At 57.1% G+C, this 55,410-nt stretch carries 58 protein-coding genes (2 of these 58 only partly in view); 24 read left to right on the forward strand and 34 right to left on the reverse strand.

The window, feature by feature from the left end; all coding sequences use genetic code 11:
* The 4 genes from MKFW12EY_RS02100 to MKFW12EY_RS02115 all read left to right on the forward strand — a co-directional run.
* Positions 1–66 carry the final stretch of a complex I subunit 4 family protein gene (locus MKFW12EY_RS02100; protein WP_064020315.1) on the forward strand. It extends 1,470 nt beyond the left edge of the window, so 66 of the gene's 1,536 nt are visible here — the last part of the coding sequence; its start codon lies beyond the left edge, outside the window; the stop codon is at positions 64–66.
* The gene (locus MKFW12EY_RS02105; protein ID WP_221053928.1) at positions 59–1,618 is read left to right on the forward strand and encodes a complex I subunit 4 family protein; all 1,560 of its coding nucleotides are present in this window, start codon (positions 59–61) and stop codon (positions 1,616–1,618) included. The genes MKFW12EY_RS02100 and MKFW12EY_RS02105 overlap by 8 nt, the downstream gene beginning before the upstream one ends.
* A gap of 148 nt (positions 1,619–1,766) precedes the next feature.
* Complete coding sequence (gene can, locus MKFW12EY_RS02110) at positions 1,767–2,399, forward strand: carbonate dehydratase (RefSeq protein WP_054763031.1); 633 nt, start codon at positions 1,767–1,769, stop codon at positions 2,397–2,399.
* Positions 2,400–2,432: 33 nt separating this feature from the next.
* A complete protein-coding gene (locus MKFW12EY_RS02115; protein ID WP_054763032.1) occupies positions 2,433–3,992 on the forward strand; it encodes a SulP family inorganic anion transporter in 1,560 nt (519 codons plus the stop codon).
* Positions 3,993–4,075: 83 nt separating this feature from the next.
* Here the strand turns inward: MKFW12EY_RS02115 and MKFW12EY_RS02120 are convergent, their stop codons facing one another.
* The 4 genes from MKFW12EY_RS02120 to MKFW12EY_RS02135 all read right to left on the reverse strand — a co-directional run bounded on the left by MKFW12EY_RS02120 (position 4,076) and on the right by MKFW12EY_RS02135 (position 7,445).
* Entirely contained in the window at positions 4,076–5,149 is a 1,074-nt protein-coding gene (locus MKFW12EY_RS02120) for a phosphotransferase enzyme family protein (protein ID WP_054763033.1), read from the reverse strand.
* Positions 5,146–5,730 carry an RdgB/HAM1 family non-canonical purine NTP pyrophosphatase gene (rdgB, locus tag MKFW12EY_RS02125; protein WP_221053929.1) on the reverse strand — a complete coding sequence of 195 codons (585 nt, stop codon included), beginning with the start codon at positions 5,728–5,730 and terminating at the stop codon, positions 5,146–5,148. The genes MKFW12EY_RS02120 and rdgB overlap by 4 nt, the downstream gene beginning before the upstream one ends.
* 4 nt (positions 5,731–5,734) lie before the next feature.
* On the reverse strand, positions 5,735–6,484 hold the full coding sequence (gene rph, locus MKFW12EY_RS02130; RefSeq protein WP_054763034.1) for a ribonuclease PH: 750 nt from the start codon (positions 6,482–6,484) through the stop codon (positions 5,735–5,737).
* A gap of 61 nt (positions 6,485–6,545) precedes the next feature.
* On the reverse strand, positions 6,546–7,445 hold the full coding sequence (locus tag MKFW12EY_RS02135; RefSeq protein ID WP_054763035.1) for a serine/threonine protein kinase: 900 nt from the start codon (positions 7,443–7,445) through the stop codon (positions 6,546–6,548).
* Positions 7,446–7,488: 43 nt separating this feature from the next.
* Between MKFW12EY_RS02135 and MKFW12EY_RS02140 the strand changes: the two genes are divergently transcribed.
* Positions 7,489–8,352 carry a YicC/YloC family endoribonuclease gene (locus tag MKFW12EY_RS02140; RefSeq protein ID WP_054763036.1) on the forward strand — a complete coding sequence of 288 codons (864 nt, stop codon included), beginning with the start codon at positions 7,489–7,491 and terminating at the stop codon, positions 8,350–8,352.
* 90 nt (positions 8,353–8,442) lie between these two features.
* On the opposite strand, the gene MKFW12EY_RS02145 is transcribed toward MKFW12EY_RS02140, so the two are convergent.
* The 9 genes from MKFW12EY_RS02145 to MKFW12EY_RS02185 form a co-directional block, all read right to left on the reverse strand.
* Positions 8,443–9,918 carry a class I SAM-dependent DNA methyltransferase gene (locus MKFW12EY_RS02145; protein ID WP_054763037.1) on the reverse strand — a complete coding sequence of 492 codons (1,476 nt, stop codon included), beginning with the start codon at positions 9,916–9,918 and terminating at the stop codon, positions 8,443–8,445.
* A gap of 18 nt (positions 9,919–9,936) precedes the next feature.
* The gene (locus MKFW12EY_RS02150) at positions 9,937–10,299 is read right to left on the reverse strand and encodes a DUF2442 domain-containing protein (protein ID WP_245006413.1); all 363 of its coding nucleotides are present in this window, start codon (positions 10,297–10,299) and stop codon (positions 9,937–9,939) included.
* Position 10,300: 1 nt separating this feature from the next.
* Positions 10,301–10,534, reverse strand: coding sequence for a DUF4160 domain-containing protein (locus MKFW12EY_RS02155; protein WP_054763038.1), 234 nt, complete (start codon positions 10,532–10,534; stop codon positions 10,301–10,303).
* A complete protein-coding gene (locus MKFW12EY_RS02160; RefSeq protein ID WP_221053930.1) occupies positions 10,527–10,949 on the reverse strand; it encodes a restriction endonuclease subunit S domain-containing protein in 423 nt (140 codons plus the stop codon). The genes MKFW12EY_RS02155 and MKFW12EY_RS02160 overlap by 8 nt, the downstream gene beginning before the upstream one ends.
* Before the next feature lie 89 nt (positions 10,950–11,038).
* Entirely contained in the window at positions 11,039–12,136 is a 1,098-nt protein-coding gene (locus tag MKFW12EY_RS02165) for an IS5 family transposase (RefSeq protein WP_221053058.1), read from the reverse strand.
* 82 nt (positions 12,137–12,218) lie between these two features.
* A complete protein-coding gene (locus MKFW12EY_RS02170) occupies positions 12,219–13,490 on the reverse strand; it encodes a restriction endonuclease subunit S (protein ID WP_221053931.1) in 1,272 nt (423 codons plus the stop codon).
* 70 nt (positions 13,491–13,560) lie between these two features.
* On the reverse strand, positions 13,561–13,830 hold the full coding sequence (locus MKFW12EY_RS02175) for a DUF2442 domain-containing protein (protein ID WP_054762643.1): 270 nt from the start codon (positions 13,828–13,830) through the stop codon (positions 13,561–13,563).
* Positions 13,823–14,089, reverse strand: coding sequence for a DUF4160 domain-containing protein (locus tag MKFW12EY_RS02180; protein ID WP_054762645.1), 267 nt, complete (start codon positions 14,087–14,089; stop codon positions 13,823–13,825). Before MKFW12EY_RS02180 ends, MKFW12EY_RS02175 begins: the two co-directional genes overlap by 8 nt.
* A gap of 34 nt (positions 14,090–14,123) precedes the next feature.
* Positions 14,124–16,889 (reverse strand): type I restriction endonuclease subunit R, encoded by a 2,766-nt coding sequence (locus MKFW12EY_RS02185; RefSeq protein ID WP_054762647.1) that lies wholly within the window; start codon positions 16,887–16,889, stop codon positions 14,124–14,126.
* 345 nt (positions 16,890–17,234) lie between these two features.
* Between MKFW12EY_RS02185 and MKFW12EY_RS02190 the strand changes: the two genes are divergently transcribed.
* From MKFW12EY_RS02190 to MKFW12EY_RS02220, 7 genes are all read left to right on the forward strand, one after another.
* The gene (locus tag MKFW12EY_RS02190; RefSeq protein ID WP_157198043.1) at positions 17,235–17,375 is read left to right on the forward strand and encodes a hypothetical protein; all 141 of its coding nucleotides are present in this window, start codon (positions 17,235–17,237) and stop codon (positions 17,373–17,375) included.
* Positions 17,376–17,497: 122 nt separating this feature from the next.
* Positions 17,498–17,812: a hypothetical protein gene (locus tag MKFW12EY_RS02195; protein ID WP_054762649.1), complete on the forward strand. Its 315-nt coding sequence runs from the start codon at positions 17,498–17,500 to the stop codon at positions 17,810–17,812.
* A 267-nt stretch (positions 17,813–18,079) separates the two neighbouring features.
* Entirely contained in the window at positions 18,080–18,232 is a 153-nt protein-coding gene (locus tag MKFW12EY_RS02200) for a hypothetical protein (protein WP_157198044.1), read from the forward strand.
* Between the two features lie 315 nt (positions 18,233–18,547).
* Positions 18,548–19,879 carry a TolC family protein gene (locus MKFW12EY_RS02205; RefSeq protein WP_221053932.1) on the forward strand — a complete coding sequence of 444 codons (1,332 nt, stop codon included), beginning with the start codon at positions 18,548–18,550 and terminating at the stop codon, positions 19,877–19,879.
* Positions 19,880–19,896: 17 nt separating this feature from the next.
* A complete protein-coding gene (locus tag MKFW12EY_RS02210; RefSeq protein ID WP_245006414.1) occupies positions 19,897–21,075 on the forward strand; it encodes an efflux RND transporter periplasmic adaptor subunit in 1,179 nt (392 codons plus the stop codon).
* A 14-nt stretch (positions 21,076–21,089) separates the two neighbouring features.
* Positions 21,090–24,158 (forward strand): efflux RND transporter permease subunit, encoded by a 3,069-nt coding sequence (locus MKFW12EY_RS02215; RefSeq protein ID WP_221053933.1) that lies wholly within the window; start codon positions 21,090–21,092, stop codon positions 24,156–24,158.
* A gap of 9 nt (positions 24,159–24,167) precedes the next feature.
* Positions 24,168–24,494, forward strand: coding sequence for a P-II family nitrogen regulator (locus tag MKFW12EY_RS02220; RefSeq protein WP_054762665.1), 327 nt, complete (start codon positions 24,168–24,170; stop codon positions 24,492–24,494).
* Between the two features lie 23 nt (positions 24,495–24,517).
* Here MKFW12EY_RS02220 and MKFW12EY_RS02225 read toward each other — a convergent pair whose 3' ends face one another.
* A complete protein-coding gene (locus tag MKFW12EY_RS02225) occupies positions 24,518–25,414 on the reverse strand; it encodes a phosphoribosylaminoimidazolesuccinocarboxamide synthase (RefSeq protein WP_221053934.1) in 897 nt (298 codons plus the stop codon).
* A gap of 69 nt (positions 25,415–25,483) precedes the next feature.
* Here MKFW12EY_RS02225 and djlA point away from each other — a divergent pair, with 69 nt between their 5' ends.
* Positions 25,484–26,287, forward strand: a complete 804-nt coding sequence (djlA, locus tag MKFW12EY_RS02230) for a co-chaperone DjlA (RefSeq protein WP_054762651.1) — start codon at positions 25,484–25,486, stop codon at positions 26,285–26,287.
* 88 nt (positions 26,288–26,375) lie between these two features.
* On the opposite strand, the gene MKFW12EY_RS02235 is transcribed toward djlA, so the two are convergent.
* From MKFW12EY_RS02235 to MKFW12EY_RS02290, 12 genes are all read right to left on the reverse strand, one after another.
* Entirely contained in the window at positions 26,376–26,537 is a 162-nt protein-coding gene (locus MKFW12EY_RS02235) for a hypothetical protein (protein WP_172680320.1), read from the reverse strand.
* Between the two features lie 157 nt (positions 26,538–26,694).
* Positions 26,695–27,255 (reverse strand): IMPACT family protein, encoded by a 561-nt coding sequence (locus tag MKFW12EY_RS02240; protein WP_221053935.1) that lies wholly within the window; start codon positions 27,253–27,255, stop codon positions 26,695–26,697.
* 1 nt (position 27,256) lies between these two features.
* On the reverse strand, positions 27,257–27,997 hold the full coding sequence (locus tag MKFW12EY_RS02245) for an ABC transporter ATP-binding protein (RefSeq protein ID WP_054762654.1): 741 nt from the start codon (positions 27,995–27,997) through the stop codon (positions 27,257–27,259).
* Positions 27,994–28,758 carry an ABC transporter permease gene (locus MKFW12EY_RS02250; RefSeq protein ID WP_054762656.1) on the reverse strand — a complete coding sequence of 255 codons (765 nt, stop codon included), beginning with the start codon at positions 28,756–28,758 and terminating at the stop codon, positions 27,994–27,996. Before MKFW12EY_RS02250 ends, MKFW12EY_RS02245 begins: the two co-directional genes overlap by 4 nt.
* Positions 28,758–29,720, reverse strand: coding sequence for an ABC transporter substrate-binding protein (locus MKFW12EY_RS02255; protein ID WP_054762658.1), 963 nt, complete (start codon positions 29,718–29,720; stop codon positions 28,758–28,760). The genes MKFW12EY_RS02250 and MKFW12EY_RS02255 overlap by 1 nt, the downstream gene beginning before the upstream one ends.
* A 93-nt stretch (positions 29,721–29,813) precedes the next feature.
* A complete protein-coding gene (locus tag MKFW12EY_RS02260; RefSeq protein WP_221053936.1) occupies positions 29,814–33,089 on the reverse strand; it encodes an EAL domain-containing protein in 3,276 nt (1,091 codons plus the stop codon).
* A gap of 56 nt (positions 33,090–33,145) precedes the next feature.
* Complete coding sequence (locus MKFW12EY_RS02265) at positions 33,146–33,610, reverse strand: pyridoxamine 5'-phosphate oxidase family protein (protein ID WP_221053937.1); 465 nt, start codon at positions 33,608–33,610, stop codon at positions 33,146–33,148.
* Between the two features lie 4 nt (positions 33,611–33,614).
* Positions 33,615–34,184 (reverse strand): DNA-3-methyladenine glycosylase I, encoded by a 570-nt coding sequence (locus MKFW12EY_RS02270; RefSeq protein WP_221053938.1) that lies wholly within the window; start codon positions 34,182–34,184, stop codon positions 33,615–33,617.
* The gene (locus tag MKFW12EY_RS02275; RefSeq protein WP_054763704.1) at positions 34,184–34,543 is read right to left on the reverse strand and encodes a YajD family HNH nuclease; all 360 of its coding nucleotides are present in this window, start codon (positions 34,541–34,543) and stop codon (positions 34,184–34,186) included. Before MKFW12EY_RS02275 ends, MKFW12EY_RS02270 begins: the two co-directional genes overlap by 1 nt.
* 15 nt (positions 34,544–34,558) lie before the next feature.
* The gene (gene moaA / locus MKFW12EY_RS02280; protein ID WP_054763705.1) at positions 34,559–35,563 is read right to left on the reverse strand and encodes a GTP 3',8-cyclase MoaA; all 1,005 of its coding nucleotides are present in this window, start codon (positions 35,561–35,563) and stop codon (positions 34,559–34,561) included.
* 109 nt (positions 35,564–35,672) lie between these two features.
* Positions 35,673–36,116 (reverse strand): arsenate-mycothiol transferase ArsC, encoded by a 444-nt coding sequence (locus MKFW12EY_RS02285; RefSeq protein WP_054763706.1) that lies wholly within the window; start codon positions 36,114–36,116, stop codon positions 35,673–35,675.
* A gap of 88 nt (positions 36,117–36,204) precedes the next feature.
* Positions 36,205–37,191 carry a hydrolase gene (locus tag MKFW12EY_RS02290; RefSeq protein ID WP_054763707.1) on the reverse strand — a complete coding sequence of 329 codons (987 nt, stop codon included), beginning with the start codon at positions 37,189–37,191 and terminating at the stop codon, positions 36,205–36,207.
* A 141-nt stretch (positions 37,192–37,332) separates the two neighbouring features.
* Here MKFW12EY_RS02290 and MKFW12EY_RS02295 point away from each other — a divergent pair, with 141 nt between their 5' ends.
* Positions 37,333–38,409 (forward strand): lytic transglycosylase domain-containing protein, encoded by a 1,077-nt coding sequence (locus tag MKFW12EY_RS02295; protein ID WP_221053939.1) that lies wholly within the window; start codon positions 37,333–37,335, stop codon positions 38,407–38,409.
* A 197-nt stretch (positions 38,410–38,606) separates the two neighbouring features.
* On the opposite strand, the gene MKFW12EY_RS02300 is transcribed toward MKFW12EY_RS02295, so the two are convergent.
* Entirely contained in the window at positions 38,607–39,695 is a 1,089-nt protein-coding gene (locus tag MKFW12EY_RS02300; RefSeq protein ID WP_082409948.1) for a phosphatidylinositol-specific phospholipase C, read from the reverse strand.
* A 322-nt stretch (positions 39,696–40,017) separates the two neighbouring features.
* On the opposite strand from MKFW12EY_RS02300, the gene hemF reads away from it, so the two are divergent.
* The 3 genes from hemF to MKFW12EY_RS02315 all read left to right on the forward strand — a co-directional run bounded on the left by hemF (position 40,018) and on the right by MKFW12EY_RS02315 (position 43,757).
* Entirely contained in the window at positions 40,018–40,935 is a 918-nt protein-coding gene (gene hemF, locus MKFW12EY_RS02305; RefSeq protein WP_221053940.1) for an oxygen-dependent coproporphyrinogen oxidase, read from the forward strand.
* Positions 40,936–41,144: 209 nt separating this feature from the next.
* A complete protein-coding gene (locus MKFW12EY_RS02310) occupies positions 41,145–41,585 on the forward strand; it encodes a copper resistance protein NlpE (protein ID WP_306306196.1) in 441 nt (146 codons plus the stop codon).
* 159 nt (positions 41,586–41,744) lie between these two features.
* A complete protein-coding gene (locus MKFW12EY_RS02315) occupies positions 41,745–43,757 on the forward strand; it encodes an autotransporter family protein (protein WP_221053941.1) in 2,013 nt (670 codons plus the stop codon).
* A gap of 32 nt (positions 43,758–43,789) precedes the next feature.
* On the opposite strand, the gene MKFW12EY_RS02320 is transcribed toward MKFW12EY_RS02315, so the two are convergent.
* From MKFW12EY_RS02320 to MKFW12EY_RS02335, 4 genes are all read right to left on the reverse strand, one after another.
* Positions 43,790–44,296, reverse strand: coding sequence for a YchJ family protein (locus MKFW12EY_RS02320; protein ID WP_245006415.1), 507 nt, complete (start codon positions 44,294–44,296; stop codon positions 43,790–43,792).
* Complete coding sequence (gene rlmN / locus MKFW12EY_RS02325) at positions 44,293–45,336, reverse strand: dual-specificity RNA methyltransferase RlmN (RefSeq protein ID WP_054763318.1); 1,044 nt, start codon at positions 45,334–45,336, stop codon at positions 44,293–44,295. The genes MKFW12EY_RS02320 and rlmN overlap by 4 nt, the downstream gene beginning before the upstream one ends.
* Before the next feature lie 78 nt (positions 45,337–45,414).
* Complete coding sequence (locus MKFW12EY_RS02330) at positions 45,415–45,771, reverse strand: hypothetical protein (protein ID WP_221053942.1); 357 nt, start codon at positions 45,769–45,771, stop codon at positions 45,415–45,417.
* Positions 45,772–45,982: 211 nt separating this feature from the next.
* Positions 45,983–47,110 (reverse strand): GlxA family transcriptional regulator, encoded by a 1,128-nt coding sequence (locus tag MKFW12EY_RS02335; protein WP_221053943.1) that lies wholly within the window; start codon positions 47,108–47,110, stop codon positions 45,983–45,985.
* Here MKFW12EY_RS02335 and MKFW12EY_RS02340 point away from each other — a divergent pair.
* The 3 genes from MKFW12EY_RS02340 to MKFW12EY_RS02350 are packed head-to-tail and all read left to right on the forward strand — an operon-like array spanning position 47,109 to position 49,004.
* On the forward strand, positions 47,109–47,906 hold the full coding sequence (locus MKFW12EY_RS02340; RefSeq protein ID WP_221053944.1) for a sterol desaturase family protein: 798 nt from the start codon (positions 47,109–47,111) through the stop codon (positions 47,904–47,906). The two genes, MKFW12EY_RS02335 and MKFW12EY_RS02340, sit on opposite strands and share 2 nt — an antisense overlap.
* Positions 47,903–48,226 carry a hypothetical protein gene (locus tag MKFW12EY_RS02345; protein WP_054763792.1) on the forward strand — a complete coding sequence of 108 codons (324 nt, stop codon included), beginning with the start codon at positions 47,903–47,905 and terminating at the stop codon, positions 48,224–48,226. The genes MKFW12EY_RS02340 and MKFW12EY_RS02345 overlap by 4 nt, the downstream gene beginning before the upstream one ends.
* A gap of 49 nt (positions 48,227–48,275) precedes the next feature.
* Positions 48,276–49,004 (forward strand): class I SAM-dependent methyltransferase, encoded by a 729-nt coding sequence (locus MKFW12EY_RS02350; RefSeq protein WP_221053945.1) that lies wholly within the window; start codon positions 48,276–48,278, stop codon positions 49,002–49,004.
* A gap of 199 nt (positions 49,005–49,203) precedes the next feature.
* Here MKFW12EY_RS02350 and MKFW12EY_RS02355 read toward each other — a convergent pair whose 3' ends face one another.
* Both MKFW12EY_RS02355 and MKFW12EY_RS02360 read right to left on the reverse strand, forming a co-directional pair.
* The gene (locus MKFW12EY_RS02355) at positions 49,204–49,461 is read right to left on the reverse strand and encodes a hypothetical protein (protein ID WP_054763767.1); all 258 of its coding nucleotides are present in this window, start codon (positions 49,459–49,461) and stop codon (positions 49,204–49,206) included.
* A 534-nt stretch (positions 49,462–49,995) separates the two neighbouring features.
* Entirely contained in the window at positions 49,996–50,268 is a 273-nt protein-coding gene (locus MKFW12EY_RS02360; RefSeq protein ID WP_054763768.1) for a hypothetical protein, read from the reverse strand.
* A gap of 256 nt (positions 50,269–50,524) precedes the next feature.
* Here MKFW12EY_RS02360 and hemC point away from each other — a divergent pair, with 256 nt between their 5' ends.
* From hemC to MKFW12EY_RS02380, 4 genes are read left to right on the forward strand one after another with little or no spacing between them, the layout of a single operon-like run.
* A complete protein-coding gene (gene hemC / locus MKFW12EY_RS02365; RefSeq protein ID WP_054763769.1) occupies positions 50,525–51,451 on the forward strand; it encodes a hydroxymethylbilane synthase in 927 nt (308 codons plus the stop codon).
* A gap of 29 nt (positions 51,452–51,480) precedes the next feature.
* Positions 51,481–52,230: a uroporphyrinogen-III synthase gene (locus MKFW12EY_RS02370; protein WP_245006416.1), complete on the forward strand. Its 750-nt coding sequence runs from the start codon at positions 51,481–51,483 to the stop codon at positions 52,228–52,230.
* The gene (locus tag MKFW12EY_RS02375) at positions 52,214–53,371 is read left to right on the forward strand and encodes a uroporphyrinogen-III C-methyltransferase (RefSeq protein WP_064020358.1); all 1,158 of its coding nucleotides are present in this window, start codon (positions 52,214–52,216) and stop codon (positions 53,369–53,371) included. The genes MKFW12EY_RS02370 and MKFW12EY_RS02375 overlap by 17 nt, the downstream gene beginning before the upstream one ends.
* A gap of 14 nt (positions 53,372–53,385) precedes the next feature.
* The gene (locus tag MKFW12EY_RS02380) at positions 53,386–54,618 is read left to right on the forward strand and encodes a heme biosynthesis HemY N-terminal domain-containing protein (RefSeq protein WP_221053947.1); all 1,233 of its coding nucleotides are present in this window, start codon (positions 53,386–53,388) and stop codon (positions 54,616–54,618) included.
* 37 nt (positions 54,619–54,655) lie between these two features.
* Here MKFW12EY_RS02380 and MKFW12EY_RS02385 read toward each other — a convergent pair whose 3' ends face one another.
* Positions 54,656–55,410, reverse strand: partial view of a GGDEF domain-containing protein gene (locus tag MKFW12EY_RS02385; RefSeq protein ID WP_245006417.1) — the 3' portion only. Its footprint extends 313 nt past the window's final position; 755 of the gene's 1,068 nt are visible here — the last part of the coding sequence; its start codon lies beyond the right edge, outside the window; the stop codon is at positions 54,656–54,658.

Raw genomic sequence — 55,410 nt, forward strand, 5'->3', positions numbered from 1 at the left:
CGCGAAATCGGCGAGCATTATCCGGCCCACCATCGCCACCACATCAACGAGACCCACCATGAATGAAGGTTTGCCGTTATTGACGCTATGCCTGTTATGGCCCTTGCTCGGCGCGTTGGCGATTGGCTGCGTCCGCGATAGCGGCCGGGCGAAGCGGCTGGCCTTGGCGGTGGCCGGCGTCGAATTGCTGCTGACTTTGGGCGTCGTCTACGGGTTCGATCCGAGCGACGGCGGCTTTCAATGGCAGGAACAATACTCGTGGATACCCAGCCTGAACGCTTACTACGCGGTCGGGGTGGACGGCGTTTCGCTATTGTTTCTGCCGCTGACGGCTTTGCTGACCTTGATGGCGCTGTTGGCCGGCTGGAACGCGGCAACGCGCTTGCACCGCTTTCACTTGGCGCTGATGCTGATATTGGAAAGCGCCACCGTCGGCGTGTTCGTGGCATTGGACATGGCTTTGTTTTTTCTGTTTTGGGAGTTGACGCTGCCGCCGATTTTTTTCCTGGCCGGTTTATGGGGGATCGGTGCCGAACGGCGCCAGGCCGCGTTGAAGTACACCTTATATATGTTGTTCGGCGGCGTGCCGCTGTTGTTCGCGATCGCGACGCTGGCGTTGAACCACGTTCATTACACCGGCGGCGACATGCCGGGCGGCTTGGCCTTCAGTTTGCCGGTGTTGCTGAACACGCCGATGGACGCTGCATCGCAAGAACTGGTGTTTTTCCTGCTGATGCTCGGCTTCGCCGTCAAGGCGCCGCTAGTGCCGTTTCATACCTGGCTGCCGACGCTGGCGATGGAAGGGCCGGCTTTTCTCAGCGCGTTGTTGGTCGGTTTGAAGTTGGGTTTGTACGGTATCGTCCGCTTTGCCTTGCCGTTGGCGCCGCAAGCGGCACTGGAGCACCGCTGGCTATTGGCCATCGTCGGCGCGGTTACGCTGGTATACGCGGCCCTGATCGCAATGCAGCAAACCAATCTGCGCCGCTTACTGGCCTATGCCAGCATTAGCCACGTCGGTTTGGTATTGGTGGGTTTGGCCGCATTCAATTACCAGGGCCAGCAAGGCGCGTTGCTGCAGTTGCTGAATTTTACCGTGGCCGCCGGCAGCCTGATGCTGATGGCCGGTATGTTGCAACAGCGCATGGGCAGTTGCGAGCTGGTGCATTTGGGCGGATTGGCCAAACCGGCGCCGCGCTTGGCTTGCTTGTTCTTTTTGTTTGCGCTGGCTAACATGGGGGTACCGGGTACTAACGGTTTTCCAGCGGAATTGCTGGTTTTGGTCGGTACCTTGCAGGCGTATCCGGCCTTGGCGCTGGTGGCTTTGTTCGGCGCCGTGTTGAGTGCCGCTTATTTGCTCGGTTTTGCCAGGAAGGCCTTTTTCGGGCCGACCGGAACCGTGTCCGCCACTTGCCCCGATCTGACGACGCGCGAGCTGGTGCTGTTGTTGGTGCCGGCTGTGCTGGTGCTGATGGTGGGATTCAGCCCGCAAAGCGTGTTAGCCTGGCCGGAAAGCAGCCTGCAAATGCGGCAACGGGCCGTGGCCGAAGCGGAGGCGGTGCGTGCGGCTTCCGGGCCGATTTCGTCGCGGGCCGTGGTTTACCAACAGGGCTCGATTTAACTTAGGCCGAAAGCGCGAACCAGGCCGGAAAATTGATTGGCATATAGTTTCGAATCGATATAGTATTGACTTCAGCCCGGCCTGCTTTAGGTCGGCGTACCGAAAAACTCATTCTGTTATTGGGATTACCCCATTAAGGACGACAACTATGCATACTCCTGCGAAATTATTGTTAGAAAATAGAGCCTGGTCCGAAGAAATCAGTAGAAAGGACCCGGATTTTTTTGCCCAATTGGCCAAGGAACAAAAACCGGATTTTTTGTGGATCGGTTGTTCCGACAGCAGGGTGCCGGCGGATACCATCGTTAACGCCAGACCGGGCGAGATTTTCGTCCACCGCAACATCGCCAACCAGGTTATAGTCACCGACTTCAACTGCCTCAGCGTGGTGCAATACGCCGTCAACGTCTTGAAAGTCAAACACGTCATCGTCTGCGGCCATTACGGTTGCGGCGGGGTCAAGGCAGCGTTGCAGCAGCAAAAATCCGATCTGGTCATAGCCAACAAATGGCTGATGCATATCAAGGACGTGTACCGCCTGCACCAGGAAGAGCTGGAGTCGGTATCGCCGGAGCAGAAAGTGGACCGCCTGATCGAGTTGAACATCGTCGAACAGGTCTACCGCTTGGCGTATACCTCGATTATCCAGTCCGCCTGGCGCCACGGCCACAAACCCAGCTTGCACGGCTGGGTATACGGTTTGAACGACGGTTTGATCCAGGAATTGATCAAGCTCGACCATAACACCCAGATCAATCCGATTTACCGTTACGCGGATTAAACCGCGAGCTCCCTTAACTACCGATTGAAGCCAATGACATCGCAACTGAATTTGTACTTGAAGCATTTGCACCAGGATTTGCCGGCCGGCATCGTGGTTTTTCTGGTGGCGCTGCCGCTCTGCCTGGGCGTGGCGCTGGCGTCCGGCGCGCCGCTGTTTTCCGGGATCATTGCCGGCCTGATCGGCGGTTTGCTGGTGTCCTGGGCCAGCGGCTCGCAGCTCAGCGTGTCCGGTCCGGCCGCCGGTCTGACCGTGATCGTGTTCGAGGCGATAGAGACTTTGGGCGGTTTCGGCGGCTTTTTGTTGAGCGTCGTGCTGGCCGGCGGGTTGCAGATTGTGTTGGGCTTCTTGAAAGCCGGGGTCATCGGTGCGTTTTTTCCGGCGGCGGTGATCAAAGGCATGCTGGCGGCCATCGGTTTGATTTTGATCATCAAGCAGACGCCGCACGCCACCGGTTTCGACGCCAGCCCCGAAGGCGACGAGAGCTATATGCAGGAGACCGCCGAATCGAGTTTTTTCGAATTGTCGGAAGCATTGGAAGGCATTACGCCGGGCGTGACGCTGGTCAGCGTCGTGGCCTTGCTGATCCTGATCATTTGGGACAGCGCTTTCGTCAAACGCGTTAAAGCGTTTCGGCTGGTGCCGGGGCCGTTGCTGGCCGTGATTTGGGGCGTCGGCTTCAATGTCGCGGCGTTGCGCTATTTTCCGGAACTGGCGATCAGCGAGAAGCATTTGGTTTCGTTGCCGGAGTTGGGCAGCACCGCCAATTTCCTCAACCAGTTGCGGTTACCGGATTTCAGCTATTTCGATAATCCGAAAATTTATTCGATTGCTGTGACCATCGCCGTTATCGCCAGCCTGGAAACCCTGTTGAGCATCGAGGCGGTCGATAAGCTGGACCCGCATAAACGGGTGGCGCCGACCAACCGCGAGTTGAAGGCGCAGGGCTTGGGCAATGTCGTCAGCGGCCTGATCGGCGGCTTGCCGATCACCGCGGTAATCGTACGCAGTTCGGCCAATATCAACGCCGGCGGCCAAACCCGGGTGGCCAGCTTTTTCCACGGCGTGCTGTTGATGGTCAGCGTGCTGTTTTTCGCCAAGTACCTGAACATGATCCCGTTGGCCTGTCTGGCGGCGATATTGCTGCAAACCGGTTACAAATTAGCCAAGCCGGGCATGTTCGTCGAGTTTTACCGCAAGGGCTGGAACCAATTCCTGCCGTTCGTCATTACCGTTGGCGCGATTCTGTTGACCGATTTGCTGGTCGGTATCGCGATCGGTATGATCTGCGGCTTCTTCTTCGTGTTGCGCGCCAATTTCCACGCCGCGATTACGTTGACCCAACACGGCGAACACTATCTGTTGCGTTTGCATAAAGACGTATCGTTTTTGAACAAGGCCTTGCTGCGCAAGTATCTGCAAGAGGTACCGGATGATTGCGAGTTGCTGATAGACGGTTACAAGGCGCAATTCGTCGATTTGGATATTCTGGAGACCATCGGCGATTTCATGCTGTCAGCGCCGGACCGCGGCATTGCCGTGGAAATCCAAGGCATTCCGTTGGAAGACATTACGCCGTCCGCCGGCCATTGATTCCGCCGGCCCGCTCGCCAGCGCGGCGGGCGGCTGTTCGACCGGCCCTATCATCGCCGGCATTCCGTTCGGGCAAAGCAGGTCTAAGCCCGGGCGGCTGCCGGCGTCAATCCCGCTATCAACTCCCGTATCGCGCCGCTTTGGCGTTCGATGTCCCGCACTAGCTCGAATTGGGCCAGCGCCCGGCGCAGATTGTGGCCGGCGTCGTCGACTTTAAAATAACGGTCGCCCTGCAAATAATCGGTGAAGAAGCGCAAACCCAGTTCGAACGGGATCAGGCGAATTGCCGGATACAGGTAACGGTAATCCGCCGCCGTAAAAAATCCGCCCGCCTCGGCCAGATAATGCTCCAGAATCGTGCGGCAGCGCGACAGATCGAAACCGTTGGTTTCCGGAATGTGGCAACAGGAGCGCAGGCAATCGCCGATGTCGTAATGTACCAGGCCCGGTTTGACGGTATCCAAGTCGACCAAGCCGATAATCCGGTCGCTGTCAGGTTCGAACAGAAAGTTATTCAGTTTCGGGTCGCCGTGAATCACGCGTTCGGCCAATTCGCCGCGGTGTTTGGCCTGTTCCAGCTCGCCGATTTGTGCGGCGAAATCGGCGATAAAATCGCGGCAGCGTCGAATGTCGGGGCTGGCCGGCAAGATTGGCGTTTGCGCCAAAGCGGTTTGATATTGGCGGAAATATTCCGGCGCGATATGAAAGCCGGGCAGGGTGTCGTGCAGGGTCTCGGCGGCCATAGCGCTGCACAAGCTATGAAAATGGCCGAGTGCGGCGCCGACTTGGCCGGCTTGGGCCGGATTGGCGAGCCGCTCCCGGCTTTCGGAAGGCGCGATCCATTCCAGTGCCCGCCAGACCCGGCCGCTGGCGTCGTCGCGAATGTGCCAGCCGTCTGCGGCCGGCAGCAGCCGCGGGATACGCAGCCGCACCGCACTGGCTTGTTGCCGGCCGATATGTAGGCTCAATAGGTTTAAATTGGCGGCGATGCGTTCCGGATGCGGGAACACCCGTTCGTTGATGGCTTGTAAGACAAAGTTGCCGCCGTCCGTTTCGACCAGGAAGGTGTCGTTGATCAAGCCGTTGCCTAGCGGCCGGACCGCGCCGATGCGCCGGTCGCCGGCGAAGCGGCGGGCAATCGGTTCCAACCGGTTCAAGGGGTTAGCTGCCGGGCCAACGCCCGCAAGGCTTGGCCGCGGTGGCTGATCGCATTTTTGGTTTCCGGCGCCAGTTGCGCGGAGGAGCATTGGTATTGGTCCAGCCAGAAGATCGGATCGTAACCGAAGCCGTTTTCGCCGACCGCCGCACGCAGGATTTTGCCCTCCCAAACGCCTTGCGCGATCAGCGGCGTCGGGTCGGCGGCGTGGCGCAAATAGACCATCACGCAAACAAAGCGGGCGCTACGCAAGGCATCCGGCACCTCGCGCATTTCCACCAGCAGTTTTTCCAGATTGGCCCGGTCGTCGGCGCCAATGCCGGCATAGCGCGCGGAAATCAAGCCGGGCGCGCCGTCCAGTGCGTCGACCACGATGCCGGAATCGTCGGCAATCGCCGGTAGCCGGCAATGGGCGGCGGCGTTGCGGGCCTTGATGATCGCATTTTCGATAAAGGTGGAACCGGTTTCCTCCGGCTCGGCGACGTTGAATTGCGATTGCGGCAGAATCTTGTCGTTTTGCAGAATGGCCTGGATCTCCCGAATCTTGCCGGGATTGCCGCTGGCTAAAACAATCGAACTCATCCGTTTACAGCACAACCCGTAGCGGCGCCGGTTTTACGGCGTCGCGTAACGCGGCTTGTTGTTTTTCGATCAGTTGGTTGATGCCCAATTCGGCCAATTCCAGCATGACGTTGAGTTCGTCCTTTCTGAAGGCATGGCCCTCGGCGGTGCCCTGGACTTCGATGAAATGGCCGGCTTCGTTCATGACCACGTTCATATCGGTTTCGGCCTGGTGGTCTTCGGCATAGTCCAGATCCAACACCGGCACGCCATTGTAAATACCTACAGAGACCGACGCGACTTGGCCGTGCAGCGGGTTTTTCTTGATCTTGTGGGTTTTCAGCAGGTGGTCGATCGCAATCGACAGGGCGACGAAACCGCCGGTAATCGAGGCGGTGCGGGTGCCGCCGTCGGCTTGGATCACGTCGCAATCGATGGTGATGGTATTCTCGCCCAGCGCCTTCAAGTCGATGGCGGCACGCAAGGAGCGGCCGATCAAGCGTTGGATTTCCAGCGTTCTGCCGCCTTGTTTGCCGCGGCCGGCTTCACGGTCCATCCGGCTGTGGGTCGAGCGCGGCAGCATGCCGTATTCGGCGGTGACCCAGCCCTCGCCCTTGCCTTTCAAAAACCGGGGGACGCTGTTGTCGACGCTGGCGGTGCACAAGACCCGGGTGTCGCCGAATTCCACCAACACCGAGCCTTCGGCGTGTTTGGTGTAATGGCAGGTAAAACGAATTTCGCGTAATTGGTCCGGATTGCGTCCGCTTGGTCTCATAGGTGTCTCGGCAGTATCAAAAGTTGCGGCATTATACTGGCTTTGCCGGGCCGGTTTTTAACTATTGGGGACTTAGCGCCTGCTGCAATTCGGCCACGCTTTGCGGCCGGTTTTCCGGAAAAATCGCCATGGCCCAGTCGATGGCCTTTAACAGATATTCCGGAAACCGGCGTTTGTGGGCTTTGACGGCCGGCGGCAAGTTGTCCTGTTTGACCCGGTCCGGCGACGGTATCGGGATTTTGAAGTCGAGGCAGGCGCGCATGCTGGCGCCGACGGCGTAGATATCCGACCAGGGGCCGAGGTTGCCGTTGTTGTCGTATTGTTCGATCGGCGAATAACCGTTGGTCAGCACCTTGGCGCGGTTGCGTTGCGGGTCCAGCGTAATTTTGCGGATCGCGCCGAAGTCCAGCAACAGCGGATCGTTTTCGGCGCGGATCAGAATGTTGGCGGGCTTGATATCCAGATGCACCAAGCCTTTTTGGTGCACGGCCTCGATGCCGTTCAGCAGCAGAGGAAATACCGCCAGCAGGAACTCTTCGGTGATGGGCAGCATTTTGCGGTGCAGGATTTTGTCCAGCGTGACGCCGTAGTCGTAGGTCATGACCATATACACGGTATCGTTGGCCTGGAAGAAGTTGATTACATCGACGATGTTGTGGTGTTTCAGCATCGCCAGCACCTTGGCTTCCTCGAAAAACAGCGCCCGGCCACGCATGAACAAGGTCTTGGCCTCATCGCCGTTCGGCGCCACCAGGTTGTTCCAGGTGCGGTGCGCCAGCTTGCGCGGCAGGTATTCCTTGATCGCCACTTGGGTCTGGTCCGTCATTTGCCGGGCCAGATACACCGAACTGAAGCCGCCGTGCGCCAATTCCCGCTCGATCATGTACTGATCTATAATGGTTCCCGATTGCAGGTAGTTCCATTGTTTCGGGTAGGTTTCCGGATCGTAGTATTCGGCCATGGGCAAAGCTGCACGGGTAAAGCGTGAAGATTATAGGTGAAAAATGATTAGAAGCATGACCGCGTTCGCGGACGGCGAAATGAGTGCCGACAACCTGACTATCTTGTGCGAATTGCGTTCGGTTAACCACCGTTACAGCGATGTCAGCGTCAAGCTGCCCGAGCGTTTGCGCTTTGCCGAAGCCGATGTCCGCCGTTTGATCTCTGAAAAACTGAAACGCGGCAAGATCGAATGTTGCTTGAGTTACAAGAAGCAGGCCGGCGAAGCCAGCTTCAACGTCAACCGCGAAATCGTGCAGCGGCTGCTGGCGGCTACCGCGGCCATCGAAGCCGAAATGCACAATCCGCAAGCCTTTTCCGCGCTCGACGTGTTGGCTTTCCCCGGCGTGCAGCAAGAGCAGGAAACCGACAAGGAGGCCTTGCGCGACAAGATCGTCCAGCTTTTGGACGATACCTTGGACAAAATGCTGGAGACCCGTGCCCGCGAGGGGGCGCAACTGGCGCAATTGCTGGAAGACCGTTGCCAGAAGGTGATGCTGCTGGTCGAAGCCGCCCACAAACGCATGCCCGAGGTATTGAACAACTTGCGCAACAAACTGACGGCGCGGGTACTGGAAATGGTGGCCGAGCCCAATTTCGACCGGCTGGAGCAGGAGCTGGTGCTGCTGGCGCAAAAGTTAGACGTGGCGGAAGAGCTGGACCGGCTGGAAACCCATGTGTTGGAAGTGCTGCGCGCATTAAAACAACCCGAACCCACCGGCCGCCGCCTGGATTTTCTGATGCAGGAAATGAACCGGGAAGCCAACACGCTAGGCTCCAAATCCGCCGACCGGGAAATGACCCAGATCTCGATCGATTTGAAAGTATTGATCGAGCAGATGCGCGAGCAGATCCAGAACATCGAGTAACGCCAAGCGCTGGCTGGCCGGGTAATTTCGATTATTCCCGGCCCGAATGCTCCAGTTATCCGGCCGGGGATGCGGCCGCCACCGTGCGGATTAGCCCAACATCCCGGCAATCTCCCGAAAACACGCCAACCCTGCCTCCACGTTGTCGATAATCTCGGCAGCAATATCATCCGGTTCCGGCAGATTATCCAAATCGGCCAGTGACTTATCCTTCAGCCAAAAAATATCCAGACTGGTTTTATCCCGCGCCAGGATTTGCTCGTAACTGAACTTGCGCCAGCGGCCTTCCGGGTTGGTTTGCTCGTGCCAGGTTTCGGTGCGTTGATGACGATTTACCGGGTTATAGCAGTCGATAAAATCCTGCAAATCTTCGATGCGCAGTGGTTTCTTTTTCAGCGTGTGATGGATATTGGTGCGGTAATCGTAATACCAGACTTCCTTGGTCCACGGGTTCGGACTGGCCTCGCGGTTATCAAAAAACAGCACATTCGCTTTAACGCCATTGGCATAGAAAATACCGGTCGGTAGCCGCAGGATGGTGTGCAAATCGGTATTCTGCATCAGCTTTTGGCGGACTTTTTCCCCAGCACCGCCTTCAAACAACACATTATCCGGCACCACCACGGCGGCACGGCCGCTGATTTTCAGCATGCTGCGAATGTGCTGCACAAAATTCAACTGCTTGTTGGAGGTGGTCGCCCAAAAATCCTGGCGGTTGTAGGTTAAATCGTCTTTTTCCTGCTCGCCTTCCTCGTTGGTAAAAGTCATGCTGCTTTTCTTACCAAACGGCGGATTGGCCAGCACATAATCCACCGTTTCCGCCGGCGGCGATACCAAGGCATCGTTGGCGGACACGGCACTGTTGCCGTCGATCTCGCCAATGTTATGCAAAAACATGTTCATCAAGCACAGGCGGCGCGTGTTGGCGACGATCTCGTTACCGTAAAAAGTTTCGTGCTTCAAAAACGCCAACTGCTTTTTATCCAACGGATAATTGGTTTTCAAAAAATCATAGGCCGCCAAAAAGAATCCGCCGGTGCCGCAGGCTGGGTCGGCAATGCTCTTGCTCGGCTCAGGCCGCACACATTCCACCATCGTTTTGATCAAAGCCCTCGGCGTAAAGTATTGGCCCGCGCCGGACTTGGTATCCTCCGCGTTTTTTTCCAGCAGACCCTCGTAAATAGTGCCCTTGGTGTCCGCACCCAACAACACCCAATCGGTATCGTTGACCAGCTCGATTAGCCGCGACAACTTGGCGGGGTCTTGAATCTTGTTTTGCGCCTTGGTGAAAATTTGCCCCAGCATCCCCGGCTTGTTGCCCAGTTCGCGCAGCAACAGCACATAATGCCCTTCCAGCGCCGCGCCTTTTTTGGCTTTCAGGCTTTGCCAGTTGTAGTCGGCCGGAATGCCGACATTGCGGTTATGCGGCGGCCGGCTGTACTCGTCGGCCATTTTCAAAAAAATCAGATAGGTCAGCTGTTCCAGATAATCGCCATAGCCCACGCCATCATCGCGCAGGGTGGTGCAAAAACTCCAGACTTTGGAAACGATGGATTCGGCGTTCATTATCAGTTTTCTAACAGTTTATTCATAAGATTGACGCACAGATTGCAGTGTGTCGGATAAGGGCAAACGTTCGCCAGACGCAAGTTGCGCTAGCGAAGTGTTGATATCGTTTATGATTTCTAACCATGTAATGTTCTTCCCCGTCGCCCGCTCGTACAAGGTTTCCGGCGACACATCGAAGCCGCAATCCCAAACCACGGTAGACCACTCATCCAGGCTGAATTGTTGAAAGCGGCTTTTATCGCGTAAGGGTTCTGCTGCCGGGTATTTGAAAACTAAATCCTGCAAATCCACCTCACCGTTCGCGCCGTCGTTGAAGTGCAGGCGTAATCGGTAGTCACCCAGATACTCTGCTTGAGTTACGCTAATAATGATGTTCACCTCACACCAGGGGTTCGAGTTTATGAAAATCCTTGCTCTGCCACATCATCAGCAATTCAGCCCATTCTTCCACCAAGCCGCGAACCTTGCCGGGTAAATAACCCGCCAGAATATTGAGCGTTTGGATATCCATCACTGCTTTATAGTCGTTGTATTTGACATGAAAATGCGGCGGATTTTGATCGGCGAAATACATCAAAATCACGATACCGAGAAAGCGGCAGATTTCAGGCATGCTTGGTTTTCCTTGACTTGGGTTTGTCGGATGCGGCTTTCTCGGCGCGTATCCGTTCCAACAACACGCTGGCCGGTTCGTCGTTCGGGTCTTGCGGGACCAACTGGCCGGAGAAGGCTTTTTTCAGGATAGACTGGCGCAGGGCTTCGGCTTGTTGCAGGGCGGTGGTGATGGTTTGGTCGAGTTGGTCAATGATTGATAAATTTGTTTCGACTTCGGTAAGCACTTTCTGCTGCTCTTCGACACCACATAGAGCAACTATCAATGATTGAATTTCTCCTGAGTTTATATTGTTAACACCACTCGTTGATTTTGCTTTTGCCTCAATCTGCTTTCTTAACAGGCTGGTGAAAAACCCACTGATATTTCCCCTTACCCACGGTTTCCGTGATTTTTTCGTGTTGAAATCGGTCATGACATCGAGTTTCAACCGTTTTGCCCCTGTTTCAAGGGCTTTTTATTCGCCTGAAGCCGTCTGTGGACGGTTTTCAGGCGCACTTCGCCCTAGGTGGGCGCACTCCACGCCGGTTTCGGCGTGAACACCAATAGGTTGAGCAAGCGCGTCAGGTTGTAGGCGGCAAAGCAAAACAAGGCCTGACCTGCGACTTTGGCTAAGCCGATGTGGCGGGTTTTACGCAGGCCCCCGACGGTCTTGATCCAGCCGAAGGCTTCTTCGACGATTTTGCGGCGCTTGAGGCTTTGAGCGTACGCTTTGCCGCGCGCGGTGCGGCCATCGACGGCACTGCCGGTCTTTTTGCGAGCAACATGGGCTTTGATGTCTTGCGTCTTGAGTTTGTTGACGAACGCCGGTTGGTCATAGCCTTTGTCGGCACCGACGCTGCCGCCTTTGGGAACACGGCGTTTGATCATTGTTTGCGCGGCTTCGATTTCAGCGGTGCCGGTGGCTTGGGTGGTTTCGACATCGACAATCAGGCCGTTACGATTCTCGGATAGGGCATGGGTGATGTAACGCAGTTTGGCCTCGGTGTATTCGCCTTTCTTGTAAAGCCGCGCTTCGGGGTCTGTCGTGCTCTGATGCGTGGCATTGCTGCGCTTTTCGCCGCTGAAGTCGACCTCGGGATTGCGGCCGGCGGGTTTATCAGGACCGCTGCCGTCTTTCTTCACGAAGCTTTTGTGCGAGGCCCAGGCTTCGATCAGGCTGCCGTCGACACTGAAGTGTTCGTCGGACACCAGGTTTTGCCATTCGGCAATGGCCAAGACCCGCTCAAAAAACTCGCGACTCAGTGCTTCGGACAGCAGGCGCTCGCGGTTGGCGCTGAACACGCTGCGTTCCCAGACAGCATCGTCGATACCCAAACCGACAAACCAGCGAAACAGCAGGTTGTAGTCCAGCTGTTCCATCAACTGGCGTTCGCTACGAACGGTGTACAGCACTTGCAATAGCAAGGCGCGCAGCAGTTTTTCGGGCGCAATCGACGGGCGGCCAGTATGGGAGTAGCATTCGGCAAAGACCGCATCCATAGAGGCCAATACGCCATCGACGAGTAGCCGTAAACGACGCAACGGATGCTGTTTGGGAATACGGTCTTCCAGGCTAACGTAGCTGAACCAGCTATTTTGAATGGCATCGTGTCCGCGCATGGGGGGCTTCTCCAATTTAGATGCGCTATTTTACTTGTTTGCTGAGGCTATGCGCCTTGATGACTGCAGCTTTGGGAGTTTTTCACCAGCCTGTTAAAGAATGTGCCGCAAGCTGATTAACTAAATATGTGGAAGCAATTAAAACTTGATTTGGGCGTAGCTTAATCAAATATCCGGCATACAAATAGTTAATGTCTTGCTCAGAAACTAATGCGCATTTTCCCACTATCGAAATGCTACCGTTAGAGCGAATTAATAAAATATCTCCAACATCGAGTTTGTATGAAGCTCTTTCATCTGCGTCAAATTGTGCAAACTTAAGATCGGACGCATTAATTTTTCCAGAAACTACGTTTGGAATTCTAAGAACGCCTATTCCATCAACTTCGTAGTCACATTTTTTGGCAGTTCCGTAAGTAGGTTCGTCTATTAACGCGCCAAGTCTTGAATACACCCATCCCTCTGGCAATTCCGGCAACTCGGCCAATTCTTCAGCAGTAAGCGGCGGCAAGGTTTTGGGGGCTTTGGGTTTGGAAATCCCCCCTAGCCCCCCTTTTTCAAAGGGGGGGATTTTGGGGTGTTTCGAATCGGGCTTCCCCTTTTGTAAAAGGGGGATTGAGGGGGATTTGTCCTCCCAGTCTTTGAGTTGTTGCTGATAGCGTTGCTGGCGTTCGGTTTGGATGCGTTGCAGCAGGGTTTCGGCGCTTTCCAATTTACCCGCATTCTCCGCCCGCCATTGCTCGGTGAGCTTGCCGGAAAAGGCGTGTTTCAACAGCGCTTGCCGGTAGATTTTCAGCTGCTCGCGGGCGGTTTTAAAACTTTCGATGCCTTTATCCAGCTCGGAAAACAAGGCTTCGATTTTGGCGACGATGCGGTGTTGTTCTGAGAGTGGTGGCAACTCAAAGTCTAAATCAGTTAGCTGTTTTTTCGTTATTCCGGAAATTGTTGTTCCGCGACCGTCAAACTTTAGATATTGAAGTTTATAACTCAAAAGATAGAGAGTGTATTCTGGACAAATTATTTTTGGGCTTTGTATAAGTCCCTGCAAATCTTGGCTAAAGCATATCGATGTTTCGGATATTGCTATCTTGCCTAAACCAACACGAGTAACAACTAAAAGGGTTTTCGGAGGAACCTTATTTGTCGTACTTTCTTTAATACCTTTTTCAGATACATATTTCCTGATTTTTATTTGACGTACACTCTCAATGTCAGCGCTTGTAACCCAAGGAATATTTCCATCCCAGTAATCTGGAACTTCAGTTGATGGAGTTCCACCTCCAACAACTTGATAGACGTTACCTAACGTGGTTGTCTCCCAGGTCTGCGGTATTTTTTTTGCTAGAGTATTCAAGCCGCTAATACCTCATTCAATTCCTCCAACAACGTATCCTCCTCGGCGCCAAATAACGTATATATCTTGCTCAAGCCACTTTCTCTTCATAACGCAACAATTGCCGCTCGGCTAACTTGCGATGAATATTGGCCGGACTCAGTTCTAAACCATTTGGCCAGCATAAAGCGCCCAACTCCAAATAACAGCGTTTGAAATAGTCATCATTATTCAAAGGTTGCACCAGTTCAGTGTGCTGGGCAATGAGCGGTTGCAAATCATAATCACCATGGCTGGCATCGGAAAAATACAAGCGCAAGCGTTTGCCCTCGAGAGGTTCTATACGGATGATTTTAATCATTATCGGCTCCCGGAATTCGCAGCAAGGGTTTGAGTTCGATCGCATATTGCCAATCGATTAACAATTCACTTTGGTGTTCGATAGCCCATTCGCGAACTAATTTAAGTGCTTTATTGGGTAACGAACCGGCCAATACCTCGCCGGTTTCGATGGCAATTAAGGCTTCATGACCTTGATATTCGACATGAAAATGCGGTGGGTTATGGTCGTCATGGTACATACGGATGTAGATACCAAAAAAATAGGAAATGATCGGCATTATAAACCCCGCTTCAATCGGTCATATTGCAAACTCATGCCGCCAACGCCTCATTCAATTCCTCCAACACCGTATCCATCTCGGCGCCAAACAATTGATACATCTTGCTCAAGCCGCCCTGGCCGTCGAACGGGGCCAGTTCCAGGTCGTCGCGGTCGATGTGGTAGGAGTTGGCGATGCTGTCGCGGATCATTTGCAGCCAAGCCATTTGTTCTTCGCTGAATTTGTCGGGGTTGCCGGCGTGGTGTTGCATGACCCAGGTTTGGAAGTTGCGGCGCACGGTGTCGGCGAAATGGGTCAATTGTTGATCCATGCCACAGACGCGGCGGATTAAGCCCACCAAGGCGGTGAGTTCGCTAATCGGTTGCTGGCCCTGGTAGTTATCCAGTTGGCTGTAGGCTTGCCAGACATGCAGCGGCGCCAGCTTGGGTTTGTCGGTTTTGAGTTGATCGAGGATTTGGTGCAGCATGGCGTTGGTGATGTTACGGCGGCGTTGGGGTTGGTCGTAAAAAATGCTGAGGGCTTCGATTTGGTCTTTGTGGCTGGCCAGATAGTCGGCAAATTCCTGAGTCAGATGTTCGGCGGCGGTTTGCGCATCGGTAGCCCAGCCGGAAAACCTCAATGTATCCAGATTGAGATGGTCGATGGTTTGTTCCTTGTCGCGACGGATGCTGTCGATCAAGTTGACCAGCTCGCCGGTAAAAACCTTGGCCGCCTGTTTGACCAATTCGGCCTGGGCTTGCTGACATTGCTGGTCGCTGGGTTCGGCATCGCTGGGCAGGCCGGCTTGTTCGCAGGCTTTTTGGGCGATGCTGTCGGGATCGATGGCGTTGAACAGATTATTGATGATCTGGCTCAAGGGTATGCCGCCGGCCAGATTTTTAATTTTGGCTTGATCGGCAGGGCTGAGCTGTTGATTTAAGCGCGCCAAGCGGGCAGCCAGGGAACTGACGGCGTCGCTATCGTGGGCGCCCATCATTACGCCCATGGCCAAGTCTTTTAATGCCACGGTGGGTTTGGTAATCAAGGGCTGGCTGGCGGTTTTTAGGGATTTGGTCACGCCGACCGCATCGACAATCACATAATGGGTTTTGGCGGTGAGCGCGGACGGGGTGACTTTTTTCAGGCCGTCCATATCCAGGGTGCGGGTGCCACGGCCTTTCATTTGCTCGAAGTAGTTGCGGCTACGCACGTCGCGCATGAACAGCAGGCATTCCAACGGTTTGACGTCGGTGCCGGTGGCGATCATATCCACGGTAACGGCGATGCGTGGATGGTAGGCGTTGCGAAAATCGGCCAGGGTGGATTTGGGGTCTTCATCGGCTTTATAGGTGACCTTTTTACAAAAGGCATTACCTTCCGCAAATTCTTCGCGCACGGTCTGGATGATGTCGTCGGCGTGGCTGTCGGTTTTGGCAAAGATCAGGGTTTTGGGGACTTCCTGCCGACCGGGGAACATCGTCTGCCAATTTTGTTGATAGGCACGAATCACGGTGCGAATCTGATCGGGGTTGACGACGCTGTTGTCCAGTTCCTTATTGGTGTAGGTTTCGTCCTGGTCTTGCTGCTCCCAGCGTTTTTTGCGGGTGAGTTTTTCGCGTTTTTGAATTTGCAGTTTGGCCGGGATTTTGCCGCCGGACTGGCTAATGTGGGTTTCGATCAGGTAAATTTCATTACCGACATTGACGCCATCCGCTACGGCTTTTTCGTGGGTGTATTCGCTGACCACGTTTTTCTTGAAGAAGCCGTAGGTGCGATTATCCGGCGTGGCGGTGAGGCCGATTAAAAAGCTGTCGAAATAATCCAGCACTTGTTGCCACAGGTTGTAGATCGAGCGGTGGCATTCGTCGATGAAGATAAAATCAAAAAACTCCAGCGGAACTTTATCGTTATATACCACCGGCATCGGCTGCTTGGGTTTGGTGAGTTGTTCCGCCGGGTTAATGTCTTCCAGGCTGCTGTCGAGCTCTTCGCCTTTGAGGATGGAATACAGGCGCTGGATGGTGCTGATGCAGACCTGACTATCCTTGGCGACATACGACGATTGCAGACGCTGCACGCTGTAAAGCTCGGTGAATTTGCGGTTATCGTCGTTGGGCGTGTAGCTCATCATTTCCTGCTCGGCCTGTTCGCCCAAGTTGCGGGTATCGACCAGAAACAGAATGCGTTTGGCTTCGCCAAATTTCAGCAGCCGATACATGCTGGTAATGGCGGTATAGGTCTTGCCGGAACCGGTGGCCATTTGGATCAGCGCGCGGGGCCGATTGTGTTTGAACGAGTCTTCCAGGTTGTTGATGGCAATTTCCTGGCATTCGCGCAAGCCTTGCGGATTAAGATGCGGCAGGCTTTGCAATCGATGACGCAATGATCTGCCTTGCTCTAACCATTCCTTTAGCGTTTCCGGCCGGTGAAAGCTGAACACTTCGCGAGAGCGCGGCTTAGGATCGCGGGCATCGGTAAAGCGGGTAATGGCGCCGGTGCTTTCGTACAGAAATGGCAGCGGTCCTTGGCTATTGACCCATTTCAGTTTGGCGGCGGCGTATTCGGCGGTTTGCTCTTCGACCGTGGTGAGCTTGTGGCCTAGGCTTTCTGCTTTGGCCTCGATGACGCCAACCGGTTTGCTGTCGACGAATAGGATGTAATCGGCGGGGCCGGTGTCGGTTTGGTATTCCCTGACTGCTTGGCCTAAGCCAGCATGCAAGTTGATCTGGTTTTTGTTCTGTACCGCCCAGCCCGCTTGCTGCAAGAGCTTGTCAATATGATCGCGGGCGATTTGTTCCGGGTTTTGGTTGCTGGGCATGGCAGTCCGTTACGCGCAGTGCTCGGTTTGTGGAGTAATAAATTCGGCCGTTAGTTTTTGCCAGTATAAATGAAACGGGCTACGGATTAGAACGGCAGCCGGCCGGATACCAAGACGCGCTTTGGCTGGCCGTGCCTGGTCTGCAACAGGAATTGAAAATCGGCAGGGTTGCGAATCGGCCGCGTATGCACGAATTTACATTAATATTAATTCGTAAGTGATTGACATGCTTAATTCCTGAATAATCAATACCTTAAGCGGACTTTAATCCAGTTGCTTTTTGCCGGTTTTATGTGAATACTCGCCATCCCTAGTCCATTTTTGCTGTCAATTTCGGGGGTGGTTATGAAGATGGTTATTGTCATATTGTCCGGTTTGGTCATCGGAGCTTTGGTGGTTATTGCTGCTTTGCAATTAATTCGCGTAGTTGGCAAGGAATTTGTGGATTTGATGTCGGAAGCCTGGAACAGCGCGGAAACTCATTGACCGGCGGATTGCCGGCCGTTTTCGAGCGGAGCGAGCGGCAATCGGTTGCGGTTGACGAATCAGCCGAAATTGGTCAATCTGTTGGTTTGCGGGCAACGGTTTCAATTTTCGGGGATGGTTAAATGAGTTCGGTAAACAAATTTTGGGGAGTGTTGTTGCTCGGTCTGGTGTCCGGCGCGGTTCAGGCCAGAGCGGTTGACTACTGTAAGGCAATACGAACTTTCGACGACAAAGATGCTAGTGCGGCTCCGGCGATCAAATACGAAGACTGTTCCGGCGTCGCCTTTATCGATTACGCCAAATATTACGTCGAAGCCCGTTGCTGGGCCGGCGCGTACGATCTAGTCCCCGGCAAATGCGATTCGGTAAAGACCGAAGCTGTTGCGGAGCCCGAGCCGGCGGAAGCGACTCCGGCAGAACCGGCTGAGGCCGAATAAGAACGAAACATAAATTAGGTTCCCAAAACCAGATATCCAAAGCCGCTTTAATCAGCGGCTTTTTTGTGCCTGTCGATAAATGGCGATGGCCCGATGCGGAAAAAAATATTCAATACCGGGTAACGTACGAGGCACTCTCGGTAAAAATTTGCAAAATCGCGGAAATCACGGAATTTTGTGGCTACCGGGCTGTCGTATCGGCGTTCGGAACCATTCGGTTCAGTTTAAAGGGCTATTGGATATCGCTGGAGGTTGGAGATGGTTGCTATGCGCTATAACATCAAAAAATTCGGTAAAGTCATTTCGCACATCAGCCCGGACAAAATGAGCCCGGGATTGGCGAAGGAATTGAAATCGCGGGGTTACCGAATCAGCAGTGCTTACCTCGATCAACACCAAGTAGCTGTCGCAGGCGGCTAACGGTAAGCGCAATCGAGCAGAACGGAGAAGCCGGCTTGTCGCCGGCTTTTTTGTGGCCGCATCTCTTTGACGAGCTTTCGTCTGTTATTTTCAACCAGTTCCTATCGGTTGATTTCAACCGGCCGTTAACCGAAATTTCCCGCCAAACCGACGGGTACGGCAAGTTGCGCGCAATTCGGTAGCGTTTCGCTACTTATTTGCTAGAATCGCCCACCTTTGCGCGCGCTGCGAGACGGTTTTGGGCGGCGCACTGTTTGTGGCCTAAACGTTGCTATGTAGCATTGACTAAATTTAATCGAAAGACGCCGATTGCCAATGAAAGTTTCCCGTACCCGTTTTATGGCTATCGCCGGCTTGAGTTTACTTACGGCCGGTTCGGCTTATTCGCAACAAGCGCAAGTGTCGGTCGACGAGGTCGTTGCTCTGTTTTACCAGCGCAACCTGGATTTGATTGCCGCGCAATACAACATCGACCAAGCGCGCGCCGAACAAGTGGTGGCCGGGGCGATTCCCAATCCGGTGTTCGGTTTTCAAGTCTCCGAAATCAGTAACAATCCCAACATGGGATCCAATGCTATCGGTTGCAACCATAGCCCCAGCGTATCGTGCGGGCCGGCCGAATATTTTTCTTTCAGCCAATTAATCGAAGTGGCCGGTAAGCGCGGTTTGCGGATGCAGAGCAGCGGCTTTGCCACGCAGGCAGCCGAGAGCGATTTGCGCGATGCCGTGCGCATCTTCAGCAACATGGTGCGCGATGCTTATTTCGATTTGTTGCTGGCGCAAAAGAACCGCTGGTTAGCCGAAGAGATTGCCGGCCATTACCGCGAAATAGGCGAAGCCAACGCGTTGCGCCTGAAAAGCGGCGACATTGCCGAGGCCGATTATTTGCGGGTGAAAATGGAGGGGTTACGTGCCCAATCCGATCTGGACAGCGCCCAAGCCGCAGTCGAGCAGGCCCAGGCGGCACTGGCGGTGTTGCTGCGCTGGCCGGAGCAGAGTTTGCGCATCGAAGCGCAGGACGCCTGGCCGGCGTTGGCCGACATAGGCCAAACCGGCGATAAGAACGAATTGATCGATCGGGCCTTGCACCAACGTCCCGATCTGCAAGCCGACAAACAGCGCGCCGAACAGGCGAAAAAGGAATTGGAGCTGGCGCGGCGCTTGAAATACCCGGATGTCACGGTCAACGCCGGCTACGCCCGCGATCCGAGTAACAATTCCTTGAATTCCGCTTTTGTCGGTTTCAGCGTGCCGCTGCCGTTGTTTTACCAATACCAGGGCGAGGCGGACAAGGCGACAGTCAATCTGAACCAATCGCAACTGGCGGTCGAACAAACCGAGCTCGGCATTCGCAACGACATCGTCAGCGCGCTGGCAGCGTGGAACAGCGCCGATAAAATCGTGCAACGTTTCGACGGCGGCTTGCTGGACGATGCCCGTAGCGTACGCGACAGCGCGGAACTGGCTTTTAGAAAAGGCGCGACCGGCGTGCTGGAGTTTATCGAAGCGCAACGCAGCTATAAGAGCGTGATGCGCGATTACTATGCGGCCATGATCAATCGCACCAATGCCTACTACGATTTGGGCAAAGCGTTAGGCATCGAACCAAGCGCAGACCATCCTGCCGCAACCGCCGGTCCGAAATAAAAGGCCGGTTCTTTCCCATGTACAAAACCCCTTCCATGAATAAGCAAGCGATGTTCCGATTACACCGTTGCTGCGCCCGGTTCGGGTTGCTGGCATTGTTAGTGTTGAATGCCTGTTCCGAATCCGCCGATAAACGCCAGCCGCAACCTGTGGTTCAGGCGGTTCCCGGAGAAGTTTACTTAACCCCCGATTCGCCGAAGAAAGCCTATGTCAAAACCAGTAGGCTGAGCCTGACCCGGCCGCCGTTGCTGGAGCCGCTGGCCGGTAAAATCGCCTATAACGAAAGTGCGACGTCCCGAATCAGTTCTCCGGTAAGCGGCCGAGTGCTGGACCATCCTTTGCCGCTGGGGAGTAAAGTCGAGGCCGGAACCGTGTTGTTGGAATTGCATAGCCCGGAGGTGGCGGATGCCCAGGCCGATTATGCCAAGGCGCAAGCGCAAGTGACCTTGGCCGAGCATGCGTTCCGGCGCCAGCAAGAGTTGTATCAAGGCAAGGTCGTCTCGCGTAAGGATTTGGAACAGGCCGAGGACGATTTGAGCCAAGCCCGCAGCGAAGTGCAACGGGCGCAAAACCGCTTGAAAAATCTGCAATTGGCCTTGGCCCAAAACAATGCCCGCTTCGCCTTGCGTTCGCCGATAAACGGCGTGGTGGTGGAGCGTAACGTCAATCCGGGGCAACAGGTCGGTCCGGATTTGGACAAGCCTTTGTTCGTCGTTTCCGATATGCAACGGCTGACGGTGGTGATGGACGTGTTCGAAGTCAATCTGGCCAAAATCAAGCCCGGCCAACAATTGAATATTTCAGTGCCGGCTTACCCGGGCGAAACCTTTCCGGCGACGATAGAGTACGTCGGCCAGGTCTTGAGCGAAACCACCCGTAGCGTGCAAGTGCGTTGCGCCTTGCCTAATCCGGACGGCCGCTTGCTGCCGGGCATGTACGCCTCCATCAACGTCGAAAGTCCGCCGGATGCCCTGGCCATTGTGGTGCCGTTGACCGCGGTATTCACCGAAGACGAATCCGACTACGTGTTTGTCGCCGTCGACGAAAACCACTATAAGCAGCGGCCGGTAAAAATGGGCTTGCGGCTGAAGGATAGGGCGGTGGTGACCGAGGGTTTGCAGCCCGGCGAGCAATTGGTTACCGAGGGGGCGTTGGTGTTGCGCGCCGAAGAAGATGTCAACGATGCCAACCCATAGTCCAGGACGCTAAAATGATTGCCCGCGTTATCGCTTTTTGTTTGCAACAGCGCCTGATGGTGATCGGCGCTACCTTGGCTATCGCCGTTTCCGGCATCGTGGCCTTCGAGAATCTGCCGGTGCAGGCGTTTCCGGACGTGCAGAACGTGTTCGTGCAGGTGGTGACGCAATTCCCCGGCCAGGCGCCGGAGGAAGTGGAAAAAGTCATTTCGTTGCCGATCGAACGGGAAATGAACGGCCTACCGCATTTGTTGAATATGCGCTCGGTGTCGATTTTCGGCCTGTCGGTGGTGACGCTGATCTTCGACGATGGTGCCGAAGACTATTTCTCCCGCCAGCAAGTCCTGGAGCGTTTGCGCGGCGCCGACCTGCCCAGCGACGTCAAGCCGCAAATCGGGCCGTTGTCGACCGGTGTCGGCGAGATTTACCGTTATGTGATCGACGCCAAACACCTGCCGTTGACCGAGCAGCGGGCCTTGCAGGATTGGGTGATCGAGCCGCGGCTGCGTAGCGTACAGGGTGTGGCCGACGTGGTGTCTTACGGCGGCGGCGTCAAGGAATACAAAGTCGTGGTTCGGCCGGACAGTCTGAAAAATTACCGGTTGAATCTGAATCAGGTCTACGCCGCGATCGCCGCCAACAATACCAATACCGGCGGCGGCTATATCGAGGACGGCGACGAGGCCTTGGTGGTCCGGGGCGTCGGTTTGCTGAAATCGGCCGACGAGATCGGCGAAATCGTCGTGACCAGTAACGACGGCGTACCGATCCGGGTGAAAGATGTTGCCGATATTAGCATCGGCCCGCAACCGCGCACCGGTATCGTGTCGTTGAACCAGCGCGACGATATCGTCGAAGGCATCGTGTTGCTGATCAAAGGCCGCGACGCGGTCGGCGTGCTGGCCGGCGTCAAGCAGAAAATCGAGGAATTGAATGCGTTCGGCTTGCCGCCGGGCGTGAAAATCACGCCGATTTACGATCGCACCGAACTGGTCGGCCACACCGTGCACACCGTCGAACACAACATGATCGAAGGTGCGGTATTGATCTTGATCATTCTGCTGGTGTTTCTGCAACGTTTCGTGGCCGCGTTTCTGGTCACGCTGATTATTCCGCTGTCGTTGCTATTCGCTTTTATTCTGGTCGATTTAGGCGGTATCTCCGCCAACCTGATTTCGTTGGGGGCGATCGATTTCGGCATCATCGTCGACAGTGCCGTGGTCTTGGTGGAAGCGGTCATGGTGCAAGTGACGCTGGATATGCAGCGTAACTCGGACATCCGCCATTTGCGGCAATCGTTGTTGAATACCGCAACCGAAATGGGGCGGCCGATTTTGTTCTCCAAGATCATCATCATCATTGCCTTCCTGCCGATTTTTACTTTTCAGCGGGTCGAGGCCAAAATCTTCTCGCCGATGGCGTATACGCTGAGCTTTGCGTTGGTGGCTTCGATGCTGTTCAGCCTGACTTTTATTCCGTCGATGCTGACTTATTTGTTGGGGCCGAAGCTGGCCGAGCGCCACAATCCGTTGGTGCATGCCATGGAACGCCATTACCGCAACATTCTGGAATGGGTGTTGAAACATGCCCGCTTGGTTTTCTTTGCCGCGGTCGGCGCCTTGGCCTTGAGTTTCCTGTCGGTGCGTTTGATCGGCACCGAATTCATGCCGAAGCTGGACGAGGGCAACATCTGGCTGACCATCACGCTGCCGACGCCGGTGTCGCTCACCACCGCGAAGGATATCGAGCGCAAGGTCCGCGAGCGGCTGGAAACTTTCGGCGAGGCCAGGACTATCCTGACCCAATTGGGCCGGCCGGAAGACGGTACCGATCCCAAAGGTTTTAACAATCTGGAGGTGTTGATAGACCTCAACCCCAAGGAAACCTGGCGTTATCCGAAAAAAGACGAATTGGTGCAGGCCATGGATCAATCGTTGTCGATTTTTCCGGGTATTCAGACCAATTTTTCGCAGGTGATTCAGGACAACGTCGAAGAAGCCATTTCCGGGGTTAAGGGCGAGATTGCGATCAAGGTGTTCGGTAGCGATCTGCAAACCTTGCAGGACAAGGCCGATCAGATTACCCATATCCTGGCCGGCATCCGCGGCGCCAGCGACGTTGCCGCCGAACAGCAGGCCGGCTTGGCGCAAGTCATCGTCGACATCGACCGGGCCAAAATCTCCCGTTACGGTATCAATGTCGCCGATGTCGAGCAGGTGTTGGAAATCGGCATGGGCGGTAAGGCGGCGTCGCATTTTCTGGAAGGCGAACGCCGCTTCGATATTTCGCTGCGCTATGCGGAAAGCGCCCGCGATTCGGTCTCGGGCCTGGAAAGTCTGACGGTGCAAACTCCGCTGGGCCAATTGATACCGCTATCCGAGTTGGCGACGATCAAGGTCAATCAAGGCGCTTCCAGAATCAGCCGCGAAGACAACATGCGCCGGATTGCGATCAAATGCAATCTGATCGACCGCGACCAGGGCAGTTTCGTCGCCGAAGCCCAGGAAAAGGTGGCGGCGCAGGTGGCGTTGCCGCCCGGTTACCGCATCGTCTGGAGCGGCCAATTCGAGAACCAGCAACGGGCGATGAAGCGGCTGGCGATCATCGTGCCGATCAGTCTGGGCTTGATTTTCGTCTTGTTGTTCTGGACCTTTATGTCGGTTAAAAACGCATTGCTGATCGTGATGAACGTGCCGTTTGCGTTGATCGGCGGTTTATTGATCCTGCTGGCGACCGGTATCAATCTCAGCGTTTCCGCCGCGGTGGGTTTTATCGCCTTGTTCGGTATTGCGGTACAGAATGGCGTTATTCTGGTGTCGCAATTGAACAAACTGCGGCGCGAGGGCCAATCGTTGCACAACGCAATCGTCAACGGTTCGGTCAGTCGGTTGCGGCCGGTGGTGATGACTGCATTGATGGCGATGCTGGGCCTGTTCCCGGCGGCATTGTCCACTAGCGTCGGTTCCGAGACCGCCAAGCCGTTTGCCGTGGTCATTATCGGCGGCCTGATTAGCGCGACCCTACTGACCTTGACCCTGCTGCCGGCGTTATACCGTTACTTTGCCGAAGCCGACGAGCTTTAAAGGATGGCCATGAAAGAAATCCGTGCCTATATTCAGCCGCATAAACTTAACCAACTGACGCTGGCCTTGATGGAAATTCCCGATTTTCCGGGGATGTCGGTGATGGATTGCGAGGGTTTCGGTCGCGAACGCACCGAACACATTCAGGATTACAAGCCGTTTCTGGCCAAAAAACGGATCGAGATCTTTGCACCGGAGCATCTGGTGGAGACGATTTTTCAGACCGTCATGAAGGTTGCGCGTAGCGGCCACCACGGCGACGGCAAGGTCTACATCGTCGAAGCGGTGGCGGGCGGGCGGATCAGCACCGGCGAACGCGATGCTGATTTAGGCTAAGCCGGTAAGCTGAAAATTCCGGGTTACCGGCCCAGCAGCTTCAATTCCGCCTCGCGGTATTTCTCGGCGCATTTGCTGCTGACCTCTTCCGGCAATTTCGGGCCGGGAGCGGTTTTATTCCAATCCAACGTTTCCAGGTAATCGCGCAAATATTGCTTGTCGAAGCTGGGCGGGCTGATGCCGACTTGGTATTGTTCGACCGGCCAGAAGCGCGACGAGTCCGGCGTCAGCGCTTCGTCGATCAGGTACAGGGTGCCGGCCGCGTCCAGGCCGAATTCGAACTTGGTGTCGGCGATGATGATGCCGCGCTGGCGGGCGTATTCGGCCGCCGTGGTGTAAAGCCGCAGGCTGGCGTCGCGAACTTTGCCGGCTAATTCCTCTCCGATTAATTTGACGGTGTCGGCAAAGCTGATGTTCTCGTCGTGCACGCCGACTTCGGCTTTGCTGGACGGCGTGTAAATCGGTTGCGGCAGTTGTTGCGCCTGTTGCAGGCCGGCCGGCAGTTCGATGCCGCATACGGCGCCGCAACGCTGGTAGTCCTTCCAGCCGGAACCGATCAGGTAGCCGCGGACGATGGCTTCCACCGGCAGCGGTTTCAGGCGCTTGACGATAATGGCGCGGCCTTCCACCTGTGCTCTGAGCTCCGGATCGGGAATCACGTCGGCCAAGGTCAAATCGTCGCTCAAGTGGTTGGGGATGATGTCGCGCATTTTCTCGAACCAGAAGTTGGAGACGCTGGTCAATACCCTGCCTTTGCCCGGAATCGGATCGGGCATGATCACGTCGAATGCCGACATCCGGTCGGTCGTGACGATCAGCAAATGGCTGTCGTCGATTTCGTACATGTCGCGGACTTTGCCGCGGCCGAGCAGTTTCAGATGCGGCAGGGAGGATTCGTAAAGGGCGGCGGGGGCATTCATATCGAGGGCGGATAGTCAGTGAAAATTGCTCGAAATTTTATCATTAATCGGAAGAGGGATAGGTAACGCATGAGTTGGTTGGGTAAATTGGTTGGAGGCGCTTTCGGCTTCTTGATGGGGGGGCCGTTGGGCGCCATTTTCGGCGCGGCGGTCGGCCACCAGTTCGATGCCGGGATGCAAGAGACGGCGGACCAGACTTTGCATCCGGGCGAGCAGCATCGGGTACAAACCGCGTTCTTTACCGCGACGTTTGCCGTGATGGGCCATGTGGCCAAGGTCGACGGCCGGGTGTCGAGCGAGGAAATCGGCTTGGCCAACCGGGTCATGGAGAATATGGAACTGACGCCGGAACTGCGCGAAGCTGCGATCCATCTGTTTCGCCAGGGTAAGCAAGCCGGCTTTCCGTTGGCCGGCGTACTGAAGCAATTCCGCAACGAGTGTCATCGGCGTACGCATTTGTTGCGGATGTTCGTCGAAATCCAGTTGCAGGCGGCGTTCGCCGACGGCGTGTTCGATGCCAGCGAAGAAGCGTTGCTGAAAGATATTTGCCGGCAACTCGGCTTGTCGGAATTCGAATACCGGGTGATCAAGGGCCAAGTCGCCGCCCAACAGCGCTTTCGCCAGCAGAGCAGCCGCGAATATGCCTCAGAACCCGCGGCACCGCGCGTGGAGGATGCTTATGCCGTGCTGGGCATCTCGGCGCAGGCCAGCGAGGCGGAAGTCAAAAAAGCTTATCGCCGGCTGATGAGCCAGCATCATCCGGATAAGTTGGTAGCGAAAGGTTTGCCGGAAGAAATGATGGCCTTAGCCAAACAGAAAACCCAACAGATCAGAAAAGCTTACGAAACTATCAAGGAGCGCCGGGGCTTTTAAAAAAATGCCCGCCTCACCTGTGGCAGGTGGGCGGGCCAAGCTAAACAGAGCTACTGCTTGATCGCGTGAGGGGGGTACAACAAACAGGTTAAGCGCGGAACGAGCCGGTAAAATCCAGATTGCTGGAAATGGTGGCCGCTCCGAACAGCATGGTGGAGATAATGAACTCACCCGACATGAAGCCAAACACGCCGGTGGTAAAAAACAGACCAGTGAGTATGTCTCGATAAAGATTGTTAGATTTGCTCATGTTTCCTCCCAGACTGGTGACAGTCAATTCAATGAAGACGGTTCTACTATATGAGCTAGCGCTTTTATTTACAATATCGACGATTGTGTACACCTTGTTTCCATATGGGAAACAATTCTGTAATAAAGTCGTCACATTCGGCTGTTATGAGTCGGTTTTATGCCAGAAAGGCGTCGAGGGACGGGAGATTGTGCTTGGGCAGTTTCACCGTCAGCCGCACGTTGTCGCTGAATTCCTGCGCCAGGATGCTGCCGTCCAATTTCTTTAACTGGTATTCCAGCGGCTGCAAGCGGCTGTAGTCCAAGGTCAGGTCGACTTCGGCAAATTCGACGTAATCGACAATGTCCGCCGCTTCGATCACCGCTTTGGCGACGTTGCCGTAAGCCCGGGTCAGGCCGCCGGCGCCGAGCTTGATGCCTCCGAAATAACGTACCACCGCAACGACCAAATTAATCAGTTGCTTTCCTTCCAGATGCTGAAAAATCGGCTTGCCGGCGGTGCCGCTGGGTTCGCCGGCATCGTAAAACCGGCAGACCAGGCCGTCGGCCGACTGGATGCGGTAAGCGTAAACGATGTGGCTGGCATCCGGATAACGCCGGTGCAGATCGGTTAACACTGCCAGCGCCTCGGCTTCCGCGCGGCACGGGCTGATGACGCCGATGAAGCGGGATTTCTTGACGATCTCTTCGATCTGGCAGGCCGCGGCGACGATTTTCACGTTACAACAGTCCGTTGATAGCCGGATGCTGCTTCAACAAGTATTCGCGGAAGGCTTCGATTTGGACTTCGTCGTGGCGGCCGTCGCGCGGGATATCGACGGTAATATCGCTGACGATACGCATCGGCGGCGGCGACAAAAATATCAGACGGTCGGCCAACGCGATTGCCTCGCGCAAATCGTGGCTGACGAACAACACGGTATGCGGCCGCTGTTGCCACAGCGCATACAACAGCGTGCGCACCTGGCGGGCGCTGGGGGCGTCCAGCGATACGAAGGGTTCGTCCATCAGCAGGATGTCGGGATTCACGGCAAAGGCGCGGATGATTGCCACCCGGCGCTGCATGCCCAGCGACAGCCGCTCGGGGTAACTGTGCTGTACCGCGTCGAGCTGCATGCCGGCCAGCAACTCGTCGATCAGCGCGGCCGGCGGCGGACCGTCGAATACCAATTCGATGTTTTGGCGAACGGTGCGCCATGGCAGCAGCCGCGGACTTTGGAACACGTAGCCGATTTTAGCGGCGGCGGCTTGCCCGCCGATGCGGATTTTGCCCTGATAATGGCGGTCCAGGCCGGCCACCATATTCAACAGCGTGGTTTTTCCGCAGCCCGACGGGCCGAGCAGGCAGACGAATTCGTTGGGTTCGACTTTGAAATTCAGATCGGCGATTGTGCTGCGTTGCGCGCCGCCATGGCCGTCGCGGTAAGTCTTATCTTGTATGCTGATGCCGATTTCGTTCATCGCCGCCACCTCAGCGCCGCCCGGTCCAGCGGCCGCAACACCAGCCACTCGATGGCCTGGATCACCGCAATAAAGGCAAAGGTGTAAGCCAACAGGCTGGCGACGTCGAACAACTGGAAGAACAAATGCAGTTGGTAACCCATGCCGTCGCTGCGGCCCAGCAATTCCACCAGTAGAATGATCTTCCAGATCAGGGCCAAGCCGGAACGGGTGGCCGCCATCACAAATGGATGCAGTTGCGGCCAGATCACGTGTACCAGGGTTTTGCGGCGGCTGAAGCGGTAGCTTTGTGCCATTTCCAGCAAATCCTGGTCCAGCGCCCGGGCGCCCTCGCGGATCGTGACGATCACGTTCGGCAGCTTGTTAACCACGACGGCCAGAATCGCCGCCGATTCTTGCAAACCGAACCAGATGTAACACAGTATGACGGTGACTAGGGCCGGGATGTTCAGAAAAATCACCAGCCAATTGTCGAAGAACGCGTCCATGGCTTTGTTTTTGCCCAACAGGAGCCCGATTGCGCAGCCGAGCAGCATCGCAATCGAAAAACTAACGGCCAGCCGAAACAAGGTGGCGCCCAGGTGGTGCGGTAATTCGCCGGAAGCGGTTGCCTGCCAAAACACGCCGGCCACCCTTGCCGGCAGCGGCAGGCTGGGATCGTCGAGCAGCATCGCCGCCGCTTGCCAAATACCGAGCAACAGTAACAGCGATAACAGCGTAACCACGCCGCTACGCTGCCGGGTAGGACCGGACCACCTCATCAATCGGCGGACCAGAACGTGCCTGGCTGGATGTGGCCGGCAGCGCCGGTCAGTTTGCTATCGATCTGGTGCAACATCAGGTAGATTTTTTCGGCCGCGGCTTGTTGGGCCGGTGTCCATTGCTCGATGCGGCCCTTGCAATAACCGGCGCGGAGTTTTTCCTGCTCGGCCGGGCTGCCGGCTTCGGTCAGCGGCAGGATTTTCGCCCATTCGGCATCGTTGCTGCACAAGCTGTCGCGAGCTTGCCGGCTTAATTCGAAGAATTGCTTTAGTGCGGCTTTATGTTGCTCGGCCCACTCCTGTTTGAACACGTAGCCGATACTGGGTACGGTTTCGGCTATGCCCAACTGGCGGACCATGTCCTCGCCGCTGAGCAAGGTCCGGTAACCCTGGGCTTCCAGGCGGGCGGCGAATTGCCAGTAGGTCAATAACGCATCCACCCGTTGCCCCAGCAATTGCTGGCTTAACAACGGCGGGGCGCCGTAGACTTTTTCGACGCCGGCATTCAGGTCCAATTGCTGCTGCCGACCCAAGGCTTGCAGCAACAGCCAGTTTTTATCCAGCTCGCCGCCGGCAATGCCCAGTTTTTTGCCTTTCAGATCGGCCAGCGTTTTGATCGGGCTGGCGTTTGCGACCAGCAGCGCGCCGGAGGTGTCGGAAAACGGGTAAAAACTCAACTTGGCGCCTTCGCCGCGCATGCTCGAGGTCCAGATCCAGTCGGAGACGATCAGGTCGACCGCGCCGGCTTGCAGCGCGACTTTGCCGGCTTGCTGGTTGGCGAAGGCGACGTTTTCGATCGCAAAATCCGCCCGCTCCAACAAGCCCTGGTTGCGCATCGCCGCCAATTCCCAGTTCAGCGTGCCGGAGGCCATCGCGCCGATTCTGATCGCGGTTTTCTCGGCGGTTTCGCCGGTGGCGGCGAATAAAGCCGCCGCAGTCAACAGGCAGATTTTCAAGTTCATGTTTTGTCCCTGGCAGAATGGTCGAGCGCGCGATTTTAACGCAGCCGCGGCGATTGCAAGAAGGTTTCTCGGCACCGATTCGAAACTAACAGGTTAACTGTGGAATTGGGCGGCCGGAACCGGGCGGCCGATGTGGTAACCCTGGTAGGACAGGCAGCCTTTTTCCCGCAAGAACAGCACTTGCTCCGCGGTTTCCACGCCTTCGGCAATCACGTGCAGGCGCAGGCTTTTCGCCATATTGATGATGGTCTCGACGATGACGGCGTCGTTTTGGTCTTCCGGCAGGTCTTTGACGAAGCTTTGGTCGATTTTGAGCTGGCTGATCGGCAGCGTTTTCAGGTAAGACAGCGACGAATAGCCGATGCCGAAATCGTCGATCGAGGTTTTGACGCCCAAGGTTTGCAAATCGCGCATCTTCCTGACCGTATCCTCGATGTTGCTGATCACCGACCCTTCGGTCAATTCGATCACCAGCCGGTCGGCGGACAGGCCGGCATCGGCCAGAATCCGCTCGATTTGTTGGACAAAGTCCGGCTGGCGGAACTGGCGGGAACTGACGTTGACGGCGACGTGGCCGATGGCCCGGTTTTCCCGGTCCCAGGCGCCGATCTGGCGGCAGGTCTCGCGGATCACCCATTCGCCGAGCGGCAAAATCAAGCGAGTATCTTCGGCAACCGGGATAAATTCGGCCGGGGAAATCATGCCGCGCTGCGGATGCTGCCAGCGAATCAGGGCCTCTGCGCTGACCACGCGGCCGCTGTCGTCGACCTGGGGCTGGTAATGCAATACGAATTGGGATTGTTTCAAGGCCTCGCGAATTTCCTTTTCCAGAGTCAGCCGGCGGTCGGCGGTTTCCTGCATCGACGGCCGGTAGAAGCTGATGCCGTTGCGGCCGCTTTCCTTGGCCCGGTACATCGCCGTGTCGGCTTGCTGGATCACCGCCTCCGGCTGTTCGGCCGCTTCCGGAAACAGTGTGACGCCGATGCTGGTGGAAAAATGGTGTTCGCTGCCCTGCACGTTGAAGGGCTGGTTGATGGTGTGCAGAATCTTCTCGGCCAGCATCACGGCGTGGTGGGTGGCTTGGGCCAGTTCGCTGTAGCGTCCCGGTACCATGACGATAAACTCGTCGCCGCCCAGGCGGCAGGCCGTGTCTTCTTCGCGGATGATGGCGCGCAGCCGCTGCGCAACCTGAGTCAACAGCTCGTCGCCGACCTGGTGGCCGCGGGAATCGTTCAGCGTCTTGAAATGGTCCAGATCCAGAAAAAACAGCGCGCCGTAACAATGTTGGCGCTTGGCGGCGGCGATTTCCTGTTTCAAGCGGTCCAGCAGCAGACGCCGGTTCGGCAAGCCGGTCAGCGGATCGTAGAACGCCAGCTCGTGGATTTCGCGTTCCGCCGCTTTCTGTTCGCTGATGTCGGAAAAGATGGCGACGTAATTCAATTGTTTACCGCTTTCGTCGCGGACGCCGGTCACGGTCAGCCACTCCGGGAACACGTCGCCGTTTTTCCGCCGGTTCCAGATCTCGCCGCGCCACTGGTTGTCGCGCAACAAGGCGCGGAACAGGCCATGCAACAGGCCCGGTGCCTGGCGGACTTTGGACAACAGATCGGACCGGCGGCCGATGACTTCGTCGGCGCTATAACCGGTAATGCGGCTGAAGGCGTCGTTAACTCTGAGCACCACGCCCTTGGCATCGGTGACCATGATTGCCTCGTGCGACTGAAACGTGGCGGCGGCGATGCGCAATTCGTTTTCCTGTTGCTTGCGGCGTTCGATCTCGCTGTTCAGGGCTTGGTTGCTGCGCAGCAGGTCGCGGGTTTTCAACGCCACCAAATCTTCGATGCGGGCGGTGCGGCCGGTCATCAGCATCAGGCCGAAACTGGTCAGGCCGCACAACAGAAAACTGCCGGACAGAAGCCACCACACCGTCCAGGAATGCTGTTCGGCGTAAAACGCCGGCGACGGCCGGTAGTGAATGCTCCAGACGCGGTCCGCTATTTTCAAATCCAATTGCTGGTGCAATTTTGGAAATTGCATGGCGGATTGCGGATTGGGCGCCGCGGCGCCGAACAGCTGCCGTTCCCCGTCGTAAATGCCGAGCGACAAGCGGTTGGATTCGAGGCGGGACATGATTTCCGCCACTTCGCTGCTCAGCCGGAACACATTGGCGACTAGGCCCTGCAAATGCTGTTCGCGTTGTTGCACCGTGTTGAGCGGCTTACCTTTGGCATAGATCGGTGAAAACACGGCAAAGCCGAATTGGCCGTCGGCAAACGCCAGGCCGCCGGTGGCGCTGGTTTTGCCGGAAGCGACGGCAGTGTTTATCGCGTTGCGTAATTCGGGCCGGCTCAGCGCATCCAGGCCCAGGTTTTGCTCGTTGCCGAACCAGTAAGCTACCGGCAGATAAAACTCGCGCTCGGTTGCCGCTTTATCGGCCCCCTGCGAATCGCGTTCGACGATGCGGATTTGCTCGCGGTTCTCGAATGCGCTGCGTTGCGCCTGCTCGACTTTGGGCAGCCATTCCAACACTTCCAGTTCCGGGTGCTGGCTAAAGATGGTGTGGGCGAACAGGCGGAATTCGTTGCGGTCCACGCTATCGGAACTGTCGAACAAGGCTTTCAGCAACTGGTTGTTCAGTATGTCGCTATCGAAATGTTGCTGAATGCTCTGGTGCAGCAAACCGGTCTGGCTTTCGAACAGTTCGCGGATGCGGCGGTGTTCCAGATTGCTGCTGTAGACCACGGCGACGACCACCAGTACCAGGGTTGCAGCCAGCGGATAGACCACGAATTGTTGGCGTTGGCGCCATGTGTGGCGCGGGGCGGCGATGAAGGCCAGCCAGATCGGCGCGAAGATTACCGCACCGATCGAATCGCCGACCCACCAGGTGCTCCAGTTCAGGCCGAATTCGCTGAGTTCGATGCAACCCAGCAAGTAAAGCAGGCCGGAACCCAGCGTCGGCGCCAGCAGGCAACTGGCGATGGCCAACACGAAGAAGTGGACGATGTGGCGGTCTTCCAGCAACGGATTGTGCGGGCCGATCCAGCGGTTGATCATAAATGCGCCGAGCCAGGCTTGGCCGCAGGCGGCGATGCCGGCCGCAGTCCCCATCCAATAGCCCAACGTTGGGGATTGGCCGCCGCCGAGCCCGGAAAATGCGTAAATTTGCGCCGCAATCGCGCCGACCGCCAGGCCGGGCAACACGTTCCGGCCCGAATGCAGCATGCCGGCCAGGGCGATGCCGGCCGGCGGCCAGATGGCGCTGGCCTGGCTGGGCGGCATGGTCAGCATGTGGCCCAGAAATCCGCCGATAAAATACGCCAGTGCGAAAAAACTATTGCTGAGTAGCGGATTGAGAAAAGCTGGCATGGCGCTTAAGCGGGTTCCTAGTTCAGTCGTGCGTGCTGGTCCGGATAAGTTTAGTCCTACGGGGCCGGTTCGTTTGGATTGGCGGCAAAACTGTAGGCTTTGCCGAAACCGGCCACATACTGGTAGCGAATCGGCGTCAGGGCTAGCAAGCGGAAATCCGGCAAGGTGCGCAGCAGGCCTACGACATTGCCGAAACGGGCTTCTAGCCTGTCGAGTAATTCCACGTAATGCGGATCGTCGGGTGCGATTTCGGCGACGGTACAGCTTACGCTGGCTCGGGGCCGGGCAAACGGGTTGCCGCCTGCCTCGCCCAAAAACAGTAGCGAGCCCTGGCGACGGCGCAATAGGTTCCCGTTGTGTTTGGCCAGGCCGCTGACGTAAACGTAAAAAATACCGCCATGCTGCAACACCGGCGCGTAACTGGCTTCGGCATCGCCGTCGGCCGCGCAACTGGCGATAGCCGCGCCGTCGCTGGCCGCGATCAGGCGCAGGCAGTCGGTTTCCGGAGCGGCGGCCTGCATCGCTTTACGACCGGGCCAATTCCGCGTGGCGGAAGCAATCGACGGTATGGTCGTTGACCATGCCCACCGCCTGCATGTAGGCGTAGCAGATGGTGCGGCCGACGAATTTGAAGCCGCGTTTTTGCAAATCTTTGCTCATGCGTTCGGATTCCGCCGAGTAGGCCGGTAGCTCGGCATGGCTTTGCCAGCGGTTTTGGATGGTGCGGCCGTCGACGAAGCTCCAAATGTAACTGTCGAAGCTGCCGAATTGCCGTTGTACCGCCAGAAACGCTTGGGCATTGGCGACGGCGGACTGGATTTTCAAGCGGTTTCTGACGATGCCGGGGTTACCCAGCAATTGTTCGAGTTTGGCGGCATCGTATTCGGCGACGATCTCGGGCACGAAATCGTCGAAGGCGGCGCGGTATGCCGGGCGCTTGTTCAGAATCGTGCGCCAACTCAACCCGGCCTGGGCGCCTTCCAGCACTAAAAACTCGAACAGGCGGCGGTCGTCGTGGAGCGGCTCGCCCCATTCGTTGTCGTGGTAGTGTTCTTCGTTGGCGCTGGCCAAAGCCCAGACGCATTTGGCCGCCATCAGTCTTTATTCATCATTTTTTTCAGATCGGCGAACGGATTGAACGTCGCCGTCGGCGATTTGCCGTCCGCGCTGCCTTTGCCGCCGTAGCGCACCTGTTCTTCGTAGCGCTGGTGTTCGTTGTCGTGGCAGTAAAGGCACAGCAGCTCCCAATTGCTGCCGTCGGGCGGGTTGTGGTCGTGGTCGTGGTTGATGTGGTGTACCGTCAGTTCCCGCAGATTCTTATGGTCGAACTCCCTGGCGCAGCGCCCGCAGATCCACGGATATAACTTCAAGGCCTGCTCCCGGTAGCCTTTTTCCCGCTCTTCTTTGTAGCGCCGGGCTTCGGCAACGATATGGTAGGCTTTGTTATCCGACATGGTGTCCTCCGTTTCTCAACCGCCGGTCGCGTTCATGTGTCGCAAAATCACCGGCTGTTCGTGAATGTTGAATTCGTGCTTCTCGGGTTTGATTTGCATCGCTGCGACGATGGCTTGTTTCAGCGCCGCGATGTCGCCCGGCTGCTCTCTGACCACCCGTTTCAGATCGACCGAGTGCTCGTTACCCAGGCACAGCAGCAAGCGGCCTTCGGCGGTCAGCCTGACCCGGTTGCAACTGCCGCAGAAATTGGCGCTGTGCGGCGAGATGAAGCCGACCCGGCTGGCGCTGCCCGCCACCCGGTAATAGGCCGACGGGCCGCCGGTAGTGTCGGCCACGGCCTGTAAGTTGAAGCGGCTGCTCAAGTCGCGGCGGATGGCGTCGCTGGGGTAGTAGCTTTCGCCGCGGTGGTGGCGGTCGACTTGGCCCAACGGCATTTCTTCGATGAAGCTGATGTCCAACGAATTATCCAGCGCAAACTGCACCAGATCGGCCACTTCGTGGTGGTTGCGGTTTTTCATAACCACCGTGTTCAATTTGATGAGCTCGAAACCAGCGGCGCGGGCGGCGGCGATACCGTCCAGCACCCGTTGCAGATTGCCGGTGCGGGTCAGCTCGCGGAATTTATCCGGGTCTAAAGTATCCAGGCTGATGTTCAGGCGTTTGACGCCGGCGGCACGCAGATCGGCGGCCATTTCGGCCAAGCGCGAGCCGTTGCTGGTCAGTACCAGTTCGTTCAGCCCCGGCATGCTGCCGATGTCGCGTAACAGGTCCACTACGCCTTTGCGCACCAACGGTTCGCCGCCGGTGACCCGAATCTTTTTCACGCCCAGTTCGACGAAGGCCCGGCAAATGGTGCGGATTTCCTCCAGGCTGAGGATTTGGCTGCGCGGCAGGAATTCCATGTCTTCGGCCATGCAGTAGACGCAACGGAAATCGCAGCGGTCGGTGATCGAGACCCGCAGATAATTGACCACTCGTCCGAAGCGGTCTACCAGAAGCAACGGTTTATTCGGCGCCATTACGGAAACATCAAAACGGAAAGGAACAAATATTACCACGCTGCCGCCTTTTGCAAGAACGGCTTGGTTTCAGATCGGCCGCCGCCGCAGGAGTTCCGCAGCGGGGCAATTAGCGGCCGCCGCCGGCCAAACGTTCCAGCAATGCCAATACCGCAGTTTCGATTTGCGGCAGGGCGCGGTCCGGATGGGTGTCGCCGATGTCGTCGACCTGCCAGTACTCGACACGTTCGGCCCAGTCCGGAAATTTTTGCTGCAACATCGGTTGGTGCTCGCTGCGTTTCAAGGCCACGATCAAGCGGGCACGCTGTAAATCCGGTTCCGTCACCGATATCGGCGGCCGCACCGGTTCGGGCGGAATCCGGCGCAAAGCCAAGCCGCGCAAGGTGTGCGGCGAGATCGGCCCGGCATCGCGTTCCAGCAATTCGATTGCCAATCCACGCGAGTCGGCGCGCCAAGGCAAGCGGTAGGCCTGCGCGTGGTGGTTGAACAGGTACTCGGCGAACCGGCTGCGGTAGTAATTGCCGGTACACAGAAACAATACTTGGTTATGCATGCGGAGGTCTGCCCACGCCGATCGGCGCGCCGTTGACAAGGTGGCCGGCATTAGACAACGCCGCCGGGCCGTTTTCAAGTCTGCCCCGTCAGGCCGACAGTTGTGCCTGTAAAAATTCGCCGATCCGCGCTTCCAGCCAGTAAGCCGGCCGGCCTCCGCTGGCGCCGACGAAGCCGACGTGGCCGCCGCCGTTGCTGATTTCCAGATGCACCGCAGCGGACAATTCCGCCGGACTCGGCAGCACGCGTTCCGTCATGAACGGATCGTCCTTGGCTTGCAGCAACAAGCTCGGCACCCGGATGGTTTGCAAAAACTGGCGCGAACTGCTGCGCCGGTAATAGTCGGCGGCATCGGCGAAACCGTGCAACCGCGCCACTACCCGGCCGTCGTATTGCCAGAACGAGCGAATCGGCCGCAGATCGCCGAGTTGGCGGATCAGTTCGGCCTGGTCGTCGCGGCCGATAGCCGACAGATGCCGTTGCTTGATTTGCATGTACTGCTTCAATTCCCGCAACAGGTAATCGCGGTAGATTCTGGAGAAGCCCCGGTCCAGTTTGTCGGCGCATTCGCTCAAGACCAGCGGCACCGACACCGCGGCGGCGGCGAACAGATCGGCATCGGCACCTTGCTCGCCCAGCCACTTCAGTAATACGTTGCCGCCCAGCGAAAAGCCGATTGCCGCCAGCGGCCGCTGCGGAAAACGCCGGCGCAGCTCCCGCTGCAAAAAGCCGATGTCTTCGGTTTCGCCGGAGTGGTAGCAACGCGCCAAGCGGTTCATTTCGCCGCTGCAACCGCGAAAATTCAAGGCCACGCTGGCAAAGCCCTGGCTTGGCAAGCTGCGTTGCAGACCGGCGATATAACCCGAACGGCTGCTGCCGGCCAGGCCGTGCAACAAAATTACCAGCGGCTTGGTTGCGTCTTCGCACCAGTCGATATCCAAAAAATCGCCGTCCGGCGTTGCCAGCCGTTCCCGGCGAATGGCGGCCGGCGGTGCGGTCCGCCGCAATAAGGCCGGGTAAATGGTTTGCAGATGGGGGCCGTTCAGCCACCAGGCCGGGCGGAAAGCGTTGTGCATGGTTGGCGCCTGCTTTATAGTTGATCGGAGAGCGAAAGCTGCCCGGAGAATATACCGCCGCTGGCGGCAAATGCTAGCCGGCGCCTTGGCGGCAGCTAACATCGCGCCCTTTATTCCCTTCTTCACATTCCCGATGGTTCGATGTCCCGGCCCGTACCGATAAAAAAAGCCCCGGCAAAGCCGCGGCCGCCGTCGCGCCCGGCGCAAGGCGGGCGCGGCAAACCGGCTCGTAAAGCCAAGCGCAAACCTCAGTTGCAACCGGCATGGAACGGTTGGTTGCTGACTGTGGAAATTGCAGCGTTGGCCGTTTCCGCCGTGTTGGCGACGATGTTTCTGTTGGGCTATTCGGCCAACTGGCTGTCCGGCTCGGGATTTTTCACCAATCTGTTGCCGTTCGCCGGCGGCGTCGTGCTATTGGTGCTGGCTGCGGCGCTGTTGTTGATCGTTTGGTGGCAGGCTCGGCGCTGGCTCGGCCTGCGCCTGCGTTATTTGCCGGCCGCCGTGGCCGCGACGCTGGCGCTGGGGTGCGCCTGGTTTGTGGCGCACGACGGTTACACGCCGGTCTTCACCCATTTCCGGACCCTGGTCGGCGGCAAGCAGGAGGCCGAACGGGTGACGCTGGCGCATCAGGTCTACGCCGCCTATCGCCGGCACGATAACGGCGGCCTGCAAAAAATGTTGGCGCGGGCCCAGCCGTTCGATCCGGCGATCAACGAAGCGGCTCGGGCGTTCGAGGTCGACGCCGATTTGCTGCACGGTATTGCCGCGACCGAATCGTCGTTCATGCCACGCGACAGCCGCGACGGCGGCAAGGGCTTGTTTCAGATTACCGCGGTGCCCAAATCCATCACCCGCGAAGCCGCCCGCGAACTCGGCGTGGCCGAACCGTTGCCGGCCGACGCCCGCCATAACGCTTATCTGGCTGCGGCGACGTTCAAACACTACTTAAAGGAAATGAACGGCGATCTGTTTTTGGGCTTGCTGGCTTACAACATCGGTCCGCGCAACGGCGGCTTACGCTTCATCATGCAGCAATACGGCGCCAGCGATTTCGCGACGATGCAGCCTTATCTGCAAACGCTGCCGCGCGATTACCCGATTCGGGTGTTGTCTTATGCGTTGGCGTTCAAATTGTGGCGGCACGACGGTAAGTTACTGGCTTACGAGGAAGGCGATAACGCCGTGCATATTCAGCAAGTAGGGATTCCGGGGCTTTGAGCGGTGGGTAGGCGGGCGGGAGTTTCGGACCGATGCCGTTAGGTTTGGAAAAACACTGATCCCGGCTGCGAATGCCGGGTGCCAATCGCCAAGGATCGCGCAGGCGTCCCACATCCCTGTGAACTGGATACCGGCAATCCCTGCCGGTATGAAGGCTTCACTTAACGGCATCGGGTTTTTGCAGATGCCTGGTCGGTTTACTTGTTCATCGCAATCACGTTGTTGATCAAACTGATGCCGGGAAAATCGGCCATGATGATGCCCACCCGTTTGCTCAGGCGGATGTTCAGATTCAAGCTTTGGTACATCCGGTTCAAAGTGGCGTAATTCGTTTTCAAATCGGCGATGAATTTGCTGCTCAGTTGGTTGGTACCGAGGAAGGCGATGGAGCACAGGCTGCCCAGGCAACTGACGCGTGGGAAATCCAGATAGGTATTCGGGCTGGTCAGAGTGGTCAGGCCGGTCATCAATTGCGGCGCGCCGGTTTCGTGCGAACTGTGGCCGCTGGCGACGAAATAGGGGAAGGCGCCGGTCGCACCGCTCAGGTAGTTCAGATAGATTTTATTGCTGTCGCCGGTCGATGCCGACATGATTTGGCTTTTGACCTGCTGCCATTTGCCGTACAAATCCCAGTTGGTTTTCAGTTCGTAGTTGTCCTGTACCGTGCCCTGGTTCTCCAACGACGAATAGGAGATGCCCTGCAACACGCCGGCAAAGTTCTGCAGCATCACCACCTTGCCGCGAACGGCGCCCAGCGTCGGATTGCTGCTGCCGCTCGGTACCCAGAACAGGTCGGGATATTTACTGGCGATGGCGTTGAAGGTGTCGGCAAAGCTGCGGGTATTATTCTTGCCGGTATTTTCCTCCTTGACCCGCATCACCACGGTTTCGCCGGGATTCGCGGCCAGAAACGCGTCGACGGTATCCAGCACGTCGCTGAAGCTGGCATTCTGCAACACGACGCCGTGGGCGATCTGGAAGTTGTTGGCGATATGCCAGCACCGGATGTCCAACACCCGGATGCCGGCATTCAATTGGGTTTCCAGGTCCATGGCCTGGGTTTGCGGAATGTCGCCGCCGTACAAGGCCATCGAATCGTGAGTGCCGGGCAACGACAATTGGCTCAGCCGCAGCGTATCCGGCAGCGCGGTCAGCCATTTGGGGTTGACGGCGCCGTTGTAACTGTCGTGGGAATAAGCGGCGTGGTCGATGGCGGTGGCGGCGCCGGCGTCGAAAGCGATCGCGGCGGCGAAGGTGCATGCGGTCAGAATGGATTTGATGTTCATAGCGGTTTCCTGTTTGGCGGATGTTTATTGAGTCAATGCCGATTGCTTCGGTCGCTAACTAAATGGCAAGCCCCGTGCCGGATCGGTCGCGTTTTGGTATGTATTTGACCGATAAGAGTTTTTGTGGCTTTGTCTGCGCGCCGGTCGTCTTGTTGTGGCCGTGTTGGATACGATATTTCGTAAGCGGCACTTTATGCCGTAACCCCGCGATGTGCGGCGGTCGGGGGAAAGCCGGCCGCGGCGAAGGTGGTTTATCCGCTTCCGCTGCGCCGAATTTGTGTTAATTTTGCCGCCTCGTTTGGTTAACACAGGAGCCTGCCGCATGAGCCAAGACCCCGAAATCGCTGCGGTGAAGCAGTATTTACTGGATTTGCAAGACCGGATTTGCGCCGCGCTGGCCGCGGCAGAACCGGCAGCGCGTTTCGCCGAAGACGCTTGGCAGCGCGAGGAGGGCGGCGGCGGCCGCAGCCGGGTGTTGGCCAACGGCGAGGTATTCGAGCAGGGCGGCGTCAATTTCTCGCACGTGTTCGGCGCCAGCCTGCCGCCGTCGGCAACGGCGAAGCGGCCGGAACTGGCCAACCGCCAGTTCGAAGCGATGGGTGTATCGCTGGTGATCCATCCGCGCAACCCGTACGTGCCGACTTCCCATGCCAACGTGCGTTTTTTCATCGCCAAAAAAGACGGCGAACCTTCGATCTGGTGGTTTGGCGGCGGCTTCGATTTGACGCCGTTTTACCCGTTTCTGGAGGACGTCGAGCATTGGCACCGCACCGCCCGCGCCGCCTGCCAACCGTTCGGCGATGAGGTTTACCCCAAATACAAAAAATGGTGCGACGAGTATTTCTTCTTGAAGCACCGTAACGAAACCCGCGGCGTCGGCGGCCTGTTCTTCGACGATTTGAACGAACCCGATTTCGATCAGGCCTTCGCCTTCATGCAAAGCGTCGGCGATCATTACATCCCGGCCTATTTGCCTATCGTGCAAAAACGGCGGAATACGCCTTATGGTGAGCGGGAGCGCGATTTTCAGTTGTATCGCCGCGGCCGCTACGTCGAATTCAATCTGGTTTACGACCGCGGTACCTTATTCGGTTTGCAAACCGGCGGCCGCACCGAATCGATCCTGATGTCGCTGCCGCCGCTGGCGCGCTGGCAATATAATTGGCAGCCCGAAGCGGGCAGCCCGGAAGCCGAGTTATACGAAAAGTATTTAAAACCGCAGAATTGGTTGGGAAATTAACGCCGCAGCGGCCGATCAGCGTTAAATTGATCTCGGCCGATAAACTGGTATTCTTCGTGGCGGCAATGTTTCGAATTCGTCTCTAATAACGCTTGAAAACGGAAAAATCTGGTATGCAAACATTAACTAAAACAATAACAAAAACTGCGGCGATGATTGTTTTCGGCGCATTACTGCCGCTTGGCCACGCTGCCTGGGCGGAGTCGGACATGAAATTGCAGGAAAAAGCGCTGAAGGCGCGGGAAATGCAGAACATGGACCACTCCAAACACGCCGAAATGGAGGAAGCCAATCAGACCGGCGGCTTCCGCGGCGTGTTTTACGGCTATCTGCCTTGCGAGCAGGAGGGTTGCGACGGTTTCAAGATGACCTTGTCGTTGAAGCAAAGGAACAATTACCTGCTGGTGACCCAGTACGCCAAAGCCTCCTCGCGCGAGTATTACGACAAGGGCAAATACAGTTGGGATGACGCCAGTCGCATATTGACGCTGGTTTCCAATAAAAACGACGAGAAACGCCTGTTTGCAATTAAGGACGAAGGTACCTTGGTTCATTTGAACAAAGACGGCCAGCCGATAGCCGGAGACCAGGACGATTACACCTTGAGCCGCAGCGACAAAGCCAAATCCCGCGAGGTGCATATCCATTAGCAGGCATTCGGTTTAGCGGCGCCGGTGCCCTCGTTGAGCCGCCGGCCGCCTGCTAAATCGGCGACAGCATCTATAATTCCGGGTTGGCAAATCTTGTTTCGATCTAATCGCTGAGCCTGAGCCGGAATTGTAGCCAAGGTAGGCAGTACCAAGGATTGTATGCTCGACCTTTTCATAGCATGCGCGCGGCCGCCACGCCCGACCCGATGGCGCCGCGCGCTGGGTTTCAGAATCGCCGTACTCGGGCTGGTGCCGGCGCTGGCCGACTCGGCAGCGCTGCCGGACTCGGCTCCGGTGTCCAGCGAATTTTATTCGCTGCAACTCTACGGCATCGGCTTCGAAGCCGGCGGCCAGCGGGCCGGAGTCTATATCTACGACCATACCTTCGATGCCCAAGCCTTCGGCTTTTTGAGCATCGTCAACGCCAACACTTCGCAAACCATTTTTTCCCGGACTTACGGCGATTACGGAACGTTCACGACCGCCGGCACGTTTTCCGAAAACTTCTTGTTGCCGTACGCCACGCCGCTCAATATCAGCATCAACGGCCGGGAATTCAGCAACATGTCGATCCTGATCGGCGGCCAAGTGGTCGCTGCCGGCGGCAGTTTCAATGGCCAATTCCCCAGCTACGCCACGACGCTGACGATAGAAGATCCTAGCCCGCAGGCCAATAACGACAGTTACGTGACGACCAAGGAACTGCCGGTGGCAATTAATCCGCTGGCAAACGATATCAACGCGACGCAACTGGTCAGTATCGGCAGTCCGGCCCACGGCACTGTCGGCAACAGCCGTGGCGGGCTGGTTTATACGCCGGCGCCCGGCTTCACCGGTACCGACAGCTTCAGTTACACCGTCAGCAATAGCAGTAACGTGCAAGCCAGCGCCAGTGTGACCGTGATCGTGGCCGACGGCAGTTTGAGCGACGCCGGTCCGGACCCGGAAGACAAATCGCTGATCGAGGTGGTGGAAAGTATGGTTGCCAACGGCACGGCCTCGCCGGCGTTGTTGGAGCGGGCCGAAGGCATCGCTCTGCTGTTGAATCAAGCGGATGGCCTGGAAAAAGTCGGTCAGGCTTTGCAGAGTCTGGCTCCGGAGGAAGCCGTCTCGCAAGCCTTTAGCGGCAGCCGCTTGGCGCGGATCCAAGTCAATAACATCAATCAGCGTTTGATCGAATTGCGCGGCGGCGCGACCGGCATCAGCCTGAAGGGCTTGTCGCTGAAACTGGACGGGCAGAGCGTGCCGACTGCGGCTTTGGCCAGTCTGGCACCATATCGGGCCGGGGGCGGCGCAGCCGGCGACGGCGAGTTATTCGAGCGGTTGGGTTTGTTTGTCAACGGTCAGTTCGAAACCGGAGAACGCAGCGAGACCCGGCTCGACCCCGGCTACCGTTCCAAAACCTACGGCGTCAGCGCCGGCGCCGATTATTGGCTGACCCGCAAACTGCTGCTCGGCATCTCCGCCGGTTACGGTTACACCGATTCCAAACTCAGCGCCAACGCCAGCCAATTGGATATCGAGGCTTACACCGTGTCGGGTTTTGGTTCGTATTCGATTAACGAACGCATGTTCGTCGATTTCATCGCCAACGGCACCTTTAACGCCTACAAAAACGTCCGCAACATCGCTTACGTCGACGCCTTCGGCCCGGTCAACGAGCAGGCCTCAGCCAAGGTTCAAGGTGCGCAACAGCGTTACAGTTCGACGCTGGGTTACGACTATCCCTGGGGCGGCTGGACCTTCGGTTTGCGTGGCCGCGGCGAGTACAGCGAGCAGTCGATAGACCGGTACCGGGAGCAAGGTGCGGTCGGCTTGAATCTGGCCATCGGCGCGCAACGGATCGTGTCGGTGACCAGCGGGCTGGGCTTCATCGTCAATTATGCCGCCAGTACACCGTTCGGCGTATTTACGCCGCAAGTCAATCTGGAATGGGAACACGAATACCAAAAAGACCCGCGGCGGATTCTGGCCAGTTTCGTCGAGGACCGTTCCGGCAATACCTTTTCGGTGCGTACCGGCGCGCCGGACCGCGATTATCTGAATCTGCGCAGTTCGCTGGCCGCGACCTTGCCCAACGGCGGCGCGGCCTTTATCCAATACGAGACCGTGCTCGGCTTACAAAACGAAAGCCGGCATACCTTTAATGCCGGGGTGCGGTTTTCGTTTTGATCGTGAGTTGTTACCGAGCCGGTTGCCGGGCTTCACAGCGGCCGCGGCCCGGTGCCGCAGCATTTCTTGGTTTTTTTGCCGGAGCCGCACGGGCAAGGATCGTTGCGTCCGACTTTTACCGCACTGCGTTGCGCCTCGCGCAATTCGGCGCGGCCGCCGACATAAAGCCAGCGGCCGTGTTCGCGGCGGAACTGCGACCGCTCGGCGTGCAGCATCTCCCGATTGTCTTGGCGGAAGCGGGCGACAAATTCCACCTCGGCGGCGTCGCCGCGTTCGCTGCCGCCGACGATTTGCAAGCCAGTCCATTGGCATTCGTCGGCCATCCGGGCGATATCGGCCCGGCCGAATTTGGCGCCGATCTCCGCGCTCTGGGTCCGCTCGATGTAATCCAATTGCCGCGTCGCGAACGCGCTATAGCGCGAGCGCATCAGCGCTTCGGCCGTCGCTGCCGGTGCGCCGGCGATGATCGGGCCGCAGCAGGCCTGGTAATCCAGGCCGGAACAGCAGGGGCATAAATTCAGCCGGTGTTCGATAGTCATGTTTTGTTGTTTGAATTGAGTTGGCCGCAGGCGGCTAACACATCATCGCCTTTGGTGCCTCTGATCAGGGTCGGGATTTTAAAAGTATCTAAAACGGCTTTGAAGTTTTCGATCGTGTCCCAATCCGGACAGGTATAACGAGACCCCGGAAACGGATTGAATGGAATTAAATTGATGTAGGCGCTTTTGCCGGCCAGCATCGTGCCCAGTTTTTTGGCATCGTCCGCAGCGTCGTTGAAGTCCTTTATCAGAATATATTCGTAAGTAATAAACTGCTTCTTTTGCAAAGGGATTTCATCGATATACGCCAGCACTTCTTCGAGCGGGTATTTTTTGTTGAGCGGAATCAGTTCATTCCGCTTCTCGGTAAAAGGCGAATGCAGCGATAGTGCCAGATTGACGCCGGGAATTTCCTCGCGCCATCTTTTCAGTCCGGGAATATAACCGGCCGTTGAAACGGTAATTTTTTGAATGCCAATCGATGTGCCGTGTTGCGATAAGAAAATTTCGCAAGCCTTTTTAACGGCATCGAAATTATGTAACGGCTCGCCTTGCCCCATAAACACGATATTTAAAATGCGCTGTTCGCCGGGCCGATGGCTGGCTAACCAATGCCAAGCCTGAAGAAACTGGCCAATAATCTCGCTGGTCGTCAAGTTGCGTTTCAGCCCTTGCTCGCCAGTAAAACAAAACGAACAATTCATCGCACAACCGACCTGCGACGACAGGCAAATCGAATATTTGTTATTAAACGGGATAAGCACCGTTTCGACTTTATGATTGTCTTTAAGCTTAAATAGAAATTTTACGGTTCTATCTTTCTCCGATTGGTAAACCGTATCGATTTCGGGCAGCGAAAAGTCAAAATTTTGCTGAAAAAAATTCGACGAATGTGTTGATAGTTTTTGTTGGCATGGCGCGGTTTCCTTTTTCTTGTAATGCCAATTAAAAAGAACGGACGCGACCGACGGATTTAAGTCATTTTGACTTACAACCGCTTCTAAATCGGAATAATTCAGATCGTAGAAAGAGGGTTTCAAAAATTCTCTCCGGATAATAGGAATCTGGCCGCTGCCAATTCCGTCGAACGATGGGATTGGCGCGGCCCGCTCAATAGCTCATTCGGCCAATAACGCCGCGATCGCGGCTTTGGCGTTGGATTGGGCAACAGCCTGGGCAAGCTGAGCATCGGTTAGTGTGTGCTTGATGGCCTGGGTGCCTTGCCAATCGAAGGCCTGGTACTCTTTTTGGGCGAAGGTGGCAATCTGGCATTTTTTCCAGGGCGAATTTTCGAACGGCATTTTGGCATCCGCCGTCAAAGGCTCCATGTCTTCGGAGCTGGGCGCATAGATCAGAAACTCGCCTTTCATCGCCAGCACCGCACGGTATTGCCGGGCCGTGGTTAGGTATAAGCAACCGACTTCAATCTCTGCGGGATTCAACCAAAGGCTTTTGTTTTTCTTCTGTTTTTTCATGCGTGATACGGAGGGAGGAGATGTTACTGGTGTTTTTCAAAAAAAGAGCCTTAATTGCTCGGGCATCGGCAATCGTGAATAGTAACGTCAAAATCGTGCGCTTTGCTAAGCCTTTCCAATTCGGGCGGGTTTGGCGGCGATTAGAGGCCAACCGGAGTAAGTTCGGTCGGGGTGTGCGTTTTTAAAGATCGTTGCCTGCGCCGTTGCGGCTTTAACCGCGCGCCGGGCCATCCAGCGACAAGCGCAGGCCGCGAAAACGCTTGCGGTATTGGGCCGGCGTCAGTTTGACCTGGCGTTGGAATAGCCGGTTGAAGAAACCGGCGTCTTCGTAGCCAACGTCGCGAGCAATCGTTTCCACCGGCAGATCGCCGGCTTCCAGCAGTTGTTTGGCCTCCTCCAAGCGTAACGTGTGCACGTATTCCAGCGGCGACAGGCCGGTGGCGGCTTTGAAGCGCCGGTTCAGGCTGCGTTCGCTGAGGCCGCTCAGCTTGGCCATGGCCGCAACCGGCGCCGGGCTGCGGTAATGCTCGGCAATCCAGACCTGGCAGCGGGCGATGAGCGCGTCCTCGACCTGGCGCGTTTGTGCCAATCGCGCATAAGGTTGTTGGCCGATCTGGTGCCAGTCGATCAGATTCAGCTTGGCGACCTGCATTGCCGCTTCCACCGACACCAACCGGGCGATTAGAAACAAGGCCAGATCCAGCCAGGAAGTGCCGCCGCCGGCCATAATCAGGCGCTGGCCGTCGCCGGAGCAAACCAGCGAACGCTGGCCGTGCACGTTGACCTTGGGAAAACGCTGTCGCAACGTCGCGCAGTAGGCCCAGTGGGTGGTGGCGTCGTGACCGTCGAGCAGGCCGGCCTCGGCCAGCAGCATCGCGCCGGAGCAGGATGCGGCCAACGTCGCACCGGCGCGGTAGCGCTCGATCAGCCAAGCGATTTCCCGGTCGAACAGACCGGCCATCGGTGCGCTGGGCGGAATGTTGACTTCCGGCACGCAGACCACCGCGACCGGCGGACAATCGGCTAGCGAGTAATCGACCGGTACCGGGATGCCGTTGCAGACCGTCAACGGGCCCGCTTCCGCGGCCACCAGCAGCGGCCGGATCGCCTGCGGGCCGGGGCTGCCGCCGACGATCAGCGGCCAGTCCCGGCCCACCGACAACAACAAGTCGTATAAACCGAAGATCACCGAGGCGCTGGAAGCCGGAAACATCAAGATCGCCACCGGAATCGGCGCGTTGGCCGATTCGGACTGTTTTGCGCCGATTTGCCGCTGGTCCGGCCCGTCAGCCTGGGCTAAGGTATTGCCTCTGTCGGAATCCATTTCGTGTGATGCCATGCCTACTCCTCTCGAATTATTGCTCGACCCGATGTCGTTAACCGTGTTTGCGCTGTATGCGCTGCTGATCGCCTGGGAAGCCTTGCGGCCGGCGAGGCCATTGCCGACGGTACCCGGTTGGCGCCGGCGCGGCATCGCCGCGTTTTTTTGTTACTGGCTATTATCGTCGTATCTGCCGCTGCTGTGGAACGGCTACCTGCTGCGCTACCGATGCCTGGACTTGACTGGTCTGGGTGACGCTTACGGCGCATTGGTCGGGCTGTTGCTCTACGAATTCTGCGTCTATCTCTGGCATCGGGCTATGCATACATCTGAAAATCTGTGGCGCAGCTTTCACCAGTGGCACCACAGTGCCGAACGGCTGGATTGCTTCGGCGCCTTCTGGTTTAGCCCGTTGGACATGCTGGGTTGGACGCTGCTGTCCAGTCTGGCCTTGACGCTGTTGATCGGCGTTACGCCGCAAGCGGCGGCCTGGGTGCTTTATGCGACAACGTTCTGCAGCGTGTTTCAGCACGCCAACGTCAAGACGCCGCACTGGCTGGGTTATTTTTTGCAACGGCCGGAAAGCCATTCCGTACACCATCAGGCGGGCGTGCATGCCGGCAATTACTCCGACCTGCCTTTGTTCGACCTGTTATTCGGCACGTTCCGCAATCCGCAGGAATTTGCCGGGCAAACCGGGTTTTACCGCGGTGCGTCGAACCGGCTATGGGACATGCTGTTGATGCGCGACGTGACCCGGCCGCCGGCTGCTGCGGTCGCGGTCGGCACTAACCGGCGGCGGAGATCGATATGAACGGCTGGCGATTTGCTCTGGCGACGTTGGCGATGTCGCCTTTCGCCCCGGTTTGGAACGGCTTGGTGCACGTGTTGCGGTTAGCCGACGCCGAGACTGAACTGCAACTGCTGATGTGTCCGGCCAATCCGAAGCAATCGGCCGACCACGGCGCGTTTTTCGGCTTGCTGGTCGACTTGAACCAGTTTCTGTTGTACCCGATTCCGGGGACGTTGGTATTGGCCTGGTTCGGTTGCGGCGTTGTTGGGTTCTGCGGTTACGGCCTGTTGGCATATCGGCTGTATCGGCCGCGTGCGGCGGCAAAAACGCAGGCAATATAAATTCAGCCCAACCGCACTTGGCGTATTGAACGATTCATAAGAGGGGAATATGAGCACTGTAGAGCAACATTATGCCAACCATTTGGCGCCGATCTACCTGTGGATGGCCGGCGGTGCCGAGAGCGCATTGCAAGCCGGCCGGGATGACCTTGCCGCACTGGATTTAACGCTGGCGCCGGGCTGCACAGTCGCCGATCTCGGCGCCGGTTTCGGCATGCACGCGATTCCGCTGGCCGAACGCGGTTACCGGGTCACGGCTGTGGATCGTTCCGAATTGTTGCTCGGCAGCCTCGAAGTCCTGCGCGGCGATTTGGCAATCGAAACGGTGCATGCCGACTTGCTGGAATTTCGCACCTACCTGCCGGACCCGGTTGCGGCGATTTTCTGCATGGGCGACACGCTGACCCATTTGCCGGATTTCGCAGCGCTGGAAACCCTGATCGCGCGGGTAGCTGCGGCATTGCTTCCCGGCGGCACTTTTGTCGCCACCTTCCGCGATTACACGACGGAGTTGGTCGGCGACCGCCGCTTCATCCCGGTCCGGGCCGACGCTGATCGGATTCTGACCTGCTTTCTGGAATACCAGCCCGATACGGTATTGGTGCACGATATCCTGCACGAACGCGAACTGGGCGTTTGGCGGACCCGCGTCAGCCATTACCCCAAATTGCGGTTGTCCGGCGCCGTTTTGGCCGACGTCTGCGCCGCCAACGGTTTGGCGGCCGGCCTCGATTCGGGCCCGCGCGGCATGGTCAGCTTGGTGGCGCGGCGTCGTTGAAGCGCGGGCCGGCAGCGCATCGGTTTCCGGCCGGCGAGCGTAATGTGCGCCAATGGCGGGCCAGGGTTCCCGGAGGACGGGATTAGCGCTAGTGGTCGGGAATGGTGTGCCCGGAACGCCGGCCGGCGTTCCGGGCCGCGACCGCAAACCCCGGTCTTTGCCGCCGGCTACGGTCTGTGGGATTGGTAGATGCTTCGGTTTATTTCAAGATTTCGGCGGCGGCCGCTTTCAGTTTGGCGGTGTCGGCCTGCATCGGTTTCATCATGTCGTTTTTGGAGGCTTTGGCGCCGGCCACCAACTCGTCGACGGTTTTGAATTTGCTTTTCAAAGCGTCGACGCCAGGGGCCACCGAACCGTTGTGGCAACCTTTGCAGGTATCGGCATCTCCGGCGGACGCCAAAGCTGGCAGTAACGCTACGGCAATAGCTGCGGTGAAGGTTAGTAGGGTTTTTTTCATTCTCGGTCTCCTCGGTTTTGTAGTAATTATTGACTCAGAGATAGCGCCGCGCGGTTTTCCAGATTTTTCGATTGCGCGAACGTTAAACGCAACCGGTTTTTATCCGCTTGCGAAAAATTTTCTACCACAGCGCCAAAGCCAATGCAAATTTCGTCGCCGAGAGGGCGGCGATTCAAACCGAGGCGTTTGAACGATGCAACGCTACCCGCAACCGGCTGAAAAGTCGGTTCGCGGACCGGCAGCGCGATATTTCGCTACGAAAACTATCGAATTCGCCCCAGGCGATATGTGCGTGCCTGCAACAGTTCCCCGCGGCGCGCTATCTGTTTCAGCCCTGCAGTCGAAAGACATATATCTAATAAGAATGCGATAGGCCCCCGCCAGCAGTCGCTTGAGTCCACCGCGTTTAACCGTTTCAATGTCGCTTGTTGCTGATGCCGCGGGAGTCGCTCCAATCTTTTCACGCATTCTTGATGGGCATGGCGCGACCTGATAATGCAATGAAACCAACGCAACTGTTAACGCAAACGTACGCTATTTGAAGCTATGGCTGAAGATCAGCGCGACCGATACCAGCAGAAACATCGCAGCCAGTCCGGCCAGGTAAATTTTAGGCGGTTTGGCGCTGCAATTGGTTGCCAGAGCGGCGAACGACAGCAGGGTCGTTGGGTAAGCCAACAGGTCCCAGATGCCGAACGCTTCGCGGCCGGCGTCGGCCGCCGCCGCGGAATAATAGGTAAAGCAGCCGATCCCGGGTATCGCTGCAATCAACGCGACGATTACCAGCATGCGTATCGTTCGTTCCATTCGAAACTCCTCTGTATTTGCCAAGGTTAACCGAAATTGCTGTGAAGCGGGGTATTGCTCGCCGCGGCGTCAACACTGGCCTCGGCTGGACTGGTCGCACCTGTTTTACGACCGCTACGCCGCAAGTGGAATTCGGTTGCGGTTTTGCTGCCGGACAACTTCTAACCCCGTTTCCTGGCGAATCGGATTACAATAGCCGCCATTTATTCTCAACTCAGGGTGCGGGTAGTTCCCGCCCGAATCGGCAGGAGCTATTTTGGCTGACAGAATTATTCGTATTGCCACCCGGCAAAGTCCGCTGGCTTTGTGGCAGGCCGAGCACGTTGCGGAGCGCTTGCGCCGGGCTTTTCCGGGCTTGCAAACCGAGCTGGTGAAAATGGTGACCCGCGGCGACAAAATCCTGGATGCGCCGTTGGCCAAGGTGGGCGGTAAAGGCTTGTTCGTCAAGGAGCTGGAGCAGGGCATGTTGGAAGGCACCGCGGATATTGCCGTGCATTCCATGAAGGACGTGCCGGTCGAATTTCCGGATGGCTTGCATTTGGCGGTGGTGCTGGACCGCGAAGATCCAACCGATGCCTTCGTCTCCAACCGTTACCGCTCTCTGGCCGAGTTGCCGGCGGATGCCCGGATCGGCACCTCCAGTTTGCGCCGCCAATGCCAAATTAAGGAAAAATTCCCGAATGCTGAAATTTTGAGCCTGCGCGGCAATGTCAATACCCGCCTTGCCAAGCTTGACGCCGGCGAATACGACGCGATTATTCTGGCTTCGGCCGGCCTAAAGCGGTTGGGCTTGGCGGAACGCATCACCGCCCGGCTGCTGCCTGAGGAATCCTTGCCGGCCATGGGCCAGGGTGCCATCGGCATCGAATGCCGGATCGACGACGCCGAGATTCACGGCTATTTAAAAGTGTTGCACGACGAAGCGACCAGTATCCGGGTCGGAGCGGAGCGGGCCATGAACGCCAGGCTGAACGGCGGTTGCCAGGTGCCGATCGCCGGCTATGCGGAAATTCGCGGCCAGCGCCTGTTTATGCGCGGCTTGGTCGGCAGTCCGGATGGGGCGGTTTTGTACCGCGCCGAGGCCGAAAGCGATTTGGACCAAGCCGAAGCGTTGGGGCGCAGCGTCGCCGACCAATTGCTGGCGCAAGGGGCCGACAAAATTCTGCGCGAGCTTTACCAGTGATAGCCGGGTTGAACGGCGCGCGAATATTGGTGACCCGGCCTGCGGCCCAGGCCGAAAATTTGTGCGGATTGATCGAACGCTGCGGTGGAGTGCCGGTAAGGTTTCCGACATTGGAGATCGCGGCCCGGCAACCGGAGGCGCAAGCCGTGCAAGACGCCGAAACCGGCGATTGGCTGATTTTTACCAGTAGCAATGCTGTGGATTTTGCTATACCGGCGTTCGGTGGCAAAATGCCGGGCTGGCGCGGCGCCAGGATTGCGGCGGTCGGCGCGGCGACCGCGGACGCGTTGCGGCGCGCCGGATGCGCGGTCGATTGCGTGCCGGCCGGCGAATTCAGCAGCGAAGGTTTGCTGGCCGAGCCGGCCTTGCAGCAAGTCGCCGGCCTGCGCTGCACCATCGTGCGCGGTGTCGGCGGCCGGGAAAAACTGGCGGACGGTTTGCGCGCCCGCGGCGCGGCGGTGGCTTATCTGGAAGTATACAGCCGGAACCGGCCGGCTGCGGATATCGGCGGATTGCGCGCCGACTTGCATGCGCAGCGCTTGGCCGCAGTAACGGCGACTAGCGTCGAGGCGCTACAAAACTTAGTGGCAATACTGGACGGCGAGGCAATCGAGCGATTGCGGCAAATTGGATTGGTGGTTGCCAGCGAGCGTATCGGCCAAAACGCGGAACAGCTCGGATTCAAACGGATTGCAGTAAGCCCGCAACCGACGGATGCAGCGATTTTAGAGACCTTGACGACGTTATTGAACGGGGAAAACAGTGGCGGAAGTAATTGAAGAACAACAAGAAGCTCCAGCTCAGGTGGTAGTAGTTAAGAAGTCGCACGCCGGTCTGTGGATAGGCATACTTTCCATCGCGTTGGTTGTGGTCACTGCGGCTGCGGGTTTTTATTATCTGCAGCAATTGCGCGCCAGCCAAGATACCGAAAATAATCAGGACAATCTGAAAATCATCGAACTGGACAAGGAATTGAACGGCTTGCGCGAGCAGTTGGCCGGAGTTCAATCGCAGATCGCCAACGTCAATGCCGAAATGACCGGCAAGGACAACCACTTCAACCAAACTTTGGCCGAGTTCTCCAAGTTGCACGAGGAGCGTTTGGCAACCGCCCGCAAGGAATTAGAGAATTCGATTCTGCTGGTACAGCGCCAATTGGGCAAAACCCGCGGCGACTGGCTATTGGCCGATGCCGAATATTTGTTGACTGTTGCGAACCAGCGCTTGCAGTTGGTCGGCGACGTCAATACCACACGCCAGGCGCTCGAAGCCGCCGACCAGCGTCTACGGGAAAGCGGCGATGCTGCGGTATTCAAGGTCAGGGAACAAATCGCCAAGGAATTGTCGTTGTTGAATAGCGCCATCGTGCCGGATATCGTCGGGCTCTATGCCCAAATCCAGCAACTTCAGGATTCGGTGGAAAATTTGGCGGTATTCCTGCCGCACGCCGGCAAAGCCTTGGAAAAGCCGGAGACGCCCAATAACGATTTATCGGAACACGGCCATGAAATACTGCAGCAGGTTGCCAAACAGTTGGAAGGCTATGTGGTGCTGCGCCATACCGACCAGCCGGTCAATGCGGTGTTGACGCCGGAGGAAGCGCATTTCATCAAGCAACAATTGAAAGTCCGCTTGGAAATGATTCAGATCGCGCTGGTACAACAAAACGATGCGTTGTTTTCCAGTAGCATCGCCGATGCCAAACAGTGGTTGAAGAAAAACTTCTCCGAAAACCAGCAGACCGACGCTTTTGCCGCCGAGCTGGATAAACTGGCCGGCGTCCAGATTCGCAGCCAGTATCCGGATGTCAGCGCTTCGCTGAAGCTGTTGAAGGATATTAGCAAGCTGCGCATAGAAACCGACAAGGCCGTATTCAACAATTCGCCTGCGCCGGCCGAAGCCGCAACGGCCGGCCAGTAACCCGCGGTGGCGCCATGAAAAATCTAGTCTATTTCCTCGGCTCCCTGCTTTGCGCGGTCGCCGCAGCCTATGCGCTGCATAGTTGGTTGGCAGAGCATAACGATCCCGGCTACGTCTTGATCGGTTTCGGCCATTGGTCGCTGGAAACGTCGCTGACAGTCTTTGCCGTGGCGTCGGTGATCGGTTTTTTCGGGTTGTACAGCTTATTTCGCTTGCTGGGCGTATTGCTGAGGCTGCCGGGACAGATCTCGCGGCGGCGGCGTAACATCAAATTCAACCGGTCTCAGGAAGCGCTGATCGCCGGTTTGTTCGATGCCGCCGACGGCAATTGGGAGCGGGCGGAGAAAGTTCTGGTAAAACACGCCGCCAACAGCGGCGCGCCGCTGCTGCATTATCTGACTGCGGCGCGGGCGGCGCAGTCGCGCGGCGCGCTGGACAAACGCGACGAATACCTGCAAAAGGCCGCGGCGCAATCGTCCGACACCAACATTACCGTCGGCTTGACCCAGGCGGAATTGCACCTTTCCGGGCAGCAGTTCGAGCAGGCGCTGGAGACTTTGGGTAAATTGCATTCGATCAACCCCGGCCATGCCCGGGTGTTGAAAATGATGCACCAGGCTTACCAGCATTTGGGCGATTGGGAAGGGCTGAGCAAATTGCTGCCGTCTTTGCAGCAGCATAAAGTGCTGATGGAAGCCGAAGTCAAGTTGCTGGAAACCGAAACCTTCAGCCGGCTGCTGAAACAAGCGGCGGAGCGCAACGAGGCCGACGCGATCCAAGCCTGCTGGGAAACCGTTCCCGATCACATCAAAACCGTACCGGGTATCGCCAACATTTATTTCGCGGCGATGATAGCTGCCGGCGCCGGTGCAACCGTCGAGTCGGCGATGTTGAAACAGCTAGGCCGGCATTGGGACGACACCTTGCTGGTATTGCTGGCTAGCATCGAAACAGCCGATCCGGTCAAGCATTTGCAATCGATAGAACAGTGGCTGGCGGTGCATCCGACCAATGCTGTGTTGCTGCGAGTATTGGGCAGGCTGGCGTTAAAAGTCCAGCAAATGGAAAAGTCCGAGCAATATTTGTTGAAGAGCCTGAATATCGAACCGTCGGTCGCCGCTTACCAATTGCTCGGCGAAGTGCAGTTCAGCCGCGGCGAAAAAGACCAGGCCTGCGAGAGCTTCAAGCGCGGCTTGCTGCTGGCTTCGGATGAGGTGGTCGGCAATATCGAAGCCGTTACCGGTTAGCTTTCGGCCAAGCTCGGGCCGGGCCTGTGGCGGGCGCTTAGAAAACTTCCGGTTCGGTTCCGACCCGGCCGACGGCCGGATCCAAGTTGCGGTAAGCCACCAATTTGTTTCTGCCGCCGGCTTTGGCCTGGTAGAGCGCCTTATCCGCCCTGTCCAATAAATGAATCGGCAGCGTCAGGTGGTCGATATGGGTCAGGCCGATACTGACCGTGACCGGGCCGGAGATCGGGAACCGATGGCGTTCGATGGCTGCGCGAAACCGCTCGAAGGTAGCCTCGGCATCGGCCTGATTGACCAGATTCAATATCACGACAAATTCCTCGCCGCCGAAGCGGAATAAAAAGTCGTTGTATCGAAAATGTTTTTCCATCGCCTGGCTAAACACCAGCAACACCTCGTCGCCGTACAAATGGCCGTAAGTGTCGTTAATCCGCTTGAAATTGTCGATATCCAGCATGGCGATCCAGGAGCTCTTCTCCTGGCAACGGTCCTGAATCGGGTGCATCCGGAAATATTCGCAGACCTGCAGCATGCGGGCGTCGAACGACTGCCGATTCGGCAGTTTGGTTAGCGGGTCGCGCTCCTTGCTGTCGTGCAACGCCACCAGATTGCGGTAGAGCGCGATCATGTCGGCGAGCAAGGCCAAGGCCGCGGCATCGAACTCGCCCTTCAGCAACAAGGCCCGATCCGGTCCGCCCAGCTCGCGTACCGGGGCGACGATTCGGGTGAACAGTCCTGCCGCATTCGGTTTGCTGGGTTTCAGGTCGGCGCTGCTGTTGAACTCATTGAGCA

Source organism: Methylomonas koyamae (assembly GCF_019669905.1).
Lineage (GTDB): Bacteria > Pseudomonadota > Gammaproteobacteria > Methylococcales > Methylomonadaceae > Methylomonas > Methylomonas koyamae.

Bases quoted from the DNA above. Each gene is read 5' to 3' on its own strand.
- MKFW12EY_RS02105 (WP_221053928.1), top strand. From the start codon at position 59: ATGAATGAAGGTTTGCCGTTATTGACGCTATGCCTGTTATGGCCCTTG.
- can (WP_054763031.1), top strand. From the start codon at position 1,767: ATGCATACTCCTGCGAAATTATTGTTAGAAAATAGAGCCTGGTCCGAA.
- MKFW12EY_RS02115 (WP_054763032.1), top strand. From the start codon at position 2,433: ATGACATCGCAACTGAATTTGTACTTGAAGCATTTGCACCAGGATTTG.
- rdgB (WP_221053929.1), bottom strand. From the start codon at position 5,730: ATGAGTTCGATTGTTTTAGCCAGCGGCAATCCCGGCAAGATTCGGGAG.
- rph (WP_054763034.1), bottom strand. From the start codon at position 6,484: ATGAGACCAAGCGGACGCAATCCGGACCAATTACGCGAAATTCGTTTT.
- MKFW12EY_RS02135 (WP_054763035.1), bottom strand. From the start codon at position 7,445: ATGGCCGAATACTACGATCCGGAAACCTACCCGAAACAATGGAACTAC.
- MKFW12EY_RS02140 (WP_054763036.1), top strand. From the start codon at position 7,489: ATGATTAGAAGCATGACCGCGTTCGCGGACGGCGAAATGAGTGCCGAC.
- MKFW12EY_RS02145 (WP_054763037.1), bottom strand. From the start codon at position 9,918: ATGAACGCCGAATCCATCGTTTCCAAAGTCTGGAGTTTTTGCACCACC.
- MKFW12EY_RS02155 (WP_054763038.1), bottom strand. From the start codon at position 10,534: ATGCCTGAAATCTGCCGCTTTCTCGGTATCGTGATTTTGATGTATTTC.
- MKFW12EY_RS02160 (WP_221053930.1), bottom strand. From the start codon at position 10,949: ATGACCGATTTCAACACGAAAAAATCACGGAAACCGTGGGTAAGGGGA.
- MKFW12EY_RS02165 (WP_221053058.1), bottom strand. From the start codon at position 12,136: ATGCGCGGACACGATGCCATTCAAAATAGCTGGTTCAGCTACGTTAGC.
- MKFW12EY_RS02175 (WP_054762643.1), bottom strand. From the start codon at position 13,830: ATGATTAAAATCATCCGTATAGAACCTCTCGAGGGCAAACGCTTGCGC.
- MKFW12EY_RS02180 (WP_054762645.1), bottom strand. From the start codon at position 14,089: ATGCCGATCATTTCCTATTTTTTTGGTATCTACATCCGTATGTACCAT.
- MKFW12EY_RS02185 (WP_054762647.1), bottom strand. From the start codon at position 16,889: ATGCCCAGCAACCAAAACCCGGAACAAATCGCCCGCGATCATATTGAC.
- MKFW12EY_RS02190 (WP_157198043.1), top strand. From the start codon at position 17,235: ATGAAGATGGTTATTGTCATATTGTCCGGTTTGGTCATCGGAGCTTTG.
- MKFW12EY_RS02195 (WP_054762649.1), top strand. From the start codon at position 17,498: ATGAGTTCGGTAAACAAATTTTGGGGAGTGTTGTTGCTCGGTCTGGTG.
- MKFW12EY_RS02200 (WP_157198044.1), top strand. From the start codon at position 18,080: ATGCGCTATAACATCAAAAAATTCGGTAAAGTCATTTCGCACATCAGC.
- MKFW12EY_RS02205 (WP_221053932.1), top strand. From the start codon at position 18,548: ATGAAAGTTTCCCGTACCCGTTTTATGGCTATCGCCGGCTTGAGTTTA.
- MKFW12EY_RS02210 (WP_245006414.1), top strand. From the start codon at position 19,897: ATGTACAAAACCCCTTCCATGAATAAGCAAGCGATGTTCCGATTACAC.
- MKFW12EY_RS02215 (WP_221053933.1), top strand. From the start codon at position 21,090: ATGATTGCCCGCGTTATCGCTTTTTGTTTGCAACAGCGCCTGATGGTG.
- MKFW12EY_RS02220 (WP_054762665.1), top strand. From the start codon at position 24,168: ATGAAAGAAATCCGTGCCTATATTCAGCCGCATAAACTTAACCAACTG.
- MKFW12EY_RS02225 (WP_221053934.1), bottom strand. From the start codon at position 25,414: ATGAATGCCCCCGCCGCCCTTTACGAATCCTCCCTGCCGCATCTGAAA.
- djlA (WP_054762651.1), top strand. From the start codon at position 25,484: ATGAGTTGGTTGGGTAAATTGGTTGGAGGCGCTTTCGGCTTCTTGATG.
- MKFW12EY_RS02235 (WP_172680320.1), bottom strand. From the start codon at position 26,537: ATGAGCAAATCTAACAATCTTTATCGAGACATACTCACTGGTCTGTTT.
- MKFW12EY_RS02245 (WP_054762654.1), bottom strand. From the start codon at position 27,997: ATGAACGAAATCGGCATCAGCATACAAGATAAGACTTACCGCGACGGC.
- MKFW12EY_RS02250 (WP_054762656.1), bottom strand. From the start codon at position 28,758: ATGAGGTGGTCCGGTCCTACCCGGCAGCGTAGCGGCGTGGTTACGCTG.
- MKFW12EY_RS02255 (WP_054762658.1), bottom strand. From the start codon at position 29,720: ATGAACTTGAAAATCTGCCTGTTGACTGCGGCGGCTTTATTCGCCGCC.
- MKFW12EY_RS02260 (WP_221053936.1), bottom strand. From the start codon at position 33,089: ATGCCAGCTTTTCTCAATCCGCTACTCAGCAATAGTTTTTTCGCACTG.
- MKFW12EY_RS02265 (WP_221053937.1), bottom strand. From the start codon at position 33,610: ATGCAGGCCGCCGCTCCGGAAACCGACTGCCTGCGCCTGATCGCGGCC.
- MKFW12EY_RS02270 (WP_221053938.1), bottom strand. From the start codon at position 34,184: ATGGCGGCCAAATGCGTCTGGGCTTTGGCCAGCGCCAACGAAGAACAC.
- MKFW12EY_RS02275 (WP_054763704.1), bottom strand. From the start codon at position 34,543: ATGTCGGATAACAAAGCCTACCATATCGTTGCCGAAGCCCGGCGCTAC.
- moaA (WP_054763705.1), bottom strand. From the start codon at position 35,563: ATGGCGCCGAATAAACCGTTGCTTCTGGTAGACCGCTTCGGACGAGTG.
- MKFW12EY_RS02285 (WP_054763706.1), bottom strand. From the start codon at position 36,116: ATGCATAACCAAGTATTGTTTCTGTGTACCGGCAATTACTACCGCAGC.
- MKFW12EY_RS02290 (WP_054763707.1), bottom strand. From the start codon at position 37,191: ATGCACAACGCTTTCCGCCCGGCCTGGTGGCTGAACGGCCCCCATCTG.
- MKFW12EY_RS02295 (WP_221053939.1), top strand. From the start codon at position 37,333: ATGTCCCGGCCCGTACCGATAAAAAAAGCCCCGGCAAAGCCGCGGCCG.
- MKFW12EY_RS02300 (WP_082409948.1), bottom strand. From the start codon at position 39,695: ATGAACATCAAATCCATTCTGACCGCATGCACCTTCGCCGCCGCGATC.
- hemF (WP_221053940.1), top strand. From the start codon at position 40,018: ATGAGCCAAGACCCCGAAATCGCTGCGGTGAAGCAGTATTTACTGGAT.
- MKFW12EY_RS02310 (WP_306306196.1), top strand. From the start codon at position 41,145: ATGAAATTGCAGGAAAAAGCGCTGAAGGCGCGGGAAATGCAGAACATG.
- MKFW12EY_RS02315 (WP_221053941.1), top strand. From the start codon at position 41,745: ATGCTCGACCTTTTCATAGCATGCGCGCGGCCGCCACGCCCGACCCGA.
- MKFW12EY_RS02320 (WP_245006415.1), bottom strand. From the start codon at position 44,296: ATGACTATCGAACACCGGCTGAATTTATGCCCCTGCTGTTCCGGCCTG.
- MKFW12EY_RS02330 (WP_221053942.1), bottom strand. From the start codon at position 45,771: ATGAAAAAACAGAAGAAAAACAAAAGCCTTTGGTTGAATCCCGCAGAG.
- MKFW12EY_RS02340 (WP_221053944.1), top strand. From the start codon at position 47,109: ATGCCTACTCCTCTCGAATTATTGCTCGACCCGATGTCGTTAACCGTG.
- MKFW12EY_RS02335 (WP_221053943.1), bottom strand. From the start codon at position 47,110: ATGGCATCACACGAAATGGATTCCGACAGAGGCAATACCTTAGCCCAG.
- MKFW12EY_RS02345 (WP_054763792.1), top strand. From the start codon at position 47,903: ATGAACGGCTGGCGATTTGCTCTGGCGACGTTGGCGATGTCGCCTTTC.
- MKFW12EY_RS02350 (WP_221053945.1), top strand. From the start codon at position 48,276: ATGAGCACTGTAGAGCAACATTATGCCAACCATTTGGCGCCGATCTAC.
- MKFW12EY_RS02355 (WP_054763767.1), bottom strand. From the start codon at position 49,461: ATGAAAAAAACCCTACTAACCTTCACCGCAGCTATTGCCGTAGCGTTA.
- MKFW12EY_RS02360 (WP_054763768.1), bottom strand. From the start codon at position 50,268: ATGGAACGAACGATACGCATGCTGGTAATCGTCGCGTTGATTGCAGCG.
- MKFW12EY_RS02380 (WP_221053947.1), top strand. From the start codon at position 53,386: ATGAAAAATCTAGTCTATTTCCTCGGCTCCCTGCTTTGCGCGGTCGCC.